The organism is Mucilaginibacter arboris (assembly GCF_009754915.1).
GTDB classification, from domain to species: Bacteria; Bacteroidota; Bacteroidia; order Sphingobacteriales; family Sphingobacteriaceae; genus Mucilaginibacter_A; species Mucilaginibacter_A arboris.
On sequence record NZ_WPIK01000003.1, the window covers coordinates 173,015 to 230,685 of the forward strand.

General features: G+C 40.0%; 43 protein-coding genes, 1 tRNA gene and 1 other RNA gene (1 of these 45 cut by a window edge). 25 read left to right on the forward strand and 20 right to left on the reverse strand.

What is annotated here, in order from left to right:
* Positions 1-166: 166 nt before the first annotated feature.
* The gene (locus GO621_RS04040; RefSeq protein ID WP_157564430.1) at positions 167-532 is read right to left on the reverse strand and encodes a hypothetical protein; all 366 of its coding nucleotides are present in this window, start codon (positions 530-532) and stop codon (positions 167-169) included.
* A 148-nt stretch (positions 533-680) separates the two neighbouring features.
* Here GO621_RS04040 and GO621_RS04045 point away from each other — a divergent pair, with 148 nt between their 5' ends.
* A complete protein-coding gene (locus tag GO621_RS04045; RefSeq protein ID WP_157564432.1) occupies positions 681-1,940 on the forward strand; it encodes a cation:proton antiporter in 1,260 nt (419 codons plus the stop codon).
* Between the two features lie 3 nt (positions 1,941-1,943).
* Here the strand turns inward: GO621_RS04045 and GO621_RS04050 are convergent, their stop codons facing one another.
* The 7 genes from GO621_RS04050 to GO621_RS04080 form a co-directional block, all read right to left on the reverse strand.
* On the reverse strand, positions 1,944-2,891 hold the full coding sequence (locus tag GO621_RS04050; protein WP_157564433.1) for a Rossmann-fold NAD(P)-binding domain-containing protein: 948 nt from the start codon (positions 2,889-2,891) through the stop codon (positions 1,944-1,946).
* Between the two features lie 168 nt (positions 2,892-3,059).
* Positions 3,060-4,217, reverse strand: coding sequence for an aspartate aminotransferase family protein (locus GO621_RS04055; RefSeq protein ID WP_157564435.1), 1,158 nt, complete (start codon positions 4,215-4,217; stop codon positions 3,060-3,062).
* A gap of 50 nt (positions 4,218-4,267) precedes the next feature.
* Positions 4,268-4,630 carry a four helix bundle protein gene (locus GO621_RS04060; protein ID WP_157564437.1) on the reverse strand — a complete coding sequence of 121 codons (363 nt, stop codon included), beginning with the start codon at positions 4,628-4,630 and terminating at the stop codon, positions 4,268-4,270.
* 69 nt (positions 4,631-4,699) lie between these two features.
* Entirely contained in the window at positions 4,700-5,704 is a 1,005-nt protein-coding gene (gene argC / locus GO621_RS04065) for an N-acetyl-gamma-glutamyl-phosphate reductase (protein WP_157564439.1), read from the reverse strand.
* On the reverse strand, positions 5,694-6,047 hold the full coding sequence (locus GO621_RS04070) for a cupin domain-containing protein (RefSeq protein ID WP_157564441.1): 354 nt from the start codon (positions 6,045-6,047) through the stop codon (positions 5,694-5,696). Before GO621_RS04070 ends, argC begins: the two co-directional genes overlap by 11 nt.
* 7 nt (positions 6,048-6,054) lie before the next feature.
* On the reverse strand, positions 6,055-7,242 hold the full coding sequence (gene argG / locus GO621_RS04075) for an argininosuccinate synthase (protein ID WP_198170122.1): 1,188 nt from the start codon (positions 7,240-7,242) through the stop codon (positions 6,055-6,057).
* Between the two features lie 33 nt (positions 7,243-7,275).
* Positions 7,276-7,956: a GNAT family N-acetyltransferase gene (locus tag GO621_RS04080; RefSeq protein WP_157564444.1), complete on the reverse strand. Its 681-nt coding sequence runs from the start codon at positions 7,954-7,956 to the stop codon at positions 7,276-7,278.
* 428 nt (positions 7,957-8,384) lie between these two features.
* Between GO621_RS04080 and GO621_RS04085 the strand changes: the two genes are divergently transcribed.
* The 9 genes from GO621_RS04085 to GO621_RS04125 all read left to right on the forward strand — a co-directional run bounded on the left by GO621_RS04085 (position 8,385) and on the right by GO621_RS04125 (position 15,303).
* Complete coding sequence (locus GO621_RS04085) at positions 8,385-8,975, forward strand: 2'-5' RNA ligase family protein (protein WP_157564446.1); 591 nt, start codon at positions 8,385-8,387, stop codon at positions 8,973-8,975.
* Between the two features lie 56 nt (positions 8,976-9,031).
* Positions 9,032-9,125, forward strand: an RNA gene (gene ffs, locus GO621_RS04090) — signal recognition particle sRNA small type.
* A 142-nt stretch (positions 9,126-9,267) separates the two neighbouring features.
* Positions 9,268-10,242: a YpdA family putative bacillithiol disulfide reductase gene (locus tag GO621_RS04095; RefSeq protein WP_157564448.1), complete on the forward strand. Its 975-nt coding sequence runs from the start codon at positions 9,268-9,270 to the stop codon at positions 10,240-10,242.
* A gap of 119 nt (positions 10,243-10,361) precedes the next feature.
* Positions 10,362-11,567 carry a DEAD/DEAH box helicase gene (locus GO621_RS04100; RefSeq protein ID WP_157564450.1) on the forward strand — a complete coding sequence of 402 codons (1,206 nt, stop codon included), beginning with the start codon at positions 10,362-10,364 and terminating at the stop codon, positions 11,565-11,567.
* A gap of 410 nt (positions 11,568-11,977) precedes the next feature.
* Positions 11,978-13,249 (forward strand): OmpA family protein, encoded by a 1,272-nt coding sequence (locus tag GO621_RS04105; RefSeq protein ID WP_317163384.1) that lies wholly within the window; start codon positions 11,978-11,980, stop codon positions 13,247-13,249.
* Positions 13,250-13,538: 289 nt separating this feature from the next.
* Complete coding sequence (locus GO621_RS04110; RefSeq protein ID WP_157564454.1) at positions 13,539-14,021, forward strand: RNA recognition motif domain-containing protein; 483 nt, start codon at positions 13,539-13,541, stop codon at positions 14,019-14,021.
* A gap of 299 nt (positions 14,022-14,320) precedes the next feature.
* Positions 14,321-14,395 (forward strand) — tRNA-Glu (locus tag GO621_RS04115).
* A gap of 172 nt (positions 14,396-14,567) precedes the next feature.
* A complete protein-coding gene (locus GO621_RS04120) occupies positions 14,568-14,840 on the forward strand; it encodes a transposase (RefSeq protein ID WP_157564456.1) in 273 nt (90 codons plus the stop codon).
* Between the two features lie 73 nt (positions 14,841-14,913).
* The gene (locus GO621_RS04125) at positions 14,914-15,303 is read left to right on the forward strand and encodes an IS3 family transposase (protein WP_157564458.1); all 390 of its coding nucleotides are present in this window, start codon (positions 14,914-14,916) and stop codon (positions 15,301-15,303) included.
* Positions 15,304-15,344: 41 nt separating this feature from the next.
* Here GO621_RS04125 and GO621_RS04130 read toward each other — a convergent pair whose 3' ends face one another.
* From GO621_RS04130 to GO621_RS04160, 8 genes are all read right to left on the reverse strand, one after another.
* Entirely contained in the window at positions 15,345-18,056 is a 2,712-nt protein-coding gene (locus GO621_RS04130; protein ID WP_198170123.1) for a glycoside hydrolase family 2 TIM barrel-domain containing protein, read from the reverse strand.
* A 763-nt stretch (positions 18,057-18,819) separates the two neighbouring features.
* Entirely contained in the window at positions 18,820-21,096 is a 2,277-nt protein-coding gene (locus GO621_RS04135) for a glycosyl hydrolase family 95 catalytic domain-containing protein (RefSeq protein ID WP_157564460.1), read from the reverse strand.
* A gap of 404 nt (positions 21,097-21,500) precedes the next feature.
* On the reverse strand, positions 21,501-22,352 hold the full coding sequence (locus GO621_RS04140) for an alpha/beta hydrolase (RefSeq protein ID WP_198170124.1): 852 nt from the start codon (positions 22,350-22,352) through the stop codon (positions 21,501-21,503).
* Between the two features lie 81 nt (positions 22,353-22,433).
* Positions 22,434-23,084 carry a carbohydrate-binding protein gene (locus GO621_RS18985; RefSeq protein ID WP_232335585.1) on the reverse strand — a complete coding sequence of 217 codons (651 nt, stop codon included), beginning with the start codon at positions 23,082-23,084 and terminating at the stop codon, positions 22,434-22,436.
* Between the two features lies 1 nt (position 23,085).
* Entirely contained in the window at positions 23,086-23,703 is a 618-nt protein-coding gene (locus GO621_RS18990; RefSeq protein WP_232335586.1) for an alpha-L-fucosidase, read from the reverse strand.
* Between the two features lie 376 nt (positions 23,704-24,079).
* Positions 24,080-24,877 (reverse strand): sialate O-acetylesterase, encoded by a 798-nt coding sequence (locus GO621_RS04150; RefSeq protein ID WP_157564462.1) that lies wholly within the window; start codon positions 24,875-24,877, stop codon positions 24,080-24,082.
* Between the two features lie 181 nt (positions 24,878-25,058).
* Entirely contained in the window at positions 25,059-26,693 is a 1,635-nt protein-coding gene (locus tag GO621_RS04155) for a RagB/SusD family nutrient uptake outer membrane protein (RefSeq protein ID WP_198170125.1), read from the reverse strand.
* Between the two features lie 22 nt (positions 26,694-26,715).
* Positions 26,716-29,700 (reverse strand): SusC/RagA family TonB-linked outer membrane protein, encoded by a 2,985-nt coding sequence (locus tag GO621_RS04160; RefSeq protein ID WP_157564466.1) that lies wholly within the window; start codon positions 29,698-29,700, stop codon positions 26,716-26,718.
* Positions 29,701-30,339: 639 nt separating this feature from the next.
* On the opposite strand from GO621_RS04160, the gene GO621_RS04165 reads away from it, so the two are divergent.
* Entirely contained in the window at positions 30,340-33,162 is a 2,823-nt protein-coding gene (locus tag GO621_RS04165) for a discoidin domain-containing protein (RefSeq protein WP_198170126.1), read from the forward strand.
* 56 nt (positions 33,163-33,218) lie between these two features.
* Positions 33,219-33,377, forward strand: a complete 159-nt coding sequence (locus tag GO621_RS18745) for a hypothetical protein (RefSeq protein ID WP_198170127.1) — start codon at positions 33,219-33,221, stop codon at positions 33,375-33,377.
* 511 nt (positions 33,378-33,888) lie between these two features.
* Here the strand turns inward: GO621_RS18745 and GO621_RS04170 are convergent.
* From GO621_RS04170 to GO621_RS04185, 4 genes are all read right to left on the reverse strand, one after another.
* A complete protein-coding gene (locus GO621_RS04170; protein WP_157564468.1) occupies positions 33,889-36,252 on the reverse strand; it encodes a hybrid sensor histidine kinase/response regulator transcription factor in 2,364 nt (787 codons plus the stop codon).
* Positions 36,230-38,044 carry a ligand-binding sensor domain-containing protein gene (locus tag GO621_RS04175; protein ID WP_157564470.1) on the reverse strand — a complete coding sequence of 605 codons (1,815 nt, stop codon included), beginning with the start codon at positions 38,042-38,044 and terminating at the stop codon, positions 36,230-36,232. The genes GO621_RS04170 and GO621_RS04175 overlap by 23 nt, the downstream gene beginning before the upstream one ends.
* Positions 38,045-38,358: 314 nt before the next feature.
* Positions 38,359-39,570, reverse strand: a complete 1,212-nt coding sequence (locus GO621_RS04180; RefSeq protein ID WP_157564472.1) for a glycoside hydrolase family 88 protein — start codon at positions 39,568-39,570, stop codon at positions 38,359-38,361.
* Between the two features lie 189 nt (positions 39,571-39,759).
* Positions 39,760-40,992, reverse strand: a complete 1,233-nt coding sequence (locus GO621_RS04185; RefSeq protein WP_157564474.1) for a DUF2264 domain-containing protein — start codon at positions 40,990-40,992, stop codon at positions 39,760-39,762.
* Between the two features lie 996 nt (positions 40,993-41,988).
* Here GO621_RS04185 and GO621_RS04190 point away from each other — a divergent pair.
* The 13 genes from GO621_RS04190 to ftsA all read left to right on the forward strand — a co-directional run.
* Positions 41,989-43,407: a sialate O-acetylesterase gene (locus GO621_RS04190; RefSeq protein ID WP_157564476.1), complete on the forward strand. Its 1,419-nt coding sequence runs from the start codon at positions 41,989-41,991 to the stop codon at positions 43,405-43,407.
* A gap of 377 nt (positions 43,408-43,784) precedes the next feature.
* Positions 43,785-44,249, forward strand: coding sequence for a division/cell wall cluster transcriptional repressor MraZ (gene mraZ / locus GO621_RS04195; RefSeq protein WP_157564478.1), 465 nt, complete (start codon positions 43,785-43,787; stop codon positions 44,247-44,249).
* The gene (gene rsmH, locus GO621_RS04200; protein WP_157564480.1) at positions 44,242-45,144 is read left to right on the forward strand and encodes a 16S rRNA (cytosine(1402)-N(4))-methyltransferase RsmH; all 903 of its coding nucleotides are present in this window, start codon (positions 44,242-44,244) and stop codon (positions 45,142-45,144) included. Before mraZ ends, rsmH begins: the two co-directional genes overlap by 8 nt.
* Positions 45,141-45,551: an FtsL-like putative cell division protein gene (locus GO621_RS04205; protein WP_157564482.1), complete on the forward strand. Its 411-nt coding sequence runs from the start codon at positions 45,141-45,143 to the stop codon at positions 45,549-45,551. The genes rsmH and GO621_RS04205 overlap by 4 nt, the downstream gene beginning before the upstream one ends.
* Positions 45,541-47,640 carry a penicillin-binding protein gene (locus tag GO621_RS04210; protein WP_157564484.1) on the forward strand — a complete coding sequence of 700 codons (2,100 nt, stop codon included), beginning with the start codon at positions 45,541-45,543 and terminating at the stop codon, positions 47,638-47,640. The genes GO621_RS04205 and GO621_RS04210 overlap by 11 nt, the downstream gene beginning before the upstream one ends.
* Positions 47,637-49,097: a UDP-N-acetylmuramoyl-L-alanyl-D-glutamate--2,6-diaminopimelate ligase gene (locus GO621_RS04215; RefSeq protein WP_157564486.1), complete on the forward strand. Its 1,461-nt coding sequence runs from the start codon at positions 47,637-47,639 to the stop codon at positions 49,095-49,097. Before GO621_RS04210 ends, GO621_RS04215 begins: the two co-directional genes overlap by 4 nt.
* Complete coding sequence (gene mraY, locus GO621_RS04220) at positions 49,097-50,338, forward strand: phospho-N-acetylmuramoyl-pentapeptide-transferase (RefSeq protein ID WP_157564488.1); 1,242 nt, start codon at positions 49,097-49,099, stop codon at positions 50,336-50,338. The genes GO621_RS04215 and mraY overlap by 1 nt, the downstream gene beginning before the upstream one ends.
* A 40-nt stretch (positions 50,339-50,378) precedes the next feature.
* The gene (gene murD, locus GO621_RS04225; RefSeq protein ID WP_157564490.1) at positions 50,379-51,758 is read left to right on the forward strand and encodes a UDP-N-acetylmuramoyl-L-alanine--D-glutamate ligase; all 1,380 of its coding nucleotides are present in this window, start codon (positions 50,379-50,381) and stop codon (positions 51,756-51,758) included.
* 89 nt (positions 51,759-51,847) lie between these two features.
* A complete protein-coding gene (locus GO621_RS04230; protein WP_157564492.1) occupies positions 51,848-53,023 on the forward strand; it encodes an FtsW/RodA/SpoVE family cell cycle protein in 1,176 nt (391 codons plus the stop codon).
* Between the two features lie 98 nt (positions 53,024-53,121).
* On the forward strand, positions 53,122-54,225 hold the full coding sequence (murG, locus tag GO621_RS04235; RefSeq protein WP_157564494.1) for an undecaprenyldiphospho-muramoylpentapeptide beta-N-acetylglucosaminyltransferase: 1,104 nt from the start codon (positions 53,122-53,124) through the stop codon (positions 54,223-54,225).
* A gap of 30 nt (positions 54,226-54,255) precedes the next feature.
* Positions 54,256-55,614, forward strand: a complete 1,359-nt coding sequence (gene murC, locus GO621_RS04240) for a UDP-N-acetylmuramate--L-alanine ligase (protein ID WP_157564496.1) — start codon at positions 54,256-54,258, stop codon at positions 55,612-55,614.
* The gene (locus GO621_RS04245; RefSeq protein WP_157564497.1) at positions 55,607-56,473 is read left to right on the forward strand and encodes a cell division protein FtsQ/DivIB; all 867 of its coding nucleotides are present in this window, start codon (positions 55,607-55,609) and stop codon (positions 56,471-56,473) included. Before murC ends, GO621_RS04245 begins: the two co-directional genes overlap by 8 nt.
* A 2-nt stretch (positions 56,474-56,475) precedes the next feature.
* A protein-coding gene (ftsA, locus tag GO621_RS04250; protein ID WP_157564499.1) for a cell division protein FtsA crosses the window boundary here: on the forward strand, positions 56,476-57,671 show its 5' portion. Its footprint extends 154 nt past the window's final position; 1,196 of the gene's 1,350 nt are visible here — the first part of the coding sequence; it begins with the start codon at positions 56,476-56,478; its stop codon lies beyond the right edge, outside the window.

The window sequence follows — 57,671 nt, forward strand, 5'->3', positions numbered from 1 at the left end:
TACAATGCTTCTTTTACCACCTAAAAATCTGCATAGGTGTTTGCTGTTTATACCACAACAAGTGTAGTTACCAATTTTTAGGTGGTAAAAGAAGCATCAGCACCAATCCTGAGAATATCAAAGGACCTGTTATACATTTTAAACAGCTTTTAAAAGAATAAAACTTTTATTCTTCTCCGCCAACTTTTAGCTGGTCCGGATCTTCGTGGTATCCCGTTCCTTCTGTTTCAGGCTGAACAAAAGTTTCATCTTCCTCACCTTGATTGGTTGACGGCGATTTCACTTCTTCCAGTTGTTCTTCCGTTAGGTTAGTACTTCCGCTGGTGTTTTCCCATGGCTTTTCGCCTTCCTGTTCTATGGTCATTGCTTTAGGTGTTTGGTGTCCGTCTTCGTTTTCAACAGCTATACTGCCGCCTTCTGTATCCTGTTCTTCATCCCTCAGGAAACCGGCATCAAAATGTGTACGGTTATTATCGTCTTCACGTCCCTGGTCGTCCAGGTCTCTAAAAACTTCATCTTTAGGATCTATCATGATATGCTGATTTAAGTTTGAATAATTATTGTTATAAAAAAAGCATTTAAAAGCCAAATTGTTTGTGTTGAAGTTGAAAGTAGTGCAAAAGGCAGCAGTAAAACTGCGGCCGCGATAAACCGTTACAGCTTTAACTATATTTATTTTTATGGATACCTATTTAATTGTAACGGTACTGGTTGTAGTAAGTGCCGTTTTTTCATTTATCAATGTTCGTTTTTTAAAATTGCCAGGCGCCATAGGTGTCATCAGTATTGCCGTTGTGGTTTCCATTATTGCCATTTTTACGGGCGAGTTTTTCCCGGTCATGTTCAGAAGTATCACCGGGTTAAATAACAATATCAATTTTTCTCAAACGATGCTGAACACCATGCTTGGGTTTTTGCTTTTTGCAAGTGCCTTGCGGTTTAACTGGGGAGAACTGAAAAAGCAGGTTGGGGCAGTGTTTATTTTAAGTACGGTAGGTGTAGTGATCTCTACTTTTGTTTTCGGGATATTTTTTTACTGGCTTGCTATTTTGGTTAAGGTTGATATCTCGTTTATCTATTGCCTGCTTTTTGGTGCGCTCATATCACCCACAGATCCCGTGGCTGTTTCTGCAGTACTAAAAAAGTCGAGGATGCCGAAGCATTTAGAAACCATCATTACAGGCGAATCTCTTTTTAATGATGGTATCGGCCTGATCCTTTTTATTACCATTTTAGAATATATTGCTCAGTCCGGAAACGACATTCACCCACGCGAAATTGCTGTTTTGTTTGCCCAGGAAGTTTTTGGCGGGATTATTTTAGGAGGCACCCTGGCTTATATTGCATATAAACTGATGAGAAAAGTAGATGATTTTCAAACCCTGGTTATGGTTTCCCTTGCTTTGGTTATGGGAATTTCTGTTTTAGCTAATAAGCTGCATTTCTCTATTCCTTTGGCCGTGGTTTCTGCGGGATTATTGATAGGCAACCTTCGTTTTGGTAAAGACCCTTCCGGGAAGTTGAATGATTTTTTGGAGAAGTTCTGGACCATCATCGATGAACTGATGAACACCATTTTATTCGTTATGATTGGTTTACGGATCGTGATGATGCCTTTTCTAACCTATTACTGGTTTGTTTGCCTGGGCGCAATTGTAATTGTTTTAATAGCAAGAGGGTTAAGTATTTTGGTGCCAATTGTTTTTCTGCGGAGAACATTAAATGTTAATTATAATAATGTTCAAATACTAACCTGGGCAGGCGTTCGGGGCGGAATTTCTATTGCACTGGCACTTTCTATACCCAACAGCAAATACAAGGAAGTTATTGAAGCAGGATGCTATTTTATCGTTATTTTTTCTGTTGTTGTGCAAGGGCTGACCCTGAACCGGATAACAGATTTCTTTGTTGAAAAAGGAACCAAACCTACAGCGCTATAACCGTTACAAACCTTCCAGCATTTTTTTTAAAACTGCCTGCGCTGCCCATTCGCGGTTTGCTGCTTCTTTTATCACGATAGAATTTGGTCCGTCCAAAATCTCTGACGATAATTCCAAATCGCGGCGTACCGGTAAACAATGCATTATTTTAGCATTATTTGTGTTTTTCAACTTCTCGTTAGTTAGCATCCAGTCTTCGTTTCCCGGAATAACTTTTCCATAAGGTTCAAAAGCCGACCAGTTTTTTACGTAGATAAAATCAGCATCCTGCAAAGCCTCGTCCTGGTTATGAGTGATAATTGCACCTTGTGTAAATGCTGTAGAAAGTTCCAGCCCGGCAGGATGGGCGATGGTAAAATCAACATCAGCTTTGCACATCCATTCAGCAAAAGAATTTGGAACAGCTTGCGGCAATGCTTTTACATGTGGCGCCCAGGTTAAAACAACTTTCGGGTGAGGTTTGGTTTTCAGTTCTTCAATCGTAATTAAATCTGCCAGACTTTGAAGTGGGTGTCTTGTTGCCGATTCTAAACTCACTACTGGAACTCCGCATAATTCCACAAACTTGTTAAAAATAACTTCACCATAATCTTCCTCCCGATCTTTTAAACCTGGGAAGGAGCGAAGGCCCAAAATATCAACATATTGCCCCATAACTGCGGCTGCCTCGCGGATATGTTCTACCGTTGCGCCATCCATTTTTACGCCGTCGCGCAACTCCAATGCCCAGCCTTCTTTATCGATATTTAAAACCATTACATTCATACCCAAATTCATGGCAGCTTTTTGCGTGCTCATACGGGTGCGTAAGCTTGGGTTCATAAAAACCAAACCAATAGTTTTATTTTTTCCAAGATGCTGAAAAGCGAAAGGATTTTTTTTGATCTCTAATCCTTCTTTTACCAGTGCATTTATATCGTTGACGTTGTTTACGGAGGAGAAGAGTTTCATTGATTTACAGAAGGACTTTTATTAAGATTGAGTTTTGGCTTCTGTCATCCCAACGATAGGAGGGATCTTAATTAAAGCGATAATTTTATACCGGTAAAAGAAGTATGTCGCTTTGAAGAAGATTTCTCCCTGCGGTCGAAATGACAGAAAGGAATAACAGAAAATAGTTTACATCGAAGGATTAAACTCAGCAACCGGTGCTGTTTTTATAGCCTGACTAAAAGCTTCCAGGAAACGGTCAGCATGTGTTTTAGTCAAGTTTAAAGCAGGCAGCAAACGGATTACATTTGGTTTAGCTTCGCCGGTAAAAATATGATATTTAAACAAAAGTTCGGCTTTTACATGGGCCAAAGTATCTGGCAAATCAATACCAATCATCAAACCACGACCGCGTACTTCTTTTACCTGCTCAAATTTCTTCAGTTCTTCGATTAAGTAACCGCCAATTTCAGCTGCATTTTGCATCAGGTTATCCTGTTCCATTATTTCTAAAACCGCTAAGCCTGCTGCACACGCCAAATGGTTGCCGCCAAAAGTAGTCCCCAGCATATAATAAACCGGTTTTATTTTAGGGGAGATGGAGATCCCGCCAATCGGGAAACCGTTGCCCATTCCTTTGGCCATGGTGTAAATATCAGCATTTACACCGGCAAAATCATGCGAGTAAAATTTGCCCGTACGGCCGTAACCGCACTGCACAGAATCGGCGATAAAAACAGCATTATATTGGTCGCAAAGCGAACGGATCTTTTGCAGGAAATTTTCCGGGGCAACCTGTATCCCGCCAACGCCCTGGATGCCTTCTATAATAACCGAACTGATTTCATTGTCAGCAAATGCCTGTTCTAATGCAGTTTCATCCTTCCAGGGAAGGAAAATTACATTGTCGGTTTGGTTAACCGGCGCCAGAATTTTAGGGTTATCAGTAACGGCAACCGCTAAAGACGTACGGCCGTGAAAAGCTTTTCTAAACGCAATTACTTTCTTTTTACCATTATAAAAAGAAGCCAGTTTTAACGCATTTTCATTCGCTTCGGCCCCAGAATTGCATAAAAACAGTTGATAATCTTCTTTGCCTGAAACTTTTCCCAGTTTTTCAGCAAGTTCAAGCTGAATAGGAATTTCAATAGAATTACTGTAAAAACCCAGCTGATGTAACTGATCTTCTAAGCGTTTAACATAATGCGGATGTGTATGTCCGATAGAAATAACAGCATGGCCGCCATATAAATCCAGGTATTCCTGGCCTTTATCGTCCCAAACCAGGCTTCCCTGGCCTTTTACGATATTAATATGATTGATTGGGTAAACATCGAATGGTTTCATTTTTTAAGAGGTAAAAGGATTAAAGGATAAAGGTAAAAGGTTAGAAACGACTAACTTATACTTCGTATATATTTAATAAATGAAATAAGCATAGCTTTAATTTCATTTATATCTTTATTAACTTGTTCATACAGAGCTGGTAAAATATAAGATAAATCAAAAATTAACAGGCAAGTATATTCAACTTCATGCGCAGAGCCTAAAGCAATATCTAAATAATGAACAAAATCTTTATCAGTGTTTTTACCGCAGCCTTCAGCAATATTTAAAGGAATTGAGTAAGCGGAACGACGTAGCTGGCTGGTTAAGGCAAATTTTTCTTCAACTGGCATTTGAGGTAAAATTTCTTTATAAATATTGAGCGTAAGTTGATGTGCTTTCGACCAAACCTCTAACCTTTTATAATCTCTCATGCTATTTTAATTACTTGTTTATCCGCCCAAACCTTTCACCTTTCAGCCTTTCACCTTTCCGCCTTTCCCCTAAAATGCGTTAGCTTTCAGTTTAAGTCCTGCCGTTTCTTCCAGGCCGAACATTAAATTCATGTTTTGAACTGCTTGTCCGGATGCTCCTTTGAGTAGGTTATCCATGATACTGATAACGAAAATTTTGTTGCCGTGTTTTTTAATTTGGATGAAGCATTTGTTGGTATTTACTACCTGTTTCAAATCAATATCACGGGTAGTAACATGCGTAAACGGATGTTCAGCGTAAAAATTAGTGTACATTGCTAAAGCTTCTTCCTCACTTAAATCACATTCTGTGTAAATGGAAGCTAAAATGCCGCGCGTAAAATCTCCGCGATAAGGAATGAAATTGAGCTTGTTTTTATCTCCCGGATAAATTGGAAAATCATTTTGCAGCTGGTTAAGCGATTGGCTGATTTCCTTTAAATGCTGATGATTGAATGCTTTGTAAACGGATAAATTATCATTTCGCCAGGTAAAATGAGAAGTAGGGGACAAGCTTTGTCCGGCGCCTGTTGAGCCTGTTGTTGCAGCAATATGTACTTCGTTTAGCAACAAATTTTTAGCTGCTAAAGGAAGCAGGCCTAACTGAATGCAAGTGGCAAAACAACCTGGGTTAGCAATGTTGGATGCTTCTTTTATCGATGTTTTATTGAGTTCTGGTAAGCCGTAGATGAAGGTTCGAGGTTTGAGGTTCGAGGTGCCAGTCAACCTAAAATCCTGACTTAAATCGATAATTCTAATGTAATTGGCGATTGGATTTGCTTCCAGAAATTTCTGTGCATCACCATGTCCTACACATAAAAACAAAACATCGATACCATCAGATAATTCGCTGCTAAATTTCAATTCTGTATCACCAAAAAGATCGGTATGGACTTCATACAAATAATTACCAGCGTTGCTTTTGCTGTTTACAAAAGCAATTTCTACGTTTGGATGGTTAAGCAAAACCCTTAACATCTCGCCGCCTGTATATCCTGCGCCGCCTATAATTCCGGCTTTAATTTTATTCGACATCGATCCTGTCATTTTTATTGGAAGGATTGGAATACAAGATAAATTCCAGATCAACTTCTCCCAAATTGCTTATATAATGTTTTTGCCCGGCTTTAATTTCTATTCCTTGTCTTGGATTTAAAACTTCCTGTTTCCCGTCGATGAAAAAAGTAGCGCGGCCAATTAAAATAAAAAAGAACTGGGTTGCTTTTTCGTGGTAATGCAATTTTTCGGAAGTGTTTGGCGGCATCAACTCCTGTTTAATAGAAATTGCATCGTCATCAATAAAGGTCCAACCATAGCAATCATCGCCCCACTGGTAATGTTCAATACAATTAGATTTCGAAAAGATAGAATTTTCCATGCTTCTTTTATCCGTTAACTTTGTGATAAATCACTACCTGGTTACCGAAAATTTTCGAAAATCCTTTTACATCTTCACCCGTCCAGGTATTGTTCATTTCGCCATAGCTGCCAAATTTGTTAGACATCAAGTCATGTGCAGATTCAATCCCCAAAACCTGGAAACGGTAAGGATACAATTGTACAAACACTTTCCCGGATACGTTTTGCTGTATATTCGTCAAAAAAGCTTCGATGTTGCGCATAACCGGATCATGGAACTGGCCTTCGTGCAGCCAGTTGCCATAAAAAGAAGAAAGCTGATCTTTCCAGCTCAGCTGCCATTTGGTTAAAGTGTGTTTTTCTAAAGTATGGTGCGCTTTGATGATTACCATGGGTGCAGCCGCTTCAAAACCAACGCGACCTTTAATACCGATAATGGTATCGCCAACATGAATATCGCGGCCAATGGCATAAGGCGAAGCGATTTCCTGTAATTTCTGGATAGCTTTGGTTGGATGATCAAAGGTTTCATCATTGATCGCAATCAGTTCGCCTTGTTTAAACTCCAGCGTTACTTTTTCTGAACCTTCTTTAGTTAATTGTGTTGGCCAGGCATCATCAGGCAAACCTTCGTGAGAAGTTAAGGTTTCTTTTCCGCCCACAGATGTTCCCCAGATCCCTTTATTAATCGAATATTTCGCTTTTTCGAAATTCATTTCTACGCCATGCTCTTTCAGGTATTTGATCTCTTCTTCGCGGCTTAATTTTAAATCGCGGATAGGCGTCAGTATTTTGACTTCCGGGATGATAATGTTAAAGATCATATCAAACCGGACCTGATCGTTACCCGCTCCGGTACTGCCATGTGCAACATATTCTGCACCTATTTTTTTGGCATATAAAGCAATTGCGGTAGCCTGGCTCACGCGTTCTGCACTTACAGAAAGCGGATAAGTATTATTTTTTAATACGTTTCCATAAATCAGATAGCGTACACAGGTATTGTAAAAGTTTTCTGTTTCATCAACCACTGCGTGTGATGTAACGCCCATTTTATAAGCGCGGCGTTCTACATCTGCTAATTCTTCAGCACTAAAACCGCCAGTATTTACAATTACAGAATGGACTTCCAGGTTCAAATCCTGCGATAAATAAATACTGCAAAACGAAGTATCCAAACCTCCGCTAAAAGCTAAAACTACTTTTTCTTTCATCAAAATAAATTCTTTTATTGGTGATTGCTCACGTTAAAGGCCGATATACTGTGCTATTGCCAAACCCAAAAGTGCTATAATTTTGGTAGATTTTTTTATTGCATTTTCAATTCGCTCCAGCAAAGTAGCTTTATGGGTAAGTTTTTTCATCTTTTCCTCAATCTCTTTGGCCTTTTCTTCGGGATCAAAAAGCATGGCTGTGCACATGCAGTTTTTGCGTTCTTTGCTCATTAAAATATCGTAATTAACACAGCTTTTGCAACCTTGCCAAAAAGCATCGTCCTGTGTTAGTTCTGAATAGGTTACGGGTTCGTAACCTAATTCAGAATTAATTTTCATCACTGCCAAACCTGTAGTTAAACCAAAAATTTTGGCATCAGGATATTTTTTTCGGGATAATTTAAAAACTTCATGCTTGATAGCTTTTGCCAAACCAACTTTACGAAAAATCGGATTAACAATTAAACCGGAATTAGCTACAAATTGCCCGTGGCTCCAGGTTTCAATATAGCAAAAACCCGCCCATGTGCCATCTTTATAAAGTGCAATTACAGCTTTGCCTTCCAGCATTTTGTTGGCTACATATTCTGGCGAACGTTTGGCAATACCTGTACCGCGGGCTTTGGCAGATTCGGCCATTTCATCGCAAATCTGCGGCGCATATTCTGCATGTTCTGCAGATGCTATTATTATTTTAAAATCTTGAATTGTCATGGAGAAATACAATTATTTCCGTTAGATAAAAGGGATTTAATACCGGAAGGAATCGTAAAAAAGACAATAATAAATACCTTCCCCCGGCGCAGCAACTAAGAATAAATTTAATTAATTCAAAGTCTGGAAATAAAAAACCGTCGTCGTGCTAATGAGAAGAACCCGGTGGAAACCAAAACTAACGCAGATGCAACCGGAGCAATAACTGCTCGGACAGTAGGCATAAAAAAGCGTTGTTGTTTCATTATTTGTCTAATTTAAACTTACTTAGAAAATGGTGCAATTATCGTATAATTTTTTTGATTATACTATGTAGATTTTCAAAAGTTACAGTATAGACAGATTTTTTTGGAACAAGTTTAATTTTTGTTCGTAAAAATTAAAAAAGTTTTGCTAAAATAATCTTTAATAATACTAATTTTGTTAGCATGTTACCTGCACAGTATTTGTTCGACATTGAGCCTTACACCAAAATAAACAAAAGGGATTATCTGCTGATTATCCCGCCGGACCGTGATGTTGTTTCGAAAATTATGTACTTTAAGTTAAAAGCATGGGAAATGATTGGTGCATATCCATCGCTTCATAGTACTGCGCATATTACCATCAATCATGATTATAATATTTATGCATCTGTTTTTGAAGAAAAATTAACTTATTACCGCCGGAAGGTATCTTTTATAAATACTTTTGAAGTGAAAATTTCTGGCTTTGATAAATTTCAGCACGGCGATACTTATACTATTTATGCCAAGGTTGAAGTTAGTGCCGCAATAAAAGAAACCCTTTCTAAATTTAACAAAACCTTTTCTAAAGGCGTGGTTAAAACCCCGCATATTACCATCGCTAAAACAATTACAAAAGAAAAATTTGAAATCCTTTGGAAATATTTTGAACATTTAAATTTTGAATACTCCTTTTATCCCGATAAAATCAGGGTTTTAGAAACGCCTACACGCCGGTTTTTTAACCAGCCGATGAAAATGAAAACCGAATTAAAACTTAAACAGGTAGGTTAAAAAGCAGCTTTTTAAATTTTACTGGCATAACTTAAAAATTTTTCTACTTTTGTGGCGGGTAAGTCTTTTACGACCAGCTCCTCTTGAACTCCCCCAGGGTGGGAACGCAGCAAGGGTAGAGAGTTGTAGCGGTGCGATAGAAGTAGCTTACCCACTTTTTCTTTTAAAACACTTGTTTTTTTATACAAGCCGGATTTTTGTCCGGCTTTTGTTTTTTTAATGATTTTTTACTGATAAAAGAAGCATCTAAGGTTATTAATATTGTAATGCTTCTTTTACCTCATTAAAGTTTATGCTCGATATATTAATTATAGGCGGCGGACCAATTGGTTTAGCCTGCGCACTGGAAGCCAAAAAAGCCGGATTAAGTTATTTAATTGTAGAAAAAGGCACGCTGGTAAACTCTCTGTATAACTATCCGGCAGGCATGACTTTTTTTTCCACCTCCGAAAAACTGGAAATTGGCGGCGTTCCTTTCGTTTCAAACAGCATTAAACCAACACGTGCAGAATCTTTAGAATATTATCGTAGGGTTTTAACTTCTAATGAGCTAAATATCCATTTGTTTGAAGCTGTTCTGCATCAGCAGCGTAAGGATGATCATTACGAAATTACTACAACAAAAGCCGTTTATCTTGCTAAAAATATCATTATTGCAACTGGTTTTTATGATGTTCCGGTTAAAATGAATATTCCGGGAGAAGAATTACCAAAAGTTCGCCACTATTATAAAGACCCGCATTTTTATTCGCTACAAAAAGTGGTTGTAGTTGGAGCAAGTAATTCTTCTGTTGATGCTGCGTTGGAAACTTTCCGCAAAGGTGCAGAAGTAACAATGGTAATCCGAAAAGATGATATCAGCGACCGCGTAAAATATTGGGTCCGGCCAGATATTATCAACCGGATTAAAGAAGGGACGATCAAAGCGTATTATCACTCTCATTTAACAACAATCAGGGAAAATGAAGTTGATATACAAACGCCGGAAGGTTTAATTGCCATTCCGAATGATTTTGTGCTGGCTTTAACCGGTTATCAGCCAGATTTTACTTTTTTAAAAACCATGGGCATTACGCTTTCTGCGGATGAAAAACTGCTGCCGGAATACAATGCGGAAACGATGGAAACCAACCAGAAAGGGATTTATTTAGCTGGTGTAGTTTGCGGCGGAATGAATACACATTTGTGGTTCATCGAAAATTCAAGGGTTCATGCCGAGCAAATTATTGCAGCTATATCTAAGCAAACAGCTAAAGTTTCAGTGTGATAAATTGAAATACTGTTTTTATGCCGATAAAAGAAGCATTTTGATTACAACAAAAAATCTTATATTTATAAAATTGTATTCAATAGCAGAACCAGTTTATCATTACATCCGAAATACTTTTGACATTTACCGATTTTAACTTCGATCCGAAACTACAGGAAGGATTAGACAGCATGGGTTTTCGTAAACCTACTCCAATCCAGGAACAAGCCATCCCGATTATTTTAAATAAGCACGATCTGATAGCCTGTGCCCAAACCGGCACTGGTAAAACTGCTGCTTATTTATTGCCTATTATGCACCAGATTTGTGTTGCAAAGGAGAAAAGCCTGGTCAATACTTTAATTTTAGCACCAACACGCGAACTGGTACAGCAAATAGATCAGCAAACAGAAGGGCTTGCTTATTTTACAGGTATCAGTTCTATATCAGTTTACGGCGGCGGAGATGGCGCCAGTTACGAGCAGCAGCGCCGTTCTTTAAATGAAGGTGTAGATATTATTATTGCAACGCCCGGAAGGCTGATTGCACATTTAACTTCGGGCGTAGTAAAGTTAAGCCAGTTGCAGCATTTAATTCTGGACGAAGCAGATAGAATGCTGGATATGGGATTTTATGATGATATTGTCCGTATCATCAGTTATCTGCCTCAAAACCGGCAAACACTTCTGTTTTCGGCAACGATGCCGCCGAAAATCCGGACCTTATCAAACAAAATATTACGAGAACCAGAACAGATAAACATTGCGCTTTCCCAGCCTGCCGTTGGTATTTTGCAACAGGTATATATGGTTTTCGATCACCAGAAATTAGCATTGATTAAATCAATCCTGAAGGAAGGTAATTATGCAAGTACTATTGTTTTTGTATCAACCAAAGAAAAAGTAAAGCAATTGTACCAAACCCTTTACCGCGCGGGTTTTAAGGTAGAAGCTTTCCATTCTGATTTAGAGCAGGAGCAAAGGGAAAACATTCTTCGTGCATTTAAAAGCAGACAATTGCCTATTTTAATTGGTACAGATGTTTTATCGAGAGGTATTGATGTAGAAGGAATCAGTTTGGTTATTAATTATGATGTGCCGCATGACCCGGAAGATTATATCCACCGAATAGGTCGTACAGCAAGGGCCGAAACTACCGGAATTGCCATTACTTTTATTAATGAAAGGGACCAGCGAAAATTTAGTAATATAGAAACGCTGATTGGTAAACCTATAGCGCAAATGCCTTTGCCGGAAGCTTTAGGCGAAGGGCCGGTTTATCAACCGGAAATAAAAAGGGCATCATCTGGCCCCAAAAAACCCTGGCGGAAAAAGAAAGGCTGATGCTTCTTTTACCCTATAAAAATTGGCATCCGTCAGCTTAAAACTAATAACCATACCAAAAACCAAATATGTCTTAAATTTAGTTCTAAGCCGAATGTTGTATGCTTAATTAGTCAATTTAATGTTAATCCTGTTTAATCGTTTGATTAGTTTTTTGTCATCTAAAACTAACTTTTTGTTCTTAAAAGTCAAACACTTAGCTGTGCTTAACCATATTTAACATTTCGTCCGATAACTTTGGCAGTATTTTTTATAGAGTAATACAAGTTGTGCAATAAAACCAGACTTGAAAAATTGTACAAAAGGTAATATTATAAAAAAATAACTATTTAGAAATGAAACTAAAGATTACAAAGTTGGCTCTTACTTTATCAGCAGTAGGGTTATCAACAACATTGTTTGCTCAGGACATGAAATCGGACACAGCGAACCGCTTTGATAAAAAAAGCTTTCGTACCTGGTCTATTGGATTAAACGGTGGTATGTTAACTCACTTCACACCATTTAACAATGCTTCCAACGGTGATTTCCGTACTCCGGAAGAAACCTGGGGATACGGCGGTTACATTAAAAAACAAATTTTACCAAGCTTCGGTATCCAGGCAGATTTTTTAGCAGGAAAAGTAAGGGGTTACCAGGCAAATGCGCTTCCTTCGCCAACTGTAGCGCAAAACAACAGTAGTTTTACAACCAATATCGAATGGTCTGCAGCATTAAACGCAAACCTTACTATTGCAAATTTAAGCCTTAATCATAAACGAAGTGCATTATCTCCTTATGTAACTGCGGGTGCAGGTTATATGTCATCCAGCCCAAATGTACAAGGCGCAATTCCTAACGGTGCAAGTGGGGCTTATCAACAAAATTGGTTTGTACCGGTTGGGGCTGGTTTAAAATTTGGCTTATCTAAAACGATCAACATTGATTTAGGTTACAGCGTGTATTTCATGAAAACCCCTACATTCGATGGTGTTCGTGGTGGTGCTAATGACAGATTTTCTTATGCACATGCAGGCTTAGAATTTTCTTTAGGTAGAAAAAAATCTTCTCAATTAGCAAATTATAGCCCAATCGCAGCACTCAGAGAAGAAAGTGCAGCAGAAAGTGCAGAATTGAAAAACATGCTTTCAACATCTGAGCAAAAAAGATTAGCAGATGAACAAGCACAACAACAACTACAACAACAATACGCCAAAGATTTAGGTGATGATGATGCTGATGGTGTTGCAAATAAATTTGATAAATGCCCTGGAACGCCAGCAGGTACTGCAGTGGATGGTTCAGGATGTGCTTTACCGGCAAACAAACCAGATGTTAAAGTTTTTGTAACTGAAGAAGATAAAAAGGTAGTTAGGGATGCAATTGCAAATTTAGAATTCGATTTAGGAAAATCTACCCTTCGCGCGCACTCTTTCCCAAGTTTAGACAGGGTTGCAAACCTGTTAATTAACAAAAACTTCAGCTTAAAACTTGCTGGCCATACTGATAATACAGGATCTGCAGAGCTAAATATGAGATTATCTAAAGATCGTGCAGAAGCTGTTAAAGAATATTTAGTAAGCAAAGGAGCTAACGCATCACGTATTGAAGCAACTGGTTATGGACAAACTCAACCAATTGCAAGCAATAAAACTGCTGCTGGCCGCCAACAAAACCGTCGTGTAGAATTTACATTGTTCTAAAAACACAGTTTTTTAATCATTAAAAAAGGTGTGGCGTTTATACGCCACACCTTTTTTTTGTAAAAGTTATTTTTTTCATGCTTCTTTTATCACCTAAAAATTGATGAAGAACAACTGCTAAGGTAATTAAGCGTATAAACCTTAAAAAACAGTGCTAAAAGAAGCATAAATAATTTCAGCGTATTAATTTAATTGGACATAATTTAAAATATAAATTTTTTTAATAGTAAAATATAGATTTAATATAAGTATTTTTGAAATAGATATACAATCAAATTAAAAAACAATAATGAACATTTTTGTAGGAAGCCTTCCATTTGCTTTGGAAGAAACCAAGTTGAAAGAAGTTTTTGAAGCTTATGGTGAAGTATCATCAGTAAAAATTATTATTGATAAGTTTTCAGGAAGAAGCAAAGGATTTGGATTTGTGGAAATGCCGGATGATGCGATGGCACAAAAAGCAATTGACGAATTAAACGGATCATCTGTTGAAGGGCGGTCAATAGTAGTCAATAAATCTGAAGACAAAAGAGACGATTCAAGAAGAAGCAACAGTGGCGGCGGTTATGGCGGCAACAGTGGCGGTGGCTACAAAGGCGGCAACAGCGGCGGTGGTTACGGTGGAGGCGGTAACAGCAGAGGTGGCAGCGGCGGTTATGGCGGCGGCGGCAGCAGCAGGGGCGGTGGCTATGATAAAGGTGGCTACAAAGGCGGAAGCAGCAGCGGTGGCGGTTACAAAGGCGGAAGCGGCGGCCGTAAAGACGAATATTAAAAACAGGTTTACCAGATAAATTTACAAGGCTATCATAAAAGTTTTTCTTTTTGGTAAATTGTATTACACACATTTCAGGTTGTAAAAACAGTATCATGCTGTTTTTACAACCTGTTTTTTTGTAGGATGATTAGCAAAACAGGAAGGTTAGTTGTCACGACCATTTAAATTTAAAAAGGTATTTTATTTTTTCTTCAATATTGGTTGACGGACAATGCAAGATTTATATCTTTGCCGAAGATTTTAAATTAAACGAGGACCAAACAAAAGCGGTCAAATAAAAATCAGCCATGTTAAATGGCCCGTTCGTCTAGGGGTTAGGACGTTAGATTTTCATTCTAGAAACAGGGGTTCGATTCCCCTACGGGCTACCAGAATCAAAGTCAAATCATTCAAAAAGCTGTAAATTCTTGATTTACAGCTTTTGTTTTTTCCGGCAAATCCCCGTTTTATTCACGAAATCGTATAGCTGCAGTAGTAACTCGGTGATGGAGTTGCTATCTTTATCAGGACAAATAGTTAAGGGAAAGCCTTAACTTTAGAAATATGTCAACAATTAGAAAGCAGTACGACCGGGAGTTTAAGGTTATGGCTGTAGAATTAAACAAGGGCCATTCAGATCTGGGCGTGCTTGCAAAAGAACTGGAAATCAGGTCGGCTTTATTGTACCGCTGGCGCAGGGAACTGGAAACGAAGGCAGAAACCAGTTTTCCGGGACAAGGGAAAGTGATTTACATACCTGAGCAGGCAGAAATACGTCGGCTAAAGAAAGAACTGCTGGATATGCAGCAGGAGCGTGATATACTAAAAAGGCTGTAGGCATCTTCTCTAGGAGCGATGGCAAACATTCCGGTTCATAAAAGATAACAGGGTGGTATTTAATATTGGGAAGATGTGTAAAGTATTTAAGGTAAGCAGAAGTGGTTATTATAGCTGGCTGTATAGTAATTTATCTTTATGCGTCAATGAAAATCAGCAACTTACTAAGCAAATATTGAAAGTTTACCAAACCAGCAACTCTACTTATGGCAGTCCCGGGATTGCAAGGGAACTAAACAGGCAGGGCATAAAAGTATCCAGGCCGCGAGTGGCGCGGCTGATGCAGAAAGCAAAAATCAGGAGTATCATTAAAAAGAAATTCCGGGTTACCACTGATTCTATTCATAAGTTTCCCATCATGGAAAACAAGCTGGAACGTAATTTCAAACAGGGCATAATAGGCAAGGCTTGGGTGGACTCGCAACGGAAAAAAACAGCAGGCTTGATGATTTTTAGGTGGTAAAAGAAGCATGGACAACTGTGAAAAGTGATATGCCCGGTCCATCAAAATACCTGTTTAAGCTGAATGGCATTTAAAATAGCCTCTCCTTTTAAAGGCTTAAAATTAACGGTAATACCTGCACTATTTTTTGCAGAAACCCTAAAAGTTGTGGTATAAGCTGTTTGTGGCACTAAGTAATTTTGAGTGCTTAATGATGGAATAACTGTGGTGCCATTAATTAAAACATCAAACGCTCTTTGTTTTGCTTCTGCGGTTTGTGCAGCATTGCCCAGGTTATAGACCAATGCCGGAGAAGTTGCTTTGCCTTCCAGTTCTGCAAAGCCAAGGGTAAGCTCATACTCGCCATCGGGCACATCAAATTTAAAAGCCTGAATGCCTGTTCGCTGGGTTTGGTAGATTGCATCCATATCAGTGCCGTATATATCTTTATCAGAGCCAAAACTTTGACGGGACTGGGCTGGCATCGTAAACACTTTACCGCCAATATATCCCCAGCTGCCTTTGTGGTAGGGTTGCTCCGGCATCCAAACCTGGGCTAATTTTTCGTCAACAAAAAAACGCCTGTCGCCCAAACTGATATTGAGATCGGTATATTGTAAGGGTTTATTTTTAAATAAGGCGGGTATAAGTTTAAAATTTATTTGTGCTATGTCTTCACAAACTACACCATTAACAGTTGATGCAGCTTTAATCGTGTTATTCCCATTTGTAAACGGAACCTGAAATACAGCAACGCCTGAATTTGTTGCCTGGTTCTGCAGCATCTTACCGTTGTGCCATAGTTGTACCTGTACGCCATTGGTAAAAATATATACTTGTTGTGTACAGGTATTGTTCAAATCTGCAATTCCGGTCCTTAGTTTCCAACCTGTAGCACCTATTTTTAGAAACGGTTTCTTGAGTAAATTAGCCTGATAAAAGAAGTAGGCATCCTTAGGGATACGTTCACTGGTAGTTATTCCTTTTGTGTTGATATGCGGCGTGGCATCTTTGCGCTGCTCTGAATTAAAGTCGACCAGGTTCCATATAGCAGCACCGGCTACAAAAGGTTTTTGTAATATGGTTTTCAGGTAATATTGATGGTAATAGGTTTGATACTCAATGCTTTTATCAAACCGTTCGGGCTGAGTGCTGTGGATCCTGGTATCTGCATCTGCACCAAATTCGGTAACAATCATTGGTTTTTGAGGAAACTCCTGATGATATTTATCTAAAAAACCTGCAAAATCTTCAATCCGTGGAGAATACCAGCCCGGGTATAAATTCCATCCAACAATTTGAGGCACAGCGGTTAAGCCTACACGGTTATACAAATTATAATCACCATGACAGGGAATCATCGTATATCGCCCGCTATCCTCCTGGTGGGTAAGAGCTTCGATTTGTTTAGCCAGGGCAGTAATGCTGGCAAAATACCGGTTTTGCTCGTCCGAATTTTTTTCATACTTCGGCCTTAGCAGTACCTCATTCATATAGGCCCAAATAATAATGCTGGGATGGTTAAAGTTCTGCCGGACCATTTCTATCTGCATTTGCTTGCAGTTGTTGTAAAAGGAGTCTGATTCGGTTATATAATTTACGATAGGGATTTCTACCGAAGCCAGCAAGCCCAGCCTGTCGCAAGCTTCTAGAATTGCCGGGTCCTGAGGATAATGCGCAATACGGACAAAATTAGCGCCCATGTTTTTAAGCAGCTCCATATCCCGCTGATGAATGGCATCGGGCAAGGCATTGGCCATATCTTTAAAATCCTGATGGCGGCTGGCACCAATCAGCTTCAAGGGCTTTCCGTTCAAATAAAAACCTTTGGCCGCATCAAAGCTGTACCAGCGCAGCCCAAGCGGGTTGCTTACCTCATCCAGTAAAGCACCGGTGGAACGATCAATGATTTTAGAAACTATGCGATATAAATAAGGATCATTCGGCGACCATAAATGCGGCATCGTGATTTGCTGCTGCTGCATAAATGCCGTGTTGCCCGAAGCATTAGCCTTTACTGGGCTTTGTACTTTTTTGATCAGTTTACCTTCGGCATCACTAATCTCTGTCATTATCATCAGGTTGCGGTTCGATGTAAACCTGTTGGTAATCTTTCCGCTGATGCTGATCGTTGCAGTATTGGCATTAACTAAAGGAGTTTTAATTTGTATCCCGGAAGAAGCATAATTATCCATATCAAAATGAATATTATCGGCTGTTATCAGGTAAACGTCGCGGTATATACCACCAAAAAATGTAAAATCAGCATCAAGCGGAGGTATGCTTTCGTTGTAACTATTGTCCAGTTTAACCAGTACCTCGTTTGCTGTTAAACTATCATTGCCTGCTTTAAGGTAGGGCTGGATTAAAAAGCTGAACGCAGTATAGCCACCTACATGTTTTCCGGCGAGCTGGCCATTTACATAAACTTCTGCTACCTGATTTGCCCCTTCAAAGTAAAGGTAAGTTTGTTTATTTTTAACGGATGCCGGCAGGTATAAAGTTTTTTTATACCAGCTAATCCCGCGGTAATAGCCAGGTTCATCATCGGTTACATCCTCTGTATTCCAGCTATGCGGAATAGACACCGACTGCCACCGTACATCTGCTGGTTGCTTAGCGGGAAGGCCTTTAATATCGCCCTTATGAAAGCTCCAGTTACTATTAATGCTTTGACGGATCCTGGTTTGAGAGTGGGCAGAAGCCACAAAAAAACATACATATAGCAGCGGTAAAAAAAACTTAATCATCATTAAAGCTGGTTTAAATTTCATCGAAAAAAATTTATGATGCTTCTTTTATCAGCATAAAATTTGTGTCTGTATTTTATGCTGATAAAAGAAGCATAGCAAATAAATGTTATAGTTGGTTACAGGTTGCAATGTAGCCGGATTACACCTTTCAAACACCATGTGGATATCTCATAAAAGCGTGGCATATGTCTTAAAAAGGTTAATAAGCCAGGCTTTATAAGAGAACCGGCACAAAACGTAGTGTTGTGGTTAAATTTATTGCTGGTGCTTTCTTACGCACCTGCGCAGCATAATAAATGCTTCTTTTATCCCATAAAAATTTACGCCAGCTATAATTAAACTTTTATGGTTAATAATTAATTGCTCTTATTGATACCTTATCAAATACAAATCATAATTTTTATGTGCTAAAAGAAGTATGATTATTTTAAAATCAGAATACAGTGATTAAATAAAAACAGGGTTCAACTTAACTTTATATCAATGAAGTTGTTTAAACTTTTTTTCTGGCCTTCTTTTTTGGGCCGATGCTTCTTTTATCAGCTAAAAATGCTGGTCATTAAATTTTGATTTTTTAGGCCGGTGCTTCTTTTATCACCTAAAAAATGTTAACTATTGCTTTTTTGATCCACTAAAGACCTATAAGGTTTTCAAAACCTTATAGGTCTTTAGTGATTAAATGTAAACACCAATTTTACCCGGTAAAAGAAGCATGGGCACCAAACCTGGGCCTGCCGAAGAACCAGATTTAAATTGGTACCAAAAAGTTTAAACAACCTCAATATTAATTTATTGTACTTGCAAATAAAGGGCCATTAAAACCTTTTTTCTTAATTACCACACTTTGGCCTCTTGTTAAATTTACCCGGTAAGTATTTTTAGCAACCATTTTTAATTCAACTTTTTTCCTTCCGATAAAAGCTACCGGTTTTTTGATGGTTGTGGTGAAAGTACACCTGGTACCGGCAAGGCTTTTAATAACTATAAATTCTGTTTCCCCGTTAAAAAGTTTTGCACTTACCTCAAATGCGCCTTCAGCTAACCATCTATCAAAATACAAATTTTTCCATTCATGAGGAACGGCAGGGAAAATGCGGATCTTATCTCCCCACGATTGCAACAGCATATCCTGCAAGGATTGTGCGGCTGAAAGCGGGGTTTCAAAGCAAGGCCCGTTTTCTTTGTATAATCCATTTGGTAACAAAAATTTGTACAGCCCGCGGATGTACTTTAAGGCATCATCGCCTTTACCAATGGCAGCGGAAATAGAAGCTGCACCGGTATAACTGTAGCCCTTTAATGCTTTTGGATCACTTAGCCAGGTGGACAATGATCTTTCGATAAGCGGAATATTTTTTGGCTGATCCGCATTAATCAGGTATAACGGATAAATCATCAGTAAATGCGAATAGTGCCGGTGCGATACCGCAAAGGGAAGGTCGGCACCGATTCTGAACCCGGTTTCATCAACAGGATAATCTGCCAGGTTGTTTAAAATATCGCTCCAGTTGCTTCTTTTATCAGCATTAATATTTAATATTTTTGATGAAGCTATCAAGGTTTGCAAGCCCCATTTAAGCAAGCTGATATCGATGTTTGCATCTTTGGTTTCACCGGCCTGGCCGGATTTTTTCTCCGGATATTCCGGCGAGTAACCAACAGGAATATGATATTTTCCATCCTGCTCTTTTTTAATCAGGTGCAGGTAGTAACTCATACTTTTTTCGAGCAGCGGATAGCAGCTTTCTTTTAAAAACTGCTTATTCATGGAGTAGCGGTACATCAGCCACACATTGTGCATCACCCAGGGCAGATTGGCATTGATATGCTGATAACGTATATCGTCATCAGCAGAACCAATCAGGTCCTGTGCAGTGGTAATAGACAAATAAGCAGCATCTTTTCTCCATTCGGGCGGAACTACATTATTGATTAAATGTTGCTGATAGCGCTTCAAAGTGTTGGGCAACGATGCAGCTATATCTAAATGATTAGAGGTGTTTAGAGCCCAGTAACAAAGCTGCACGTTTAAGTCCCAGGTAATATATGGCCAGGGCGTGGGCTGAAACCACGGACCGGAAGTATCCATAACAGGCCCGTTTGCACGGCTTGCACAGCCCAGCTTATATATTTGCTGCCAGTAAAAACTTTCCAGTTTTTTATCGGGAATAGTCATGAAGCTTTTGCGATAGTAGGTATGCCACCACTGTAAATGGTCCTGGTAATTTTTAGCGTAGTTTGTCCGGCCATTTACAGTTAATAAGCGCACTGCCTGATCCGTAGCTATTTGTTCAGGATAGGAATTTTGTATCGTTAACGTAAGCAGCGATTGATGGGCAGATAACTTTTCCTGTTTCCACGCAGTGGTATATTGCCCTCCGGCCAATAAGTTTTGCGTGCTTACATTTACACCTCTGATGCGGTTATAAATGGGTGCAGGATTAGGTTGATATACCTTTAAAATGCTTCTGTATTTTTCACCATAAACTGCGGCAAACTTTGGAATAATATCTGCGGATAAAGGAAATAATATTTTACGTGTGGATTTAGCTTCGTCGGGATGCCAGGTCAAAGTATAATTTTCATTACCTGTTGTCGTGATGTCTGTAAAAATAAGGTCCTTTTGGGCAGACACCTCATGTTTCAATTTTAAGCTGCCTGCAGTAGTTTGTATCGTGCCTGTTAGCTCGGCGTTCCAAAGGCTTAACCTTAAATTGCAAGCGGTAATTTTTCCTTTGGTTTGCAGTTCAAAATGGCCGATGGGCAATCGTGGGCGGCTATATGCCGTCCATCCGGCCGTGCTGTCGCGGTGGTCCTGCACATCTGTTCTAAAAACCTGAATCATGATCCGGTTTAGGTCCGTGCTATCGCCATAAACCATAGAAGCTATAAAACCATTGCCAAAAAACGGGGCCTGCTCCCAGGAAACAGGCATTTTGTTGAATGTAAGGTCATGAGCGGATAAAAACCTGTTCCAATCCGGGTTTTTGATCACAGGCTGTCCCTTCAACGAAAAAAAGTAAAAAAACAAGATGATGCTTAGCCAGTATGCCTTTTTCATATTACTATTTAAGAGCATGTTTAATTTTGTTCAGTTTATTTCCGATGCTTCTTTTATCACCTAAAAAAACAGAAAGTTGCAATACTTCTTTTAGCAGCAGGTATTAAAAAAACAAGATTTACAGGCATAAAAGAAGCATCCTGATTTCCTTTGATATACATTTTAAACAGCCTTTAAATTATTGTATCGGACCATTGTATATTCCGATGTTAGGTTTACATCATTTATTTCTCGGAAAATTAAATTTTAAACAATTTCATAAGCACTCGCATTTTTAGGTGATAAAAGAAGCATCAACCCTAAAAAAAGAGGCTCCGAAAAGGTTAACAACTTCATATTGATAAAGTATTAATGTTGATTATTGAAAAAAACCAGCAAGAGATATGCCTCTACATCAGTAACTTCTATTTAAGCCCGAGAGTTGCTTTTAACCATTTTTCTGCCAGTGGAGGCCAGGCTTCAGCCGCCGGGTTGCCGCGACGTAAACCATAACCATGTCCGCCTTTTGGCGTAACATGAAATTCGAAAGGCAGTTTAGCTTCCCGAAGTGCCTGGCCAAGCGGAAACGGAATATTATAAGGGTCATCGGCAGCAACAAAAACAAACATTGGCGGTGTTTCTTCGGTAGGTTTAACTTCCGGGATTAGCTTTTTATCGGATGTGGTTAATGAACCCGGATAGATCAGCAATGAAAAATCGGGCCTGCAGGAGATAGAATCGATCTTGTCCTCGGGCGCATAAGACCTGTTTTTGAAACCGGTAGTGGCCCGGGCAGCCAGGTTTCCGCCAGCCGAAAACCCCATTACGCCGATCATGTCAGATTTTAATTTCCATTCAAAAGCTTTACTGCGTACGAGCCTTACCGCCCGCTGGATGTCCTGAAAAGAGCCCAAAGTTTTAAGCGGAACACGGTATTCTAATACCAATGCCATGTAACCTTGCGCTGCCAGCCAGGCTGCAACTTCTTCTCCTTCCAGGTTAACGGCCAAGTATTTATTACCGCCGCCGGGGCAGATAATTACCGCTGCACCGTTGGCATTTTTGCCGGGTTTGTAAACCATTAGTGCAGGGTCGGTAATGTTGCTGATGCGGTGAATGTTATTACCGCTCGTATTTGCGGTATAGTCAACCGGCGGATGCTTAACTTCCGTTTCGCCGGGAACCGTGCCAGGCCAGAGTTTGATAACAGATGATTGTGCAAGCGATAAATTCGTAAGTAAACAAAATGCTAATATGGTGATCAGGTTTCTCATCATCGACAGTTAATTATTATTATATTTTTATAGCTTTTTACATGCTTCTTTTATCCTATAAAAACTTGTATTATTTGGATCTGTTTATTTTGAATTTGAAGGGATGAGTTGTACCTCAAGTATTTTCATTAAACCGGCTTTTCTAATTTCAAGAGGCGTTATGGTTAGCGGATAAAGACCTGCTTTTAAAGCAATTCTCCCCAGTTCCTGTTCTGTTATTTCTTCTCCTTTTGGTATAGATGCAATTTCACCTTTCTTTATAAGACCGTCAAGTCTCAGTTCAAAGCTACCTTCATGGGCATTATCGGCAACATATTTTAATACAACTTTGTAAGTAGCTGCCTTTGCCAGCCGGACATTCCATTTAATGGTTTGGTTCGTTTTTTTCCATCCATCCACATAATATTTTCCGGCTTTACCATCTCCAAAACTAAAACCTTTGCCAATCAGTTCAGCATCAAATGCCAGCAACCTGTTTGCTGGACCCGTGCCGGAAAGCAAGCGCGACTGGTCGGTTTGTATTTCACCCCGTGTTTCCAGCACAACAACTGCATCTACACTGTCGGGAGCTTTTGACGGAACACGAATGTTTATATCCAGCGGATCAGCGCGTTTAAATGTTAAAGCTTTTTTTACCGGATCAGCCAACAAACAGGCTTTGCTGATATTGCTTTTTAACCCGCCCAGTATCAGGTTTCCATCTTCCGGCCAGTTGAACACGTGTAGATACAACAAGTTATTTTTCGGGATCCTCCCAGTCAAACGCGTGCGAGTAATAAAAGCCGAACTTTAAACCATACTTTTTACAAGCTGCCGAAAGATCTACCATTGGGTCATGCTTCCAGGCTGTTTGTTTGACCACGTTATAATCAGATACATCCGAATTAAACATGGCAAAACCATCATGGTGCTTGGCCGTAATAATGAGATAACGCATACCGGCATTCTTAGCGGTTTTTACCCATTCATCAGCATTAAACTTTACAGGGTTAAAGTGATGGGCCAGCTCCAGGTATTCTGTACGCGGTATTTTCTCCTTTCGCATCAGATGCTCTGCATAACCACTTACTTTTTTACCTTTCCACTCGCCGCCCGGAAGCGAATAAATGCCCCAATGAATAAACATGCCAAACCGCGCATCGCGCCACCAGGCAATACGGGCATCATGTGTTTTCATAGAAGCTGTCCACCATCCGTTCGTGGCTTCATCCATTGCCCTTTTATCCCGGACGTTTACGGTGTTAGAAGTGCTTTTATCTTCATCCCCTTTATCTTGTGCAAAAGCATTTACTACTAACAAGCAGAGTAATAAAACAAATAAGCTGCGGCTTAACATTATGATTTTTTTGTTCATAACCATGCTTGATCGTGATTTTTTACCGTTTGTTTAAATTGGCTATGCTTCTTTTAGCACACAAAAATTAGTGTTTGCGCTGTGCTTAGTAAAAACTATCGCATTCTGTTCAGCGCAAACCCTGTCAAACTTATATGAGTTGTTAGACTTTTAAGTTCAAGGTCCAAATCAAATTATTAGAGATAGTATGAACCAGTTTGGGCAAATACAATAAGCTTTAGGTTGATAAATATCAACCGTTTTAAAATTGTGTTAGGTTGATGCTTCTTTTATCACCTAAAAATCTTTAAACTTTTATCGAAGCTGTTTTTAAAAATGAATTTTTAGGTGATAAAAGAAGTATTGCCGTTTTTTGAAGTATGGATTTAAACCGTTTCTATTGATGAGATTTGGAAAACTGCTTCTGTACCTTTAGCATCTGTACTGCAAACCTTTTGCCCAGTTCATCCGCAGATTTTCCGTTAAAATGGGTGGTATCCCCTTTATCAGTCAAACCTTCAGAAGTTGCCAAACCGGTGAATGGAACTTTTTGAGGCAGCAGCGCCAACTGCTGGTTAATATTGCTGTAACCTGGCCTGTACCTGCCAAGCTCACCTGCAATAAATGGCAGTTGTTTATTATCAACCACTTCACGCATGCGGTTAATTAGCGCAGTCAGTTTATCTAAATAACCTACAGCTCTTTCCGGACTACTGTTCGACTCGCCCTGGTGCCAGATGACCCCTTTTACAACACCATATTTCATGGCTGCTTTTATCCTTTTTACCGCATCGTCATAAGGATGGGTTTTGGTTGCTTCATCGTAAGCACCAGGTACCCAGTGTTCGATAGGGGTTCCGCCTACTGCACAAGGGATCAGGCCAATTTTAACATTAGGATCAGCTTCGGCCATTTTTATCCCAAAGGCCAAACCCGGCCCGGCACCGGCAACTTTTGGTTTATCAAAATGCACAGGATGTCTGGCTTTTACCCACTGGCTGTCCCTGGTAAACATAAAAACGCGGTCGTTTCCTTCGTTTTTAATATCATCGGTTATTGGGCCGCGGCCTGCCATGTTGGATTGACCGATCAGGATGTATAACTGAAATGAAGGGTCGGGCTTGGTTTGTGCTTTTCCAGCAGAAGTAAAACTTAAAATAGAGACGATCAGTATTAAAAAATATTTATGCTTCATAAAATAAGTAAATAAGACCTGTTGAAATGTTGTTTCAAATTTTTAATGCTTCTTTTATCGCCTAAAAACTTGATAGTTGATGGTCAATAGTTCAACAATACAAACACCAATTTTTGGGTGCTAAAAGAAGCATGCATGGTATTTCAATTACAGGTTTAAAATTTCGAAAAAATATTTGTTATTAATAACCTGGGTTTTGCGGCAATACGGCACTTATATTAGCATCGATCACACTTTGAGGTATGGGCAATAGCTGGTCCCGTGGTTGTATTAAATTACCTGAAATTACATTATGTAATTTGGTGCGGGTCAGCCAGGTTTTTGTACGCAACAAGGTATAACGCCTGTCTTCTTCAGAAAATAATTCACGTGAACGCTCATCCAGAATAAAATCGAGTGTAATTTGTGATGCGGTAATTAATGGTGCATGAGCCCGGGTACGCAACGCATTTATTGCAGTTGCAGCCCCTGCTAAATCGCCTAAACCTAAATCAGCTTCAGCCAAAAACAAATAATCTTCACCGGCACGTATCAATATCTGATCATTGTAGGAGGATGAGTTATTTACATCCAACGGACTCGTGTAATCCCATTTACGGGTGCTTGGCCAGTTCGGGTTGGATAATTTTTCATTTGAAGTACGGTCAACCGGTACAACTTGTCCTAATGTATATCCCTTAGGTATGCCTGCAGGGTTATTGATGGTATAGGAAAACCTCCACGCATAATCAGATCCACGGTCATCGGTAGGATCATAAATTGACAATGCCCACTTAGTTGGCCCAATACGGCCAATTCCCCTTCCGCCAAAATCGGCACTGGGTAAAAATGGACTGGCTGACTTGCCATCGGTTCCTTTAACTGTTAAGGAATAATAACGGTTAACCCAATAACGGCGCATAATATTGTTTCCTTCGCCTCCGGTTACATTCAGTTCATTTTGCAATACCCATAAAGCTTCGGTATTGCCCTGACTACGGTCAGAGTTACCGTCTAAAAACATATCGGTAAAAGCAGTACCGGGGTTTTTCGCGTTTGCGCCATACCTATTATTTATTAAAGCGTAAGCAGTGTTAGTGGTTACCCTTGTCGCATAATCTTTTGCTTTAGTGAAGTTACCTTGTGTAAGATAAAGTTCTGCCAAGTAATGTTGTGCCGTTCCTTTAATTACCTTTCCGTCATTTGTATTAGTAACAGGCAAATTTGCTTCGGCAAATAACCAGTCGGCTTCCATAGCGGCCTGCACATCTGCTACTTTCGCCCTGCTAAAATCGGTTTTAAAGTTTGCACCTGTAGTTTCCGTTAATGTTAAAGGTACATCGCCAAATAAAAAGGTTAAATGCCTGTAACACCATGCCCTGATTAATCTTGCTTCAGCCAGTGTCTGGTTTTTTTGATCGCCTGTCATGGTTGTATTAAGTGGTACACGGCCAATAATGGTGTTTGCAGCATTAATAGTTTGATAAAAATATGCCCATAGCTGGCTATATTGTATAAATGCGGCATTGTTTGCAGCACCCCAGTTATTGTAAACCGTGCCCGGCGAACCCGGGTAGTTGGAATAGCTGTTGTCAACCCCTTCAACAGTAACTTCCGACGTCATATCGTTAGATGGATCAGCGGTTGTGATACCAGCCCTGTAACGCCTAACCTGGTAATAAAGCCCGTTTATGGCATTTTGAAAACCATTATAATCTACAAACAAATTATCAGCAGTTAATATGGCTGGCGGATTTTCATCCAGCGCATTTTTTTTGCATGATGTAACGCAAGCTATCAGCCCCGCACAAACAAGTATTTTATTAAAAAATTTCATTTTTATGAGGTTTAATTTACGTTTATAAACTAACATTTAATCCTGCCACAAATTCCTTTATTAAAATAGGTATGGAAGTGTTGCTTGCATCCAATTCAGGATCGAAACCCTTCCAAGGGGTAATTGTAAATAGGTTGCGCCCTTCAACAAACAGCTTTATCTTAGATATCTTCAAACGTTCCAAAAGTTTCGGCGAAAAACTGTAAGACAGCAAGAGGTCTTTTACACGTAAATAACTGGCGTTTTGAAATATGGCAACACCATAAATATTAGGCTGATAAATAGGGGAAGCCTGTAACTGTGCGTTAGCATAATAGTCATTTGTAGGGTTAGTAGGCGTCCAGTAATTTTTAGCATAAGTATTTTTTTCAACTGCCGTATTTACATTGTCAGAAAGAGTGGTATTTTGTTTAATTACCCCGGCTACACCTTGCACAAATGCATACAAAGAAATATTTTTGTAGGCAAATGTATTTGCTAATCCATAAGTAAACAGCGGCTGTAAACTCCCTATAATTGTCCTGTCGGGCCCGGTTATTTTACCATCGCCATTTAGATCGGCTACTTTAGCGTAACCCGCTTGTGTATTTGGTTGCGGTGATTTTGTCAGATCATCGGTCAACTGCCATACCCCTAAATATTTGTAGCCAAAATTTACTCTTATAGGGTGGCCTATAAACCAGTTGTTAGCGGTGTCACTTTTGCCTGTGCCATACAAGTCAACAATCTTATTACGGTTTAAAGAGAAAGTGCCGGTTGATGTCCAGGTAAAGTCTTTGCTTTTAATATTGGTACTGGTTATACCAATATCAATACCCTTATTGGCCGTTTTACCAATATTTTGAATGATGTTGCTAATGCCGTTTGTGCTAGGAATAGAGCGGTTTAACAATAAATCATGGGTTTTTGCCGAATAAATATCAACAGAGCCCTGGATGCGCCCTTTTAAAATGCCAAAATCTAAGCCCCCGTTTAAAGTATTTGTTGTTTCCCAGTGTAAATCAGGATTAGCCAATGTTGAAGGTATATAACCAGGTGCGGTGGCCGAACCGTTTAAATAAGTAGCATTGCCTAAAGATGCAAAAGTTGAATAAGCCGCCACCGCCTGGTTACCATTGCTGCCATAGGACAATCGTAGTTTTAAATTATCGATCTGGTCTATGTTTTTCATAAATTGCTCATTACTAATATTCCAGCCCAGAGCTACCGAAGGGAATATGCCATACTTTTTATCGGCACCAAAATCAGACGCACCGTCACGGCGTACGGTAGCTGTTAAAAGGTAACGGCTATCGTAAGAATAGTTAAACCGCCCCATTTGCGATAACAGGCTTGTTTTGGCGTATAACGGCGCTCCTGAAGCAGGTACATCTACAGACGTAAGTAAAGCTATACGTGCCTGGTAATAAGTTAGCACATCATTGGGGAACCCCGTTGCAGTTAAGGTGTGATTAGTAACAATATCGTTTTCATAGCTATATAACGCAGTAAAACCGAGGGTGTGCTTGCCAAATTCACGATTGTAATTCAGAATGTTTTCTATCGTGTAACTATTGCTTACATTACTTGCGTCGCTAATCCGGCCCTGCGCTTCCAAACCTGTTTTGGTATTACGGCCATAATAGCTGTTTTGGTCCCGGGACGAATGTGTAACACCCGTGTTAATACGATAGGTTAATCCTTTTAGCGGTAATTTCACTTCAAGAAAATTGGTTGAATAAATTTGATATTCCAGATCTGAATTATTAACTAAGGTGGGTGCAAGCGGGTTGGCATAATAAACTGTTTCCGGCCACGGATAGATGGTCGGGGTTACGCCATCAGTCTGGAAAGGTGTAGTTAACGGGTTAAAAGTAAAAGCACTGTAGTCGCCGCTTAAAGACGCTGGCATTCCGCTGCGGTTATCGAAGCCTAGCCGGGTAGATGTGCCGTAGGTTAACCATTTAGTTATATTTACATTCAAATTTGCTGTGGTAGATAACCTCTTGAAATGATCGTTAACATCTACACCATTAACATCAAGATAGTTAAGGGAAACAAAATATTTAGAATTGTCTGTACCACCACGTACCGAAACTGCATTTTGCTGGCGTGTGCCATTTTTTACTGCCAGGTCAACATAATTAGCAAAATTTCCGGAATTGTAGATTGCGGTTTCAGATGGGGTAATAGCTCCTGGGTTTCTGGCCATTTTATAGGCGTAAAACTGTTGTGGGGTTAACACTGCAGGTATTTTGGTAAATTTGTCAACGCCAAAAGATCCGTCATAGGCAACAACAGGTTTTCCTGATGTTCCTGTTTTGGTAGTAACCAATATTACCCCATTGGCGCCCCGTGAACCATATATGGCTGCTGCAGAAGCGTCTTTTAATATTTCAATGCTCCCGATATCAGATGGGTTGATGTCGGTTAGGTTGCCATTATAAGGTATCCCGTCTAAAATAACTAAGGGGTTATTACTTGCAGTGATAGATCGTTGTCCGCGTATTTGTATGCTTGCTGTTCCTTCTGCGCCACCGCCGCTTTGCGTTACCGTTAATCCCGGTACAGAGCCTTCAATCGCTTGCGCCAGATTATTATTTGGCAAACTCTCTAAACGCTTCGGGTCAACACTTACCACCGAACCGGTAATATCTTTTCGCTTTTGCGTGCCGTAACCCACTACTACAACTTCACTTAAGTTTTTGGCATCATCAAAAAGCGTGATATTCAGGATTCCATTTGCCGGTACCGCTTTTTCCAGGGATAAAAAACCGATATAACTAAAGTCTAATACACTTCTTTGCGGTACGTTTAAAGTAAATTTACCTGCTGCATCTGTCTGCGTTCCCAGGTTTGTCCCCTTAACTTTTACGCTTACACCAATTAAAGTCAAGCCTTGCTTATCTTTAACAATGCCGGTAACTTTTATATTCTGCGTTTGTGCTAAAGCAATTTCATAAAAAAGCGGGCTTAAAAAAAGCACCGATAGGAATAACCGAAGCCATTTTTGATAAAAATTTTTCATAAATCAAATTAAAAAGAGGTTATATAAATTGGTTGTAATTACAAATCAGGCCTTGTAATCAGATCATCAGGTTAAAAATGTATAATAATATCGAAATTAAAATCAGGCTTATCAGCAGCAGTACACTGCCTTTATAGTTCAGCTTATCTTTTAATATTGATCTCATTCTTTAGCTTTTCGCTTCTCCGGCCTTTTAAAGGTAGAACTACTGTCCATTAAAACTACAGGTCATTTCAGGCATTTTTACCTGAAAAATGCGGCATTACCATTTTTAAGAAATGCGTATTTATCGTTCATAAAATTATAAACCAATCTCTTTCATTATTTTTTTAAATGCTGATTAGGCAGGTATTTCTGAACCATTAGCAGGGTATGGGCCATCAGCTATTTGAATACCTTGGAAACTGTAAACTTAAAATTAACAACAACCATTAAATGATCAGGCAGGGTATATTTTGATGCCAGCCACTGTAGTGCTTGTATATGGAAAATGCTCATGCTTCTTTTACCGGGTAAAATTTCAGGTCATGCCTGTCTTTTTTAAATGATAACACCACCATCATTTTTATAGGGTAAAAGAAGCATTGACTGAGTGGGAAAGCATTTTAATCAACAGCAATAATATAATATATTCAAATTATGAGATACTCTTTTGCACTTTTTTTGATAGCAGTTATTGGTTTTTTAACACCTGCTGTAGGGCAGCAAATAAACCTTGCCTTACATAAACCGGTAACCGCAACATCAGAAGATAAACAATACCCGGCGAAGAATGTGGTTGATGGCATTATCAACCGAAAATCTAAATGGATGACCAGCAGCGGTAAAGCGCCGCATATACTGGAAATAGACCTGCAAAAATATTGCAATATCAATGAAGTTGATGTTTATACAGGTATCCCAGAAGCAGAACGTACGCCTGCAGAAACTACACAGGCTGCAGGTTTCTGGTCGGCAAAAAATTTCAGGATGCAGTATTGGGACGATTCCAACTGGACTGATTTTCCCAACGCAGAAGTGTTAGAGAACAGGCTGGTCCATGTAAAGTTTACATTCAGCCCGGTAATTACTACGTACAAGGTGAGGTTTGTTTGTGATGATGGCGAACCCATCAATATAATGGAAATAGAAGTATTAGGTACCGAAGCTCCGAATATGCCCCTTCCGCCGCAAATTACTTCGAATATCAAAGTTGTTCCAAATATGGCTGATAAAGATGCCTCGATAACAGTTAATCCGCAGGTAGTAGGCAAATCATTAAAGTTTGTAGGTTACAACCAGGGTTATTTTTTTCCGGGCAGCAATGTATCGGGCTGGCTCGAATATTCCAATATTAATTCTGTACGCGTTTGGGCTACCATGAATGCCTTTGTACCCGAAAATTCGGTAAACATTAATAATAACCTGAAGGATGTTCAGGAATTTGACCGGTTGAAAAACGAGCTCAGGCAAAGCCCGGAAAAAAACCGGTTTATACAATGGAACAAGCTTTATCCCTTGTACACTAAAATGGATTCATCGTCCACCAATGCCATGGTGTTTAATTATACCCTGGCAGAGTTAAAGCGGCTGCATATACAGGCCTTGCTACAGATGAACACCAATGATTTTAATGATACCTGGGGCAATAAATGGAAACAATGGCAGCGTTTTTATGCACTGGCCTACTATGCGGCAAAAACAGGCGACGTTACGATGTTTGCCATGCAGAACGAGCCCAACCATGTGGCTTCGGGGCCGATGAAATTAAACCAGTGGATAGGAGGGATGCAGATCGTCTCAGACGCGGTGCATTGTGCCGTGCAGGATGTGAACAAAAAATACGGCAAAAACTTACAGGCCAAATTTGTCGGCCCTGTTACTGCCGGCCAGAATACAGACTGGTGGGCAGGTGTTATCAAAGCTATCCGTACCGATTATCATGGCAAGCAGATTGACCACGACCTGATCGATATTTTTTCTACCCACTCTTATAACTCGCCTGCTGCAGGTTATGTAACACGTGTAAATAATATCCGCAAGGTTATTACCGATAATCATCCTTTAGGAAATCCGCTGCCTATTGTTTTTACCGAAATTGGCCGTTGGATGAATGCTTACCTGATCGATAAAGAAGAAACCATGGATTCGCCATCCTTGTTTACCGAATGGGCAGGCATTTATGCCAACAACATGAACAATGGCGCTTATGGCATGTGGGCTTTTAAGTTTGCCAACACCGCCAGCGAAACTTATCCCAGGGGAATAAAATCTGGCCATCATTTAACCTGGCAAGGCAGGCGGATTGTGGAAGATGCTTATACCGATCTGGCATTGGGGAAACATGTTAAAGCAAGTTCTGAATCGGCACAATGGCCTGCTAAAAACATTACCGATGGCAATAAGTCAGATCTTTCCGCCTGGCATTCAGATTCCACGTCAGCAGAAAAATGGCTGGAGATCGACCTGGGTAAAACACAAAAGCTGGGAAGCGCCGTAATGTACACGGGTTCGGCAGCAGGCGTATTTACCGGGCCAGACCGGGTTAAAAAATTCAAATTACAATACTGGGCAAATAATACCTGGAAAGATATTCCCGGTACCGAGGAGAAAAACTGCAAATATGTGCAGGTTTTCCAGCAGTTTAAGCAGGCCGTTACTACCGATAAGATCAGATGGGTAAGTACTGATGCCGGGGTTGTAAAAGTAAGGGAGATCAAAGTTTTTGCAGCGGATGACGGGCCGTCGTCAAAACCAGATTTTAATATATCCGGCATACAGCGTACCGGCGAAGTGGTAAGGTTATTTGCAAAAGGGTTTAAAAACGAATTGCCGCTGCTTCAAACACAATCAACCATTACGGATAGCGGCCTGGATACTTATACTTCTTATGACCAGGAAAAGCAGACCTATTATATGTGGCTGGTACAGCGCGGCCTGTTTGATTATCATTTAAATATTAACCTGGCCGGCCTGCCAATTGAGGCCGGAACACCAGTTATAGCCGAAACTGTTGGACCCCGCAGTTATGGCGAAGTAACAGGAATTTATCCTGTACCTAATGATAAAAACATCCGCCTCAACCTGGGGCAGCAAAGCGTAACATTGCTGACGATAACCGCACAAGCATCTAATAAACAAATTATACCGCCTGTAGCAGACGCTTTTGTAGCAGGTGGAAAAATGGCCAAAAAAAACTTTGGTACAGTCCAAACATTGCAAGTGGCGCTGAATGCTTCAAAACCTGAAAACAACCGCGTAAGTTATCTGGATTTTAAAATACCGGCGGCAAAAATTTCAGGTGCGAAAAGGATCATATTAAGGGTGAACGGTAAAGTAGATCAGGGTGTAGCTCCATTCCGCCTGCATGTGTATGGTATTCCGGGAAAAGTTTGGGAGCAGCAAAAATTAAACTGGACAAATGCACCGCTGCTCGACCCGAAAGAAGCATTGATCACGATGTTGGGCAACAGGCTTTTGTAGCAGGCGAACTGGCTTTTGATAATCAAAACAAATATCATAGCCTTGATGTAACCGATATGCTTAAAAAACATGTTAAGGATAATATAACATTTGTTTTGGTTCGGGAGACACGCGAATTAGGTGATGATAGCGACAAGGGGCGGCAAGTGCTTATCGGTTCAATGGAAGGCGTAAACAAACCTCAGCTTGAAATCTGGTCAGGCGATAAGAAATAATGCGAAACGGATTGAGCTTTTAGGAAACCTGTTTTAGATGCTTCTTTTATCGATGTAAAAAAACAAACACCTTTTACGGCATAAAAGAAGCATTGCCGTTTTATTTTAGCTTCCGTGCAATGCTTCTTTTATCACCCTAAAAATGGTGAAGCTGTTTGATTTTATTCCGGGAAAAATGCTGATGCTTCTTTTAGCACTATAAAATTGGTGTTTACCAATTTCTGTAAATACAAAAGGCCATTGCGCTTACTGATTTTTTTAGGGGATAAAAGAAGCATCGCCAATAATTGGAACAAAGTTTAAAACGCTTTTTAAGGAAAAAGAATTGGGCCGTTTTTTCTTTGTACGTTCTTTTGCTTGATCAAAAGAAACAAAAATCAAGCATTTCGGATTGCCTCCCGGGCGAAATGCAGCCCTGCGCGCCTGGGTTGCTATCGTTCTAACGGCTATCGTTCCGGGTGGCGTTTTTTAATCCTTTTAACGTTGCAGGATTTGCACCCAATCATCACCCTTATTTTGTGTTTGAGTGCTGTGTATATTCTTTAGGTGTATAGCCAAACTGCTCTTTAAAGCACTTTCTGAAGTAGTCCACATCCATAAAGCCAACCATATAAGCCACTTCGCTTACGTTAAATTTATTTTGCCCCAGCAGCTGTGCTGCTCTTTTTATACGTACACTTCGGATAAATTCAATTGCTGTCTGGTTAGTGAGGGCCTTCATTTTTCGATACAGAGTGGCCCTGCTCATTCCTATTTCTTTGCCCAGTTCTTCTACCGTTAAGCTTGGTTCCGCAAGGTTTGCCTCTATAAAATTCATCACTTTTGATAAGAACTTTTCGTCTGGCGAGGTAATGGCCACGTTTTGGGGCTGCAGGCTAATTTCCTTGCTATACCTGTCACGCAGTTTCTTCCTGGATTCCACCAGGTTACGTACCCTTGCTTCCAGGATATTTACGCTGAAGGGTTTGGTAATGTAATCATCAGCGCCGGTTTCCAGCCCTTCTATCTTGAATATCAGCGGTGTGCGTGCAGAAAGTAAAATAACCGGAATGTGGCTGGTGCGAATATCAGATTTAATCTTATTGCAGAGTACAGTACCATTCATTTCGGGCATCATAACATCGCTTATAATAATATCCGGGATGATCTCAATCGCTGTTTCCCATCCTTTTAAACCGTTTGGCGCTGTATAAACCTGATAATTGTTCGTAAAGATATGGGCAATAAAGTTCAAAACATCTATATTGTCCTCTATCACTAACATCAGTGGCTTATCTGTACTTTCTGTAGCGGTTTCTGCTGTATAAATTAAGGATTGTTCGGGGTTTAAGCCTGATTGATAATACTGGGCGATATTCTCGCTATCCCTAATATCAGGGTTAATTTCCTCTGGTTTTAAATGTTGGCTGCCCAAAGGCAGTTGTACTGTAAAACACGTATAACCCCTCGCTTCCGCTGTTGCTACCGAACTTTTAACCGTTAGTTTGCCATGGTGCAGTTCTACTAAACCCTTTGAAAAAGACAAGCCGATGCCGGTGCCGCTTACACTGAGGCGGGGATCGCTAAAATGGTTAAAGCATTCAAATATTTTATCTAAATTTTGCCCTGGTATGCCCTGTCCGTTGTCTTCCACATCAATAAAAACATAATCGTTATCCGTTTTGATATGGAGGGCAATCTTTCCGCCTTCAGGTGTGAATTTTAAAGCGTTTGAAAGCAGGTTATATAATATTTTTTCCAGTTTGTCCCTGTCAAAAAATACCTTTATTTCTTCCTGCTTACTGTTTAATTTAAAGCTGATCTTCTTTGATCTGGCATAAGCTTCAAAGGCAATAAATATCTCCTTTACAAAGCTTACGATATTTCCTTCTGCTGCCTGGAGGTTCATGTTCCCTGATTCAAACTTTCTGAAATCAAGCAATTGGTTGATCAAACGGATCAGCCTTTCTCCGTTGCGCTGCATCAGCATCAACTGGTTCTGGATCTTGTTGTTCCCTTCATTCAGGGCAACCAGTTTTTCAAGCGGGGCAAGTATAAGGGTTAAAGGTGTTTTGATCTCGTGCGAAATATTGGTAAAAAAGGTTAGTTTACGCTGCGACAGCTCCTGGTCCTTTTCATGGCTCAGGTGTTCAAACACCAGTTCATTTTTTAACCGGGCGGTTTTTAACGAATAATAATAAAAAGCATAAAGCAAAGAGCCAATTAGGAGTGCGTAAATTAAATACGCCCACCATGTTTTCCACCAGGGCGGCAGCACGATCAGTTTTATTGATTTTATGTTTTTATTCCACAAGCCATCATTATTAGCTGCTTTTACTTTAAAAATATAGGTTCCGGCGTTTAGGTTAGTATAAGTAGCCATGCGCTGGCTGCCTACATAATGCCAGTCTTCATCGCCCCTGAAGCCCTCCATTTTATAGGCGTACTGGTTTTTATCGGGGTTGATGTAATTTAATGCGGCAAATTTAAAACTGATAAAGCCCTGGTCATAAGTAAGGGTAATTTCATTGGTTTCGTTGATCTGGTTTTTTAGGGGCGAATCCTCATCTTCTGGTGTTACAGTTTTGTTTCGGATCAAAAAATCAGTAAACACTACAGGCGGTTTAAAAGCGTTCACGTTAATTTGATCAGGGTCAAAGTAACTGATGCCATTGATACCACCAAAAAGCAGCGCACCGTTATCATCTTTTGCAGTAGAGTTGGATGAGAACTGGTTGCTTTGCAGGCCATCGGCAACCGAATAATTACTGATGATCAAATCATCATTTTTAAAAGGTAAACGGAAGCGCTTGAAATGAATTTTAGACAAGCCCTTGTTAGTGCTTACCCAAAAGTTGCCATCTTTGTCCTGGTTAATGGCATGTAACCACGTCATTTGTTAATCCTTCCTTTTCGTCAATCGCATAAAACCGTCGGTTTTTACGGTCAAAATAGGTAAGGCCGCCGCCTTCTGTGCCTATCCATAAACGTTGTTTTGAATCTAAAAATAAGGTTAGGACCGAATTGTATTGTAGGCTAAATTTGTCTGAACTATTATACTTAAATTGCGTAAATTTCCTGGTATTAGTGTCAAAATAGTTGATGCCGCGCTGTGTACCTATCCAGTAGGCGTTTTGGTCAACATCTTTCAATATAGATGATATATTGTTGCTGCTGATGCCATGTACATCCTTGCTGTTATGTGTATAACTGGTAATCCTGCCCTTCGGGTTCATAAATTGAAGCCCGGCCCCGTTGGTGCCTATCCATAAGCCGTTATCTGTGGCAGACAGGGCATAGATCTGGTTTTCGCCAGGATTAGGATTGCTTGCCAAAGACCTGTAAACGGTTACCATATGGGTCTTTACATTAAAATTCGCTAATCCATCAAAAGCCCCAACCCATATATTTCCATTTTGATCTTTACAAAGCGATTTGACATTATTGCTGATCAGCTTTTTTTGCTGATCTAAAATAGGGTACGACTGGTACAGGTTTTTTTTACGGTCTATATAGTTCAATCCTCCGCCTTCTGTGCCTACCCAAAATGTACCGTTACCATTATTTAAAATACTGCTCACTACCCTATGGCTTAAGCCTGGGCGGGTGCCGATAGCTTCGGCAAATGATGTGAAATTATTACTTCCTGCATAAAAAATGTTAACCCCTCCTGCAAAGGTGCCAAGCCAGATATTCCCTGACCTGTCTTTGATGATAGACCTTACAGAGTTATGGCTTAACCCATCGGGATCATATTTATCGTATTTATAATTACTGAAACGTCCGTCTTTCAAAATACTAAGCCCTTCACGCGTTCCCATCCAGATTTCGTTGTCATCAACCATAAATATATCCCTTACAGTATTGCTCAGCAAACTGTTTGTACCGTTTGCCTGCTGCCGGTAGTTTATACAAGTGTTTTTTTCGGGGTTATAATTAAATACGCCACCGGTTTCTGTGGCTATCCAGTAATTGCCTTTTTTATCCTGTTTAATAGCGCGGATAGCGCTGCCTGTTAACTTACTGTCCTGTTGCAACACGGGTGGAGCGGGTAAGTATCGCCGTTTGCCGGTATCAAAAAAACTTAAGCCCTTGCTGGTGCCAACCCAAAGCATGCCTCTGTTGTCTTCGTAAATAGTTTGCACTTTTTTATTAGCGGTACCGGGCCCGTCGTTTTCTGAAAGATAGCTGATAAACATTTTATTAACAGGATCGTAAAGCTTTAAACCGTTATAAGTAGCTACCCAGATATTGGCTTTTTTATCTTGCAGAAAGGCAGTTATATAATCGTTTGCTTCTGATGAACTTTTAGAGATGGTATAGATATGGCTAAACCGGTTGTGGTTACGGTCGAAGAAGTTTATACCATCCGAAGTGCCTATCCATAAATTTCCCTGATTATCCTCCAATAAGGCATTGATCTGACTGTTGCTTAAACTGTTTTTATCATTAACATTATGCTTGTAAATAGTAAATTCGTAACCGTCATACTTATTTAAGCCATCTTCTGTACCTATCCAGATAAACCCTTCGCGGTCCTGTAAAATGCAGTAAACAGTGTTTTGCGAAAGGCCGTTGTTAATGGTAAGATGTTTAAATACAGCTTTTGGAGATTGGGGAAAACCATAAGAAACCAAGCCGCATAAAAAGACGGCAGTATAAACCAGCCGGCATATATAAACATACATACAGCTTTTTTTAGTTAAACAAGATGGTCTCAAAATAACAGGTTTATAAAGGAAACAGTTATACTAAGATAGCCAAATTTTAGAAGCTGTTTAAATTTATCTCCCCAAAAAATTGTAATGCTTCTTTTATCATCTAAAAATTATCGTTTGTGTCTATATCTGTGAAAAAGATTAGAAAGCCTCCCTGGTTTTTGTATGGTAAAAGAAGTATTAAGATTGCTTCTTTAAATAACATAAGAACTTAAATATTATTAGAACTTTATCAGAACTAATGTACATTACTCCCTGTAAATCAGGACGGCGTAAGGTTGCTGTTACTGCTTATTCAAAGCCTTGTACCTCAGCATGGCTTCAACAAAGTAATAGTCTGCATAGGTTAAAGGCACATCAACCTCAGAATTTTTTGGAAGATGGCCAACGCTGTGCTTTAAAATATACCCGCCATTAGTACCATACGTAGCTTTATATTGCGGTGATGACAAAGTACGGATAATGGTTTCGGCTGTTTCCAGGTACTTTTTAGAATTTGCAGCATTTGTATAGCCGGCCAGCTCAATAAAAGCAGAAGCCATAATTGCAGCGGCTGATGCATCGCGATAAGCATCTGGTATATTGGGGGCGTTATAATCCCAGTAAGGCACTTTATCAGAGGGTAAGTTTGGATGATTGAGAATAAATGCCGCAATATGATCTGCCTGGGCCAGGTATTTAGGGTCCTTCGTATAACCGTACATCATGGTAAAGCCATACAAGCCCCAGCTTTGTCCCCTTGCCCATGCTGATTCATCAGCAGCGCCCTGGGCAGTTTGTTTTTTGATGACAGCACCGGTTTCCGGATTATAAATTACCAAGTGATAAGAACTATAATCCGGCCTAAAATGATTTTTCATCGTGGTATTGGCATGTGCTATGGCAATTTTAGCATAAGTAGAATCGCCGCTGGCTTTGGTAGCCCACATCAGCAGTTCTAAGTTCATCATATTATCTATGATTACCCTAAACTGGCCCGGAGCCGAATTCCATGACAGGATACAGCCCACATTCTTGTTAAAGCGTGTGGATAGTGATTTGGCACTGTTTAAAAGTATATTCTTGTAAGCGTTATCAGGATCAATACGGTAAGCGTTACCATAGCTGCAATACATCATAAAACCAATATCGTGCGATCCGGTATTGTGCTGTTCTTTTTCCAGCAGCTTTAATTTTTTCAGGGCATCTTGTTTTAAAACATTGGCATTTGTTGCTCCATATAAATACCATAAAGTTCCCGGCACAAATCCGCTGGTCCAATATTCAGAGGAGCTGTTTATCCATTTACCATTTTTGCTAAAGCTGCGCGGCAAACTATCCGCAGGGGTATGATCAATTAAAAACTGATATTGTGCGTCAGCATCCTTTAAATTTTTGTAGATCAGCTTTATTATTTCAGGTTTAGTTGTAAAATGCGATTTTTTTTGTGCTAAGCTGTTTAATGCAGATATGTTTAGAGCTGCGAACAATAATAATATTAAAGATCTGTTTTCCATGTCAGTGCTTTTTTAAATTTTATCCGATCTGTTTTACATACTTCTTTTATCACCTAAAAAACCATATCCTAACTTTGCATTTTTGGGTTACTGCAGCAGTGCCAATTTTTAAGGTGCTAAAAGAAGCACCGCGATTTTGAAAACCTGTGGTTCGAACAGCTTTTAAACTTTTTTTTGCTTTGTGTTGATTTAATCATCCGCATGGTCAATAGGCACTTCAAGCCCTTTCCATATTTTTTTTGCTGTCCAGTCCATATCCGCTCCCTGCCATAACAAATCTGTTGAGGGCAAGCCCAGTATTAAAAAAGCTTCTGAGCAAAGATAAAGGCTGCCTGTAGAGATATAAGCTTCACCAATATCAGGCTGATGGCCGTAAATGCCAATTTGCAGCCATCCTTTTTTATCAAAAGTCCCTGGCGCTTCCACCTGTTTTTTTATAACGGTGTAAAGGGCAGCACGGACTTGCTGGGGCTTAATTTCTTTATCCAATGCGTGCATCAGCGCTATTTTTGAAAGTAACTGAAACACCCCAAAACGATAGGACAAGGAGCGGCCGATAGGCGGATAAGTGCCTTCCGGAGAGATGAGGCGTTCCTGTACCGCAGCGTACCGTTTCGACCGGCTTAATATCAGGTCATAGGTTTCTTGCTGCGTTTTGTCCTGTGCAGCCCAGGTTTGCAATACTTCCAGCAGCATAGGCTGTATCACAAAGCTGTTGTAATAATCCCAATGAAAATTGGGGCCGTCTCCGTAAGCGCCATCGCCTTTATACCAAAGTAAATGAGATTTAATGGCATAATCCATACGCATCCTGTCGCCCGATTGATCAAAACGCATTAAGGCTGCTTCAATAGTAGCGCTAAACAACAGCCAGTTGGAGTAGGAGGGGGTAATAATCCGTGATGACTTTAAAGCGGTAATCACGTTGCTTTTGGTCTTATTGTCCAGCCTGTCCCAAAGTTGATGGGGCGCCCTTAATAAAGCCTGCGACAGGAAGGCAGCGTCCACCACTGGTTGCCTTCCCTGGTTAAAGTTCATAAAATCAGGTGCCGCAGGATCGGTTGCATTATGCAGGCAGATGACTGCCAGGTCTATATATTTTTTACGCAGCTTTCCTTCCATGGTTTGGTCGGGGCCAAGTTCCAGCCAGGGTGCCATGCCAGAAAGCAAGCGCCCAAACGCCTCCAAATGTGTGCTCATTCTGTTATGGTCTGGTGTTTTGGCTTCAACAGGCATCAGCTTCTTCAACTCGTTTTTGCTTAACGCATTTAATACCGGGTCTGCAATACGGGTTAAAGTTTGAATAAGGTATTGCCGTTCCCTTACGGCATCTGCAGAAGAATCAGCTAAAGCGTGTGCTTGTAATGGTTGCCAACCAAGTATCAGGAGCATGATTACAGCTATTTGTTGCAGTATTTTCATAAAAGATGGATGTTAAATTTAGTAATAGCTGTAACAGCTAATGGTACTTTTTGCATTCATTATTAAATTGTACCCGCTTTAAAAGCGGTTTAAATTCTGTTCCAATTATTGCCGATGCTTCTTTTATCACCTAAAAATCATTAAGGCCATTTGCTTTTGATAGGTGAAGCAAGAGGTTTTGCCCATGCTTCTTTTACCGGGTAAAAATTGGTGTTTTGCATCCATTTAAATCAATCAAAAAACAAAGCCAGCATTTTTGTGTGCTAAAAGAAGCATCAGCCTAAAAAAGAGGGCCGGAAGAAAAATTTGAACAACTTATTTTTTATGTTTTTACATCGTTTGCACGCTCATGTTAATGATATTAGGAAAATAACCTCCTTGAAAATCTTTTGCTTCTATAGAAAATCCATCTGTACTTGAAGCGGATGTACTGGTGTAGATATATTTTTATATAATTTAAGTTTGGTTTATTATTGGTTATAGTGGTTAGGAGGGATATAACTGCACCATGCTAACAAATGTATAATCAATCCGGCCAATTTGTATTGGCTTATCTTTCATAAATACATGACGGATCTTTCACATTCCTTTTGCTTGCCCGTAGTGATTTATTTATTGTTGAGGAGTATTTAGTGCCTCGAAGTAAATAGGAATGAAACATCCTAAGGGTATATTTGAGTTAAACAAACCTGTTTTATATTGCCTTCAGGGACTACTTTAGTAAAGAAATGTTTTGTAAAAACCTACCAGGATGCTTCTTTTAGCACTATAAAATTTGCATTTACATCTTGCGCTGCCGGCCGGATACAAAAAGCAAAGGGCTTTTGAAGATTTTTATGCGGTAAAAGAAGCATAGGGACATATTTTTTAGAAACTTTAAACAGCTTCCCCATAGAAATTTGGAATGAATAAAACGAAATGGATTAAACGGACATATTAATTCAGGGCCATGAATTTAAAACGGGAAGCTTTAAACCAATTTATAAAACACGCCTTATGAGAAACGGCTATAATATCAAGTTAGCTTTATCAATTTTATTTCTTCTGTTTGCACATACTGTAAGCGCAAGGGTTAAACTTCCCTCCGTCATCGGTAATAATATGGTTCTCCAGCAGCAGTCGCAGGCCAAATTATGGGGATGGGCAAAAGGTAATGCGCAGGTTGGCATTACCACTTCCTGGAACAATAAAGAATATAAAGTTAGGGCAGATGCTGCAGGCAACTGGATGGTAAAATTGGTTACACCTGTTGCTGGCGGCCCTTACCAAATAGCTTTTAATGATGGTGACCTGGTTACGATTAACAATGTACTGATAGGCGAAGTTTGGGTTTGTTCCGGGCAATCCAATATGGAAATGCCGTTAAGGGGCAATTCTTCTCCGATCCTCAATGCAAATGATATTATTGTTAATGCTGATAACCCGCAATTGCGTTTGTTTACGGTAGGGCGGGCAGCAACTTTATCACCTCAAACAGATTGTAAAGGGCAATGGAACGAATCTACTTCCGAAACAGCAAGGGATTTTAGCGCCCTTGCTTTTCAGTTTGGGGAGATGCTCCAGAAAAAGCTTCGTGTACCGGTAGGATTGATCGTATCAAGCGTAGGCGGAACAATGATCGAATCCTGGATGGGCAAAAGCAGTTTGGACGGTTTCCCGGAAGTGAAAGTTCCGGTTAGTATTGATACCGTTAAACAACCCTATAAACTGCCTACAACTTTATTTAACGGAATGATTGCCCCTTTGTTAAACTTTGATATTAAAGGGTTTATCTGGTACCAGGGCGAAAGCAACCGCCATGAACCCCAATTATACGGAAAGCTCTTCCCGGTAATGGTTGCCGACTGGCGCAGGCAATGGCAGCAGGGCGAACTGCCTTTTTACTTTGTGCAGATCGCGCCCTATGGCTCTGCAGACAAAAGCAGGAGCGGCCCGCTTTTGAGGGAGGCACAATTGAAGGCCATGAGTATCATTCCAAATTGCGGCATGGCATCAACCATGGATGTTGGAATGGAAAAAAACATCCATTATATGAACAAAACCATACCGGCGCATCGGCTCGGCTACTGGGCTTTGGGCAAAACCTATGGCATTAAGGGCATTGGCTACAATGCCCCCTTGTATAAATCTATAACGATAGATGGCAACAAGGCTACCCTTAGCTTTTATTTTGCAAACTATCTTACTTCCTTCGAAAAACCCCTGACACTTTTTGAGATAGCAGGAAAGGATAAAATATTTTACCCGGCAAAAGCAGTATTAAAAGGCGGCCAGGTGATCGTGGAAAGCGGGCAGGTTAAGGTGCCGGTAGCCGTAAGGTATGCCTTTAAAGAATTTGTTGTTGCCGAATTGTATAATAATGATGGTTTGCCCGCATCCTCTTTCCGGACGGACAATTGGGACGATATCCGGTAAAAAATCAGCATAAAACGGAAATTGATAAAAAAGTAAGAATTTAAAAGATAAGGTAATTATTGTTACAAGGGTTTCTGTTAAATCGGTAGGGTAGATCTGATTGTCGTTTTGTCACCACAAAAAGGACGCTTTCTATTGGTTTAACTTAAAATCCCTTAATTAATTTAAACAGGCCCTAACATAAAAATCCTCTTTCTGTAACTATTAATCAAGTCCGCAATAGCCGGACTTTTTTTATGTCGATAAAAACAGTATTCCTCATTTAGAAGCACTTAAAAAAAATAAAAAATTAATGTTGAAAACTTTTAGTGGGGAATTGTGGTAAAAGGTGGTAAAATATTTACTTTTACTCATTAAATATTACCCTTATTGGGACGATGCCACATTTTTTAGGTGAGTTTGAATGTAAGCTTGATGCAAAAGGGAGGATGATGATCCCCTCGAACCTCAGGAAACAGCTTCCGGAAGCTGAACGGGAAGGGCTTGTCATCAATCGCGGTTTTGAAAAACACCTGGTCATTTATCCGCACAAAGAGTGGGATTTGATCATGGATGAACTGGGCAAGCTCAATCAGTTTGAAAAAAAGAACCGGGAGTTTGTCAGGTATTTTACAAGAGGGGCAACGGAAATATTGCCGGATGCTGCCGGAAGGATACTTTTTCCGAAATCATTATTAGAATACGCCGGTATCGGGACAGACGTTGTATTAACCGGAAATTTAAATAAAATAGAAGTTTGGGCGCAAAGCGCTTACGATGAGCAGTTGGATAACGAGCCGGAGAATTTTGCAAACCTGGCGGAAGAAGTAATGGGAAACCAAAGAAGCAAAACCAATGAATAATTACCATACACCCGTAATGCTGCAGGAATGTATTGCTGCACTTGCTATCCAGCCGGAAGGTACTTACGTGGATGTAACTTTTGGTGGCGGCGGTCATTCCAAAGAGATCCTAAACCATTTGGGTGAAGGCGGCCGTCTGCTTGCTTTTGATCAGGATGAAGATGCTAAAAGAAATGTGCCCGAAGATGAACGTTTTACTTTTGTGGAGCAGAATTTCAGGTACTTAAAAAATTATTGCCGTTTGTATGAAGCTATTCCGGTAAACGGAATTTTAGCTGATCTGGGCGTTTCTTCCCACCAGTTTGACCAGGCGGAAAGAGGTTTTTCTGTTCGTTTTGATGCCGATCTGGATATGCGGATGAACCAGGGCAGCGAACTGACGGCTAAAAAGATCATCAACTCTTATAGTGAAGAAGATTTGCACCGCATTTTCGGGATGTATGGTGAACTGCAAAATGCAAAAACACTGGCAAAAACAGTAGTAACAGCAAGGTTAAACCAACCGATCGGAACTATTGCTGAGTTGAAAACCGCTATACAAAACCTCATCCCTAAAGGAAAAGAAAATAAATATTTAGCCCAGGTTTTTCAGGCTTTGCGGATTGAAGTTAACCAGGAACTGGAGGCTTTACAGGATTTTTTAACGCAGTCGGCAGAAGTGCTGGTTTCTGGCGGACGATTAGTGGTCATGTCTTATCATTCCCTGGAAGACCGTTTGGTTAAAAATTTCATTTCCAAAGGGAAATTTCGGGGCGAAGTAGAAAAAGATTTTTATGGTAATGATCAAAAACCATTTGATGCGGTAAGCCGTGGTGCGATAACGGCATCAGAAGAAGAAATAAAAAATAACAACCGGGCACGCAGTGCTAAATTAAGGATAGCTGTAAAAAAATGAACCGTTTAAGAGCAGAAATTCTGGAAGAAGAGGAACCGGAAAAGGAATTGATTGTTGAGGAAAAACCGCCTGCCGGTAAAATTCCTGATAACTTTTTCACTTTACTGTTCCAGAAAGGGGTTGTTTCTACCGAAGCTGCTACCCGCATGCTGCCGTTTATGTTTTTTGTGGCTTTTCTGGCAATGGTTTATATCGCTAACCGCCACATGGCCGAAAATAATATCAGGGATATTGATAAATTATCTAAACAGGTAAAAGAACTTAGCTGGGATTATAAAACAACTAAAGCAGAACTTTCCTACAGGAGTACATTAACAGAAGTAGAGAAAAAAGCAGATAGTTTAGGGTTAAAAACATCTGTAGAACCTCCGCAGAAAATTACGGTAACAGAAGAAGATGAGCATTAGGACCAACATACTGCTGCGCGTATATCTGGCTTTTGGCCTGATTGTGCTATTTGCTGCGGCAGTAATGGTACAGTTATGCCGAGTACAGTTTTTGCAAGGTAAAAAATGGGCAGCGATGCAGGACAGCCTTTCTATCCGTTACGTTAATGTAGAAGCTGCCCGCGGAAATATTTTTGCCTTGGATGGCAGCATGCTGGCTACCTCTGTACCAGAATATGAATTGCGGATGGATATGGTAGATGGTGCCATAACAGACGATAAAGTATTTTACGACAAAGTAGATTCGCTGGCCATGAAGCTTTCTGCTTTTTTTGGTGATAAATCTGCCCGTGATTATTCCCGTTACCTTCGTGATGGTCGCCGGGACAGTTCCCGTTACTTACTGATTAAACGAAAGGTTTCTTTTCAGGATTTAAAGCAGATCAAAAAGTTCCCAATTTTTAACTTGGGCAAATATGGCGGCGGATTAATAGTTCTTCAAAAAAATAAACGGATTTTGCCTTACCGTTCTTTAGCTGCCAGAACCATTGGCTATAAAAATGAGAACGTAAAAAATGCAGTTGGTTTAGAAGGTGCTTACGCTTCTTATATCAACGGAGAATCTGGTAAAAGATTGATGCAAAGAATTGCCGGCGGTGTATGGAAACCGGTAAATGAGGATTATGAAATAGCACCAAAAGAAGGCGCTGATATTATTTCTACGCTTGATGTTAATTTTCAGGACGTAGCCCAAAATGCTTTAGAAAAGCAGTTGATTAAAAGTGATGCAGACCACGGAGCGGTTATTTTAATGGAAGTTGCAACCGGGGAAGTTCGTGCTGTTGCCAATTTTACAAAAGTAGCGCCTGGTGAATATAAAGAGAAGTTTAATTACGCCATTGCTGGTAATCAGGATCCGGGTTCAACTTTTAAATTAGCTTCTTACATGGCTTTGCTGGAAGATCATAAAGTAGATACCGGAACAATGGTAAATACTGGTTTTTATAAAATTCCGGGGCATATCATTAAAGATTCGCATGGAAGTATCGGTGTGGTTACGGTAAAAAGGGCATTTGAAGAATCCTCCAATGCCGCAGTAGCTTATCTGGTAAATAATGCTTACCATAATAATCAGTCTCAATTTACAGATCATTTATATGAATGGAAGCTGAATGAGAAATTAGGTTTGCAGATACCCGGAGAAGCGCAACCGGTAATTAAAAACCCTAATAATAAAAGCTGGAACAAGAACATGACTTTGCCCCAAATGGCCTATGGTTATGAAATGCAGTTAACTCCTTTAAAAATGCTTTCTTTTTATAATGCGGTTGCTAATAACGGTAAATATATAGCACCAATTTTTGTAAAAGAGATCAGAAGGTTAGGTAACCCGATAGAGCAGTTCCAGGCAAGGGTAATCAATGAAAAAATATGTTCTGAAGTAACCTTGGGCAAGATAAAGAAAATGCTGGAAGGCGTAGTGTTGGAGGGTAGCGGAAAGCAAATTGTTTATAACCCGCTTTACAAAATAGCTGGTAAAACAGGCACGGCGCAGGTGGCAGATGCAAACAGGGGATATAGAGGAAAACGTCAGTACCAGGCTTCCTTTGTAGGTTATTTTCCGGCTAATAAGCCTAAATATTCTATGATCGTTGTGATCAACGATCCTAAAGGCGCTTATTATGGCGCGTTGGTTTCTGGCCCTGTTTTTAGAGAAATAGCTGATAAAGTATATTCAATCGATCTGGAAATGAACCAGGATAAACCCAGTATTCATATAGCCGGAAATGCACTATCGCCCAAAGCCAAAATTGGCCAGCAAAAAGCTACACAAGAGGTTTATTCCAAACTTGGATTGAAAGTAACTTATGCTAAAAATAATGAAACAGAGAGCGATAGCAGTGATGATTTTTCTACGGTAAAAGAAGCATCGTCTAAAAAAGGCGCAGTGCCATCAGCGGTTGGAATGGGTTTACGTGATGCTTTGTTTATCATGGGAAATGCAGGCTATAAGGTTGCAGTAATTGGCAGCGGAACGGTTGTTAAACAATCTGTTGGTGCAGGAAGCATCATACCAAAAGGATCTAAAATTGTACTCGAATTAGAATGAAGTTACTAAAGGATATATGCAACGGAATTACTAATCTGGCTAATTTAAACAAGCCGGAACAGGAAATTACTGCGCTTGTTTTTGATTCCCGGAAAGTTGTTCCCGGTAGCCTTTTCTTTGCTGTTCGCGGAACTTTGGCTGATGGTCACCTTTTTATCGATCAGGCAATTGCTGCTGGTGCTGTTGCTGTTGTTTGCGAAGAAATACCGCAAGGCAAAAATGCTGATACTGTTTTTATCAAGGTAAAAGATGCATCCGAAGCTTTAGGTTTTGCAGCGGCTAACTTTTACGATCATCCTTCTGCTAAATTAAAATTAGTTGGTGTAACCGGTACAAACGGTAAAACCACTGTTGTAACCTTACTATTCAAGCTTTTTAGAGAACTGGGTTACAAATGCGGCATGCTTTCTACTGTAGAAAACCGGATTAATAATGAAGTTATTCCTGCAACACATACCACACCAGATCCGATTGCTTTAAACCAGTTGTTGTATGAAATGGTGGAACTGGGCTGCGATTATGCTTTTATGGAAGTGAGTTCGCATGCAATTGTACAGCATCGCATTACCGGTTTAGCTTTTGCCGGAGCTTTATTTTCTAACATCACCCACGATCATCTCGATTTCCATAAAACTTTTGACAATTATCTGAAAGCTAAAAAAGCATTTTTTGATGGCTTGCCAGTTACTGCTTTTGCCTTAACAAATTTAGACGATAAAAATGGCAGGGTGATGTTGCAAAATACCAAAGCTACTCAGAAAACTTATGCTTTAAAAAGCATGGCCGATTTTAAGGCTAAAATTATCGAAAACCAGTTTGGCGGTTTGCTTTTAAATATTGATAACCAGGAAGTTTGGTTCAAGCTGGTTGGCAGCTTCAATGCTTATAATTTGCTGGCTGTTTATGGCGCTGCCCTATTGCTTGATCAGGATAAAGAAAAAGTTTTAACGGTAATGAGCCGTTTATCAGGTGCAGAAGGCAGGTTTGATTATATCATTTCTCCTAAAAAAGTTATCGGCATTGTTGATTATGCCCACACGCCCGATGCAGTACAAAATGTTTTAAGTACGATAAAAGACATTCGCAAAGGCAACGAACAGGTTATTACCGTGATTGGTTGCGGCGGCGACCGTGATAAAACAAAACGCCCGGTTATGGCAAGTGTTGCCTGCGAGTGGAGCGATAAAGTGATTTTAACTTCTGATAATCCGCGCTCTGAGGAACCAGACCAAATTATCAGAGATATGGAAGCTGGCATCACACCAGATCAGCAACGAAAAGTTTTTGCCATTGCTGATAGAAAAGAGGCGATAAAAGCAGCATGCCATTTAGCACAACCGGAAGATATAATTTTATTGGCCGGAAAAGGCCATGAAAAATACCAGGAGATAAAAGGTGTAAAATATCCTTTTGATGATAAACAGATTTTGACAGAACAATTTAAACTCATAAACTGATGCTGTATTACCTGTTTACCTATCTCTATAAAAACCACAATATCCCTGGGGTCGGCGTTTTCCAGTACATCTCGTTCCGTACGGCTATGTCTGTTATTCTTTCGCTGATTATTACAACTGTTTTTGGCGGAAGGATTATTAAATATCTGCAGAAGAAGCAAGTTGGCGAAACGGTAAGGAACTTAGGTTTGGAAGGCCAGATGCAAAAACAGGGAACGCCAACAATGGGTGGGATTATGATTTTGATGGGAATTCTAATCCCAACTTTATTACTCGCCAAACTGGATAATATTTACATCATCCTGATGATTATTACTACCATCTGGATGGGAACAGTAGGATTTTTAGATGATTACATCAAGGTTTTTAAAAAGAATAAAGAAGGGTTAGCAGGCCGTTTTAAAATTGTTGGCCAGGTTGGTTTATCGGTTATTATTGGCTGGACGATGTATTTTAGCCCGGAAATCGTTATCCGTCAAACCGTAACGCTTCCGGTAAAATATGATGTTCCGGTAGAAGTTCATCAGCAGGGCAACAAATATATTTATACGCAGGATATTAAATCTACCAAAACCAATGTGCCTTTTTACAAGCATAACGAGTTTGATTATGCTAAAGTGATCAAATTTATTGGTCCGGGTTACGAGCATTATGCACTGATTGTTTTCATGCTGTTTACCATTTTTATCATTACCGCAGTTTCTAACGGTGCTAATATTACCGATGGAATTGATGGTTTGGCAACAGGAACCTCAGCAATAATTGGAATTACATTAGCAGTTCTCGCTTATGTTTCCGGTAATACCGTAATTGCTGATTACCTGAACATCGTTTACATACCAAATTCTGGTGAACTTGTAATTTTTGCCGGTGCTTTTGTAGGTGCTTGTGTCGGCTTTTTGTGGTACAATTCGTATCCGGCACAAATATTTATGGGAGATACCGGCAGTCTGGCAATCGGCGGGATCATCGCTGCCTTTGCCATCATGATCCGTAAAGAATTGCTGATACCTCTTTTATGCGGTATTTTTTTAATCGAACTGGTTTCGGTGATTTTACAGGTGAGTTATTTCAAGTTCACCAAAAAGAAATACGGAGAAGGCAGACGGATATTTTTAATGTCGCCGCTGCATCATCACTTTCAGAAAAAAGGTTATCACGAATCCAAAATTGTTACGAGGTTTTGGATCGTTGGTATTTTTCTGGCCATTGTAACCATCGTAACCTTAAAATTAAGGTAGTAAAAGAAGCATTAAGTCAAAACGAAAAATAAATAAAGCTTTGGAAACAGGAAATCAAATATCAGAATTAGCAACTGCCGGAAACGGTAAGTTCCTATGCGTTCTTGGAGCCGGAGAAAGTGGCGTAGGTGCAGCTTTTTTAGCGCGTAAGCAGGGTTTTAAAGTTTTTGTTTCTGATTTCGGGCAGATGAACGAAAAGTACAAACAGCAGTTGCAGGACTGGAACATTGATTTTGAAGAGAACCAGCATTCCGAAGAAATTATTTTGCAGGCTGATGAAGTAGTAAAAAGTCCGGGCATTCCTGAAAAAGCGCCAATTGTTAAAAAATTAAAGGCAAAAGGTATTCCGGTTATTTCTGAAATTGAGTTTGCCGGAAGATATACCAAAGCGAAAATGATCTGCATCACCGGGTCAAACGGCAAAACTACTACGGCAAGCTTAACTTATCACCTGCTAAAAAAGGCAGGTTTAAATGTTGGCCTGGCTGGTAACATCGGGAAAAGTTTTGCTTACCAGGTTGCTGCCGAAAAGTACGATCATTTTGTTTTGGAGATCAGCAGTTTTATGCTTGATGATATGTATCAGTTTAAGGCTGATATTGCTGTACTATTGAATATCACACCAGATCACCTCGATCGGTACGAATATAAAATGGATAATTATGCCGATTCTAAATTTCGGATCATTCAAAACCAAACCGGTGCTGATTATCTGATTTATTGTGCCGATGACGAAGAAACTGTAAAAGGAATTAACAAACGTAAGATCACAGCCAAAAAACTTCCTTTTTCTATCCAAAAAAAGGTGGAACAAGGCGCCTATCTGTCGGACGATGAGATTTTTATTTTAACGGATAAAGGAGACCTGAACATGTACATCAACGAATTGGCTTTGCAGGGTAAGCATAATATTTATAACAGCATGGCTTCAGGTATTACTGCTAAAGTTCTCGAATTAAGGAACGAAACGATCCGTGAAAGCATGGGCGATTTCAAGAACATTGAGCACAGGCTGGAACATGCAGGTAATATTGCGGGCATTAGTTTTATCAATGATTCTAAAGCTACCAATGTTAATTCTACCTGGTATGCTTTGGAAAGTATGAATACGGATGTTGTACTGATTTTGGGTGGCGTAGATAAAGGCAACGATTACACGATGCTGAAAGAACTGGTAAAGCAGAAAGTAAAAGCCATTGTGTGTTTGGGGAAAGATAACAAACGCATCCATGAAGCTTTTGAAGATGATGTAGAGATGATTGTAAACACTTTTTCGGCAGCAGAAGCGGTACAAATGGCGTATCATCTGGCAAAAAAAGGGGATACCGTTTTGTTATCTCCGGCTTGTGCCAGTTTCGATCTGTTCAAAAATTATGAAGACCGCGGCCGGCAGTTTAAAGCAGCGGTGAAGGAATTATAGGAGGAAGCAAATAGCCAATAGCCAATAGTTGATGGTTCATGGTGGGTGGACGTGCGGCTATGAGCTATTAAAATATTAACAAAAATTGAATGAATAGCATTAACAGAATACTTAGTCAAACCAAAGGCGACCGCTGGATCTGGCTGATCGTTATCCTGTTGTCTGTAATTTCGGCTTTAGCTGTTTACAGTTCAACAGGAACGCTGGCTTATAAACGCGGTGTTGGTGCAGAGTCAATCCTCATTAAACACATGGCCATGATATTTGGCGGTATTGCACTGATGTATGTTTCGCACAAATTGGATTACCGTTATTACTCTGGTATATCTAAAGTCCTGATGATGGTAACCATTCCGTTGTTGCTTTATACCCTTCTTTTTGGTAACCACGTAAACGATGCAAGCCGCTGGATTGCTATTCCCGGGACTGGTTTAACTTTCCAAACCTCAGATTTAGCCAAATTATCACTCATTACTTTTCTGGCCCGAAGTTTATCGCGCAAGCAGGAAAATATTAAGGATGTTAAAGAATCTTTTATGCCGATTATGGGTTCGGTTTGTGTTGTTTTTATCCTGATCGCATTAGCTAATTTATCTACCGCATTAATGCTGTTCGGTGTAAGTGTTTTATTATTGATTATCGGCCGGATCAGCATTAAACAAATTGCAGTGGTTTGCCTGGCAGGGGCAGTTTTATTAGCAGGCGTAATATTTTTAGGGCCAAGACGGAAAACGTATGCTTCGCGTATTCAAACTTTTATGCACCCAAGCAAAGTTGACCGCGATAAATCCTTTCAGTCTGATCATGCAAAAATTGCTATTGCAACCGGTGGGATTTTTGGAAAAGGCCCTGGAAACAGTACCGAGCGCAATTATCTGCCGCATCCATATTCAGATTTTATTTATGCAACGATTATAGAAGAATATGGATTGATTGGCGGTTTTTCACTGGTACTGATCTACCTGTTTTTATTATATCGATGCATCAAAATTGTAACCAAAGCGCCAAAAGCATTTGGGGCATTGCTTGCCGCAGGTTTAAGTTTTAGTTTAACGATACAGGCTTTTGCCAACATGGCTGTTGCCGTTGGTTTAGGCCCGGTTACTGGTGTCCCACTTCCGTTAGTAAGTATGGGCGGAACTTCCATCTTATTTACAAGTGTGGCTTTCGGTATTATTTTATCGGTAAGCCGGCATATTGATGAGTATGAAGATAACCGGAAAGTGGTTATAGGAGAGATCAGGGAAAAAGAAGTAGCAGCGTAAATTTTAGGTCGGTAAAAGAAGCATGAACAGTTGTAAGTTAAAAGGTTATGGGTTGTAAGTTTTAGGTCGGTAAAAGAAGCATATCAGAATAAAAAGGAATGGCAAAAAGGATCATCATAAGCGGCGGCGGAACCGGAGGACATATCTTCCCGGCTGTAGCTATTGCGGATGCCCTGAAAAAGCTGCATCCGGATACTGTTATTCTTTTTGTAGGTGCAAACGGGAGAATGGAAATGGAAAAAGTTCCTGCTGCCGGATATGAAATTGTTGGTTTGGACATTGCCGGTTTTCAGCGTGGCTCTATCCTGAAAAACCTGTTGTTGCCATTTAAAGTTTTTAGCAGTATAAGCAAAGCAAAAGCAATCATCAAGAACTTTAAACCTGATGCTGTGGTTGGCGTTGGCGGTTATGCTTCTGGCCCGCTTTTGTATGCAGCTTCAACTAAAAATATTCCGATTTTAATTCAGGAACAAAACTCCTATGCTGGCCTAACCAACAAATGGCTGGCAAAAAAAGCAAAGCGTATTTGTGTTGCTTTTGATGGCATGGAAAGGTTTTTTCCTGGAGATCGCATCATCAAAACAGGCAATCCAATTCGCCGGGCATCGGTAGAAATTACCGGAAAGCGGGAAGAAGCTTTAACCTTTTTCAAGCTTTCTCCGTCAAAAAAAACAATATTGGTTACCGGCGGAAGTCTGGGTGCCGGAACTTTAAACAATTGCCTGTTGGCAGGTTCAGATCAATTGATTGCTGCCGATGTACAGGTAGTTTGGCAAACCGGCAAGTATTACTATAAAACGATTAAGGAAAAGCTGGGCGAGAATTATCATCCGAATATTTGTGTGGTCGAGTTTTTTAACCGGATGGACCTGGCTTATGCTGCTGCTGATGTTATTATCTCTCGTGCCGGAGCTGGAACGATTGCCGAATTATGCCTGGTAAAAAAAGCAGTCATCCTCGTACCTTCGCCAAATGTGGCCGAAGATCATCAAACTAAAAATGCTTTGGCATTGGTACGGCAAAATGCAGCAGTTTTAGTGAAAGATGCAGATGCAGAAAATATGCTGATAAAAACAGTATTGGATTTGCTGAAGGATGAAGCAAGACAACAAAAACTAAGTACACAAATTGGCAAACTGGCTATGCCAGATGCAGATATCAATATTGCAAAAGAAGTATTAAAAATAACAAACGATAATTAAACAAGATGCTGTTTTTACAGCATAAAAATTATGGAACTGAATAGCATACAACGTGTTTACTTGATTGGCATCGGCGGGATCGGCATGAGCGGTTTGGCCCGGTACTTTCAGCATCGCGGCTGTTTGGTTGCCGGTTACGATAAAACGCAAACTGCTTTAACCACAGCGTTGGAGCAGGAAAATATCGAAATTGCGTATCACGATGAAATCGATTATATCCCTTTTGATTTTAACGAGCCGGAAGAAGGCACCCTGGTAATTTACACACCTGCGGTTCCTGCAAATTCTTTAATCTTAAACTTCTTTCAGGATAAAAAATTCACCCTAAAAAAACGTTCGGAAGTTTTAGGCATCATTAGCAAAGGCATGTTTACCATTGCCGTTGCAGGCACGCATGGCAAAACAACTACTTCCTGCATGATTGCACATGTTATGCGTGCTTCCGGAAATGATTGTTCTGCTTTTTTAGGTGGAATTGCAACCAATTATCAAACTAATGTATTGTTCGGAAGTAATGAAATGCTGGTGGTTGAGGCGGATGAATACGATCGTTCGTTCTTAACACTTCATCCTGATATTGCCGTAGTTACTTCTATGGATGCAGACCATCTCGATATTTATGGTGATAAAAACAGCATGGTTCAGGCGTTTCAGCAGTTTGCATCTCAAGTTAAAACAGACGGAAAACTGATATATAAAAAAGGTTTGCCTTTAAATAAAGGAGTTACTTACGCAACAGATGCTGAAGCTGAAGCTATTGCGGAAAATATCCGCATAGAAAACGGAACATATCATTTTGACTTTAAAAATAAAGAAACCCAAATTAAAGCTATTCAATTAGGCATTGCAGGAATACATAATGTTGAAAATGCAGTTGCTGCTATACAAACAGCATTATTTTTAGAGGTTGGCCCGAAGGAAATAAAAGCTGCATTAAAATCTTTTCTGGGCATAAAACGGCGGTTTGAATACATCATCAATACTAATAAAGCCATTTATATTGATGATTATGCCCATCACCCGGAAGAACTGCGTGCTTGCATTACTTCGGTAAAAGAGCTTTATCCGGATAAAGAACTGACTGTTATTTTTCAGCCGCATTTGTACACAAGAACGAGGGATTTTGCAGATGAATTTGCAGAAGTTTTATCTCAAACTAATCATTTGCTTTTGCTAAATATTTATCCTGCAAGAGAATTACCAATTGAAGGTGTAAATGCAGAAATGATTTTGGAACGGATGAAACCTTCATCAAATGCAAAAAAATATACGGTAAAAGAAGCATTGGATTACGTGCAGCAGCAAAAGCCCGAATTATTGTTAACCGTGGGCGCAGGCGATATTGACAAAATGGTTGAACCTTTAAAAGCAGCTTTACAAAATGTTTAAAAAACCAATTTGGAAGCACATTGCATTTGGTTTGATCTGGGCAGTTTGCCTGGGTGGTTTATTTGTGCTGATGAGTTTTATCGGCATAAAAAGAGCATCTATGTTGTGCCGGGAAGTAAAGGTTTATATACCGGGCAATGAATATTTTGTTGACCGGCAGGAAGTCAATTCGATTTTGCATGTAGGCAACAATACTTTGGTGGGCAAGAAACTGGAAGACATCAACATCCATCAGCTGGAAAAAACTTTGCAGGCTAACCCTTTTATTGAATTTGCTAAAGTTTATGCCGATATGGATGGCGTAGTTAATGTAGAAATCCGCCAGCGGCAACCCATTTTGCGCATAATGAACCGGTTTGAGCAAGATTTTTATGTAGATCAGTATGGTTTAAAAATTCCGCTTTCTGCAAACTTTACGGCACCTGTACTGGTTGCAACCGGCAACATTGATGAAGTTTTTATAAACCGTGTAGATACTTTGCATACCGCGATGGCCAAAGCTTTATTTAAAACTGCCGACTTTATCAGGAGGGATTCTTTGTGGGATGCGCAGATAGAACAAATTAACGTAAACGCAAATCACGAGATAGAATTAATTCCAAGGATAGGCAACCAGCGGATTTTATTGGGTAATGCAGATTCATTGGATAAAAAATTTAAAAATTTGTTAATTTTTTATCAAAAAGCGATACCTAAAACCGGCTGGGGTGCGTATAAAGTTATTAACATTAAATACGCCAACCAGGTTATTGGCATTAAAAGCGATTCTTTGTTAAAAACGGTAGCGCTAAAGCCAAAGCAAATAGTTAAACAAGATACTAATCATATTAATCAGCATTCAACTCAAAATATACATTAGAAATGGAAAAGGTTTCTATCAGTCACGACAAAAGTTCGCCAATTGTAGTTGGCTTAGACATTGGTACAACAAAAATCTGCGCAATTGTAGGCCGCAGAAGTAAAGATCATACAGTTGAAATTTTAGGTATCGGAAAGGCAGAATCGGCGGGTGTAACACGTGGTGTGGTATCAAACATTGATAAAACAGTGCAGGGGATTACGCAGGCAATCGATATAGCAGCAGCACAATCTAACGTAGAGATCCGGGTGGTAAACGTAGGTATTGCTGGCCAGCATATTAAAAGTTTACAGCACCGGGGTTTAATTACCCGCCGGGATTTAAACCGGGAAATTAACCGGAAAGATATTGATAAACTGATCGAGGACATGTATAATTTGGTTATGCCTCCTGGAGAAGAAATTATCCATGTTTTACCGCAGGAATTTACGGTAGATAATGAACCTGGGATCAAAGACCCGATTGGTATGGCTGGCGTTCGTTTGGAAGCTAATTTTCATATCATTTCCGGCCAAGTTACGGCTGTAAAAAACATTGTGAAATGTGTAACCAAAGCAGGATTGGAAAGCCACGAACTTATCCTGGAACCATTGGCCTCTTCAGAAGCAGTTTTAACCGAAGAAGAAAAAGAAGCAGGTGTGGTTTTAATTGATATTGGCGGCGGCACAACCGATCTGGCTATTTTCCATGAAGGAATTATACGCCACACGGCGGTTATTCCGTTTGGTGGAAATAGCGTTACAGAAGATATACGCGAAGGTTGTTCAGTAATGCGCAACATCGCCGAAATGTTAAAAACCCGTTTTGGATCAGCTCTGGCAGAAGAAAATAAAGATAACGAGATTGTTTGTGTACCAGGTTTGCGCGGAAGGGAATCAAAAGAAATATCGGTAAAAAATCTGGCTTATGTAATCCAGGCCCGGATGGAAGAAATCATAGAACATGTTTATTATGAGATCAAAACTTCCGGTTACGAAAAGAAAATGATTGGCGGAATTGTAATAACCGGCGGTGGTGCAGAGTTAAAACATTTGCCGCAGCTGGTAGAATATGTTACCGGTTTAGATTGCCGCATTGGTTATCCGAGTGAGCATCTGGCAAAAAACGAAGTATTACAAAAAAATATTTTTGACGAACTGCAAAGCCCGATGTATGCTACCGGTATTGGTTTGTTAATTAAAGGGATACAGAAAATGGA

Excerpts from the sequence above, each read along its gene's own strand:
- GO621_RS04040 (WP_157564430.1), bottom strand. The coding sequence starts at position 532 with ATGATAGATCCTAAAGATGAAGTTTTTAGAGACCTGGACGACCAGGGA.
- GO621_RS04045 (WP_157564432.1), top strand. The coding sequence starts at position 681 with ATGGATACCTATTTAATTGTAACGGTACTGGTTGTAGTAAGTGCCGTT.
- GO621_RS04050 (WP_157564433.1), bottom strand. The coding sequence starts at position 2,891 with ATGAAACTCTTCTCCTCCGTAAACAACGTCAACGATATAAATGCACTG.
- GO621_RS04055 (WP_157564435.1), bottom strand. The coding sequence starts at position 4,217 with ATGAAACCATTCGATGTTTACCCAATCAATCATATTAATATCGTAAAA.
- GO621_RS04060 (WP_157564437.1), bottom strand. The coding sequence starts at position 4,630 with ATGAGAGATTATAAAAGGTTAGAGGTTTGGTCGAAAGCACATCAACTT.
- argC (WP_157564439.1), bottom strand. The coding sequence starts at position 5,704 with ATGTCGAATAAAATTAAAGCCGGAATTATAGGCGGCGCAGGATATACA.
- GO621_RS04070 (WP_157564441.1), bottom strand. The coding sequence starts at position 6,047 with ATGGAAAATTCTATCTTTTCGAAATCTAATTGTATTGAACATTACCAG.
- argG (WP_198170122.1), bottom strand. The coding sequence starts at position 7,242 with ATGAAAGAAAAAGTAGTTTTAGCTTTTAGCGGAGGTTTGGATACTTCG.
- GO621_RS04080 (WP_157564444.1), bottom strand. The coding sequence starts at position 7,956 with ATGACAATTCAAGATTTTAAAATAATAATAGCATCTGCAGAACATGCA.
- GO621_RS04085 (WP_157564446.1), top strand. The coding sequence starts at position 8,385 with ATGTTACCTGCACAGTATTTGTTCGACATTGAGCCTTACACCAAAATA.
- GO621_RS04095 (WP_157564448.1), top strand. The coding sequence starts at position 9,268 with ATGCTCGATATATTAATTATAGGCGGCGGACCAATTGGTTTAGCCTGC.
- GO621_RS04105 (WP_317163384.1), top strand. The coding sequence starts at position 11,978 with ATGAAATCGGACACAGCGAACCGCTTTGATAAAAAAAGCTTTCGTACC.
- GO621_RS04110 (WP_157564454.1), top strand. The coding sequence starts at position 13,539 with ATGAACATTTTTGTAGGAAGCCTTCCATTTGCTTTGGAAGAAACCAAG.
- GO621_RS04120 (WP_157564456.1), top strand. The coding sequence starts at position 14,568 with ATGTCAACAATTAGAAAGCAGTACGACCGGGAGTTTAAGGTTATGGCT.
- GO621_RS04125 (WP_157564458.1), top strand. The coding sequence starts at position 14,914 with ATGTGTAAAGTATTTAAGGTAAGCAGAAGTGGTTATTATAGCTGGCTG.
- GO621_RS04130 (WP_198170123.1), bottom strand. The coding sequence starts at position 18,056 with ATGAAATTTAAACCAGCTTTAATGATGATTAAGTTTTTTTTACCGCTG.
- GO621_RS04135 (WP_157564460.1), bottom strand. The coding sequence starts at position 21,096 with ATGAAAAAGGCATACTGGCTAAGCATCATCTTGTTTTTTTACTTTTTT.
- GO621_RS04140 (WP_198170124.1), bottom strand. The coding sequence starts at position 22,352 with ATGATGAGAAACCTGATCACCATATTAGCATTTTGTTTACTTACGAAT.
- GO621_RS18990 (WP_232335586.1), bottom strand. The coding sequence starts at position 23,703 with ATGAACAAAAAAATCATAATGTTAAGCCGCAGCTTATTTGTTTTATTA.
- GO621_RS04150 (WP_157564462.1), bottom strand. The coding sequence starts at position 24,877 with ATGAAGCATAAATATTTTTTAATACTGATCGTCTCTATTTTAAGTTTT.
- GO621_RS04155 (WP_198170125.1), bottom strand. The coding sequence starts at position 26,693 with ATGAAATTTTTTAATAAAATACTTGTTTGTGCGGGGCTGATAGCTTGC.
- GO621_RS04160 (WP_157564466.1), bottom strand. The coding sequence starts at position 29,700 with ATGAAAAATTTTTATCAAAAATGGCTTCGGTTATTCCTATCGGTGCTT.
- GO621_RS04165 (WP_198170126.1), top strand. The coding sequence starts at position 30,340 with ATGAGATACTCTTTTGCACTTTTTTTGATAGCAGTTATTGGTTTTTTA.
- GO621_RS18745 (WP_198170127.1), top strand. The coding sequence starts at position 33,219 with ATGCTTAAAAAACATGTTAAGGATAATATAACATTTGTTTTGGTTCGG.
- GO621_RS04170 (WP_157564468.1), bottom strand. The coding sequence starts at position 36,252 with ATGACGTGGTTACATGCCATTAACCAGGACAAAGATGGCAACTTTTGG.
- GO621_RS04175 (WP_157564470.1), bottom strand. The coding sequence starts at position 38,044 with ATGTATGTTTATATATGCCGGCTGGTTTATACTGCCGTCTTTTTATGC.
- GO621_RS04180 (WP_157564472.1), bottom strand. The coding sequence starts at position 39,570 with ATGGAAAACAGATCTTTAATATTATTATTGTTCGCAGCTCTAAACATA.
- GO621_RS04185 (WP_157564474.1), bottom strand. The coding sequence starts at position 40,992 with ATGAAAATACTGCAACAAATAGCTGTAATCATGCTCCTGATACTTGGT.
- GO621_RS04190 (WP_157564476.1), top strand. The coding sequence starts at position 41,989 with ATGAGAAACGGCTATAATATCAAGTTAGCTTTATCAATTTTATTTCTT.
- mraZ (WP_157564478.1), top strand. The coding sequence starts at position 43,785 with ATGCCACATTTTTTAGGTGAGTTTGAATGTAAGCTTGATGCAAAAGGG.
- rsmH (WP_157564480.1), top strand. The coding sequence starts at position 44,242 with ATGAATAATTACCATACACCCGTAATGCTGCAGGAATGTATTGCTGCA.
- GO621_RS04205 (WP_157564482.1), top strand. The coding sequence starts at position 45,141 with ATGAACCGTTTAAGAGCAGAAATTCTGGAAGAAGAGGAACCGGAAAAG.
- GO621_RS04210 (WP_157564484.1), top strand. The coding sequence starts at position 45,541 with ATGAGCATTAGGACCAACATACTGCTGCGCGTATATCTGGCTTTTGGC.
- GO621_RS04215 (WP_157564486.1), top strand. The coding sequence starts at position 47,637 with ATGAAGTTACTAAAGGATATATGCAACGGAATTACTAATCTGGCTAAT.
- mraY (WP_157564488.1), top strand. The coding sequence starts at position 49,097 with ATGCTGTATTACCTGTTTACCTATCTCTATAAAAACCACAATATCCCT.
- GO621_RS04230 (WP_157564492.1), top strand. The coding sequence starts at position 51,848 with ATGAATAGCATTAACAGAATACTTAGTCAAACCAAAGGCGACCGCTGG.
- murG (WP_157564494.1), top strand. The coding sequence starts at position 53,122 with ATGGCAAAAAGGATCATCATAAGCGGCGGCGGAACCGGAGGACATATC.
- murC (WP_157564496.1), top strand. The coding sequence starts at position 54,256 with ATGGAACTGAATAGCATACAACGTGTTTACTTGATTGGCATCGGCGGG.
- GO621_RS04245 (WP_157564497.1), top strand. The coding sequence starts at position 55,607 with ATGTTTAAAAAACCAATTTGGAAGCACATTGCATTTGGTTTGATCTGG.